50 protein-coding genes (1 of these 50 only partly in view) are annotated in these 57,671 nt (G+C 46.5%); 11 read left to right on the forward strand and 39 right to left on the reverse strand.

Features of this window, described 5'->3' with window-relative positions:
- Window positions 1–253, forward strand: partial view of a hypothetical protein gene (locus tag HPT30_RS14505; protein ID WP_175372066.1) — the 3' portion only. Its footprint begins 131 nt before the window's first position; the window shows 253 of its 384 coding nt (coding positions 132–384); its start codon lies beyond the left edge, outside the window; it ends in the stop codon at window positions 251–253.
- Window positions 254–349: 96 nt separating this feature from the next.
- Here the strand turns inward: HPT30_RS14505 and HPT30_RS14510 are convergent, their stop codons facing one another.
- The 7 genes from HPT30_RS14510 to HPT30_RS14540 all read right to left on the reverse strand — a co-directional run bounded on the left by HPT30_RS14510 (window position 350) and on the right by HPT30_RS14540 (window position 9,732).
- Entirely contained in the window at window positions 350–1,699 is a 1,350-nt protein-coding gene (locus tag HPT30_RS14510) for a glycoside hydrolase family 30 protein (RefSeq protein WP_175372067.1), read from the reverse strand.
- 72 nt (window positions 1,700–1,771) lie between these two features.
- Window positions 1,772–3,403, reverse strand: coding sequence for a type 2 periplasmic-binding domain-containing protein (locus HPT30_RS14515; RefSeq protein WP_175372068.1), 1,632 nt, complete (start codon window positions 3,401–3,403; stop codon window positions 1,772–1,774).
- 50 nt (window positions 3,404–3,453) lie between these two features.
- Window positions 3,454–4,338, reverse strand: a complete 885-nt coding sequence (locus tag HPT30_RS14520; protein ID WP_175372069.1) for a carbohydrate ABC transporter permease — start codon at window positions 4,336–4,338, stop codon at window positions 3,454–3,456.
- A 15-nt stretch (window positions 4,339–4,353) separates the two neighbouring features.
- Window positions 4,354–5,319, reverse strand: a complete 966-nt coding sequence (locus HPT30_RS14525; RefSeq protein WP_175372070.1) for an ABC transporter permease — start codon at window positions 5,317–5,319, stop codon at window positions 4,354–4,356.
- Between the two features lie 119 nt (window positions 5,320–5,438).
- Window positions 5,439–6,452 carry a LacI family DNA-binding transcriptional regulator gene (locus HPT30_RS14530; RefSeq protein ID WP_175372071.1) on the reverse strand — a complete coding sequence of 338 codons (1,014 nt, stop codon included), beginning with the start codon at window positions 6,450–6,452 and terminating at the stop codon, window positions 5,439–5,441.
- A 241-nt stretch (window positions 6,453–6,693) separates the two neighbouring features.
- On the reverse strand, window positions 6,694–6,882 hold the full coding sequence (locus tag HPT30_RS14535) for a hypothetical protein (RefSeq protein ID WP_175372072.1): 189 nt from the start codon (window positions 6,880–6,882) through the stop codon (window positions 6,694–6,696).
- A 63-nt stretch (window positions 6,883–6,945) separates the two neighbouring features.
- On the reverse strand, window positions 6,946–9,732 hold the full coding sequence (locus tag HPT30_RS14540) for a glycoside hydrolase family 3 C-terminal domain-containing protein (protein ID WP_175372073.1): 2,787 nt from the start codon (window positions 9,730–9,732) through the stop codon (window positions 6,946–6,948).
- Window positions 9,733–10,069: 337 nt separating this feature from the next.
- On the opposite strand from HPT30_RS14540, the gene HPT30_RS14545 reads away from it, so the two are divergent.
- Genes HPT30_RS14545 through HPT30_RS14555 form a run of 3 tightly spaced genes read left to right on the forward strand, consistent with a single transcriptional unit; the run spans window position 10,070 to window position 13,163 of the window.
- Entirely contained in the window at window positions 10,070–12,145 is a 2,076-nt protein-coding gene (locus HPT30_RS14545) for a serine hydrolase domain-containing protein (RefSeq protein ID WP_175372074.1), read from the forward strand.
- 44 nt (window positions 12,146–12,189) lie between these two features.
- Window positions 12,190–12,447, forward strand: coding sequence for a hypothetical protein (locus tag HPT30_RS14550; RefSeq protein WP_175372075.1), 258 nt, complete (start codon window positions 12,190–12,192; stop codon window positions 12,445–12,447).
- Window positions 12,444–13,163, forward strand: coding sequence for an SDR family NAD(P)-dependent oxidoreductase (locus tag HPT30_RS14555; RefSeq protein WP_175372076.1), 720 nt, complete (start codon window positions 12,444–12,446; stop codon window positions 13,161–13,163). The genes HPT30_RS14550 and HPT30_RS14555 overlap by 4 nt, the downstream gene beginning before the upstream one ends.
- Before the next feature lie 71 nt (window positions 13,164–13,234).
- Here the strand turns inward: HPT30_RS14555 and HPT30_RS14560 are convergent, their stop codons facing one another.
- From HPT30_RS14560 to HPT30_RS14595, 8 genes are all read right to left on the reverse strand, one after another.
- Entirely contained in the window at window positions 13,235–14,368 is a 1,134-nt protein-coding gene (locus HPT30_RS14560; RefSeq protein WP_175372077.1) for an amidohydrolase family protein, read from the reverse strand.
- Window positions 14,365–15,429 (reverse strand): aminotransferase class V-fold PLP-dependent enzyme, encoded by a 1,065-nt coding sequence (locus tag HPT30_RS14565; RefSeq protein WP_175372078.1) that lies wholly within the window; start codon window positions 15,427–15,429, stop codon window positions 14,365–14,367. The genes HPT30_RS14560 and HPT30_RS14565 overlap by 4 nt, the downstream gene beginning before the upstream one ends.
- Window positions 15,426–16,199 carry an ABC transporter ATP-binding protein gene (locus tag HPT30_RS14570; RefSeq protein WP_175372079.1) on the reverse strand — a complete coding sequence of 258 codons (774 nt, stop codon included), beginning with the start codon at window positions 16,197–16,199 and terminating at the stop codon, window positions 15,426–15,428. Before HPT30_RS14570 ends, HPT30_RS14565 begins: the two co-directional genes overlap by 4 nt.
- The gene (locus tag HPT30_RS14575; protein WP_246317096.1) at window positions 16,196–16,957 is read right to left on the reverse strand and encodes an ABC transporter ATP-binding protein; all 762 of its coding nucleotides are present in this window, start codon (window positions 16,955–16,957) and stop codon (window positions 16,196–16,198) included. Before HPT30_RS14575 ends, HPT30_RS14570 begins: the two co-directional genes overlap by 4 nt.
- Window positions 16,954–17,808, reverse strand: coding sequence for an ABC transporter permease (locus HPT30_RS14580; protein WP_175372080.1), 855 nt, complete (start codon window positions 17,806–17,808; stop codon window positions 16,954–16,956). Before HPT30_RS14580 ends, HPT30_RS14575 begins: the two co-directional genes overlap by 4 nt.
- A complete protein-coding gene (locus tag HPT30_RS14585; RefSeq protein WP_246317097.1) occupies window positions 17,805–18,794 on the reverse strand; it encodes an ABC transporter permease in 990 nt (329 codons plus the stop codon). The genes HPT30_RS14580 and HPT30_RS14585 overlap by 4 nt, the downstream gene beginning before the upstream one ends.
- Window positions 18,791–20,410 (reverse strand): ABC transporter substrate-binding protein, encoded by a 1,620-nt coding sequence (locus tag HPT30_RS14590; protein WP_175372081.1) that lies wholly within the window; start codon window positions 20,408–20,410, stop codon window positions 18,791–18,793. The genes HPT30_RS14585 and HPT30_RS14590 overlap by 4 nt, the downstream gene beginning before the upstream one ends.
- Before the next feature lie 1,460 nt (window positions 20,411–21,870).
- Window positions 21,871–23,271 carry a hypothetical protein gene (locus tag HPT30_RS14595; RefSeq protein ID WP_175372082.1) on the reverse strand — a complete coding sequence of 467 codons (1,401 nt, stop codon included), beginning with the start codon at window positions 23,269–23,271 and terminating at the stop codon, window positions 21,871–21,873.
- A 165-nt stretch (window positions 23,272–23,436) separates the two neighbouring features.
- Here HPT30_RS14595 and HPT30_RS14600 point away from each other — a divergent pair, with 165 nt between their 5' ends.
- A complete protein-coding gene (locus tag HPT30_RS14600; protein ID WP_175372083.1) occupies window positions 23,437–23,832 on the forward strand; it encodes a VOC family protein in 396 nt (131 codons plus the stop codon).
- A gap of 297 nt (window positions 23,833–24,129) precedes the next feature.
- Here HPT30_RS14600 and HPT30_RS14605 read toward each other — a convergent pair whose 3' ends face one another.
- The 8 genes from HPT30_RS14605 to isdC form a co-directional block, all read right to left on the reverse strand.
- Window positions 24,130–24,348: a hypothetical protein gene (locus tag HPT30_RS14605; protein ID WP_175372084.1), complete on the reverse strand. Its 219-nt coding sequence runs from the start codon at window positions 24,346–24,348 to the stop codon at window positions 24,130–24,132.
- A 605-nt stretch (window positions 24,349–24,953) separates the two neighbouring features.
- Window positions 24,954–28,070 (reverse strand): S-layer homology domain-containing protein, encoded by a 3,117-nt coding sequence (locus HPT30_RS14610; protein ID WP_175372085.1) that lies wholly within the window; start codon window positions 28,068–28,070, stop codon window positions 24,954–24,956.
- A 127-nt stretch (window positions 28,071–28,197) separates the two neighbouring features.
- Entirely contained in the window at window positions 28,198–28,569 is a 372-nt protein-coding gene (locus HPT30_RS14615) for a hypothetical protein (protein WP_175372086.1), read from the reverse strand.
- A gap of 290 nt (window positions 28,570–28,859) precedes the next feature.
- Complete coding sequence (locus tag HPT30_RS14620; protein ID WP_175372087.1) at window positions 28,860–29,639, reverse strand: ABC transporter ATP-binding protein; 780 nt, start codon at window positions 29,637–29,639, stop codon at window positions 28,860–28,862.
- Entirely contained in the window at window positions 29,629–30,612 is a 984-nt protein-coding gene (locus tag HPT30_RS14625) for a FecCD family ABC transporter permease (RefSeq protein WP_175372088.1), read from the reverse strand. Before HPT30_RS14625 ends, HPT30_RS14620 begins: the two co-directional genes overlap by 11 nt.
- A 40-nt stretch (window positions 30,613–30,652) precedes the next feature.
- Complete coding sequence (isdE, locus tag HPT30_RS14630; protein WP_376767037.1) at window positions 30,653–31,597, reverse strand: heme ABC transporter substrate-binding protein IsdE; 945 nt, start codon at window positions 31,595–31,597, stop codon at window positions 30,653–30,655.
- Between the two features lie 94 nt (window positions 31,598–31,691).
- Entirely contained in the window at window positions 31,692–33,767 is a 2,076-nt protein-coding gene (locus tag HPT30_RS14635; protein ID WP_175372089.1) for an NEAT domain-containing protein, read from the reverse strand.
- 21 nt (window positions 33,768–33,788) lie between these two features.
- On the reverse strand, window positions 33,789–34,730 hold the full coding sequence (gene isdC, locus HPT30_RS30415; protein ID WP_376767038.1) for a heme uptake protein IsdC: 942 nt from the start codon (window positions 34,728–34,730) through the stop codon (window positions 33,789–33,791).
- A gap of 482 nt (window positions 34,731–35,212) precedes the next feature.
- Here isdC and HPT30_RS14645 point away from each other — a divergent pair, with 482 nt between their 5' ends.
- Genes HPT30_RS14645 through isdG form a run of 3 tightly spaced genes read left to right on the forward strand, consistent with a single transcriptional unit; the run spans window position 35,213 to window position 38,312 of the window.
- Window positions 35,213–36,175 (forward strand): ABC transporter substrate-binding protein, encoded by a 963-nt coding sequence (locus HPT30_RS14645; RefSeq protein WP_175372090.1) that lies wholly within the window; start codon window positions 35,213–35,215, stop codon window positions 36,173–36,175.
- Complete coding sequence (locus tag HPT30_RS14650) at window positions 36,172–37,170, forward strand: FecCD family ABC transporter permease (RefSeq protein WP_175372091.1); 999 nt, start codon at window positions 36,172–36,174, stop codon at window positions 37,168–37,170. Before HPT30_RS14645 ends, HPT30_RS14650 begins: the two co-directional genes overlap by 4 nt.
- Window positions 37,167–38,312: a heme oxygenase gene (gene isdG, locus HPT30_RS30420; protein ID WP_175372092.1), complete on the forward strand. Its 1,146-nt coding sequence runs from the start codon at window positions 37,167–37,169 to the stop codon at window positions 38,310–38,312. The genes HPT30_RS14650 and isdG overlap by 4 nt, the downstream gene beginning before the upstream one ends.
- Before the next feature lie 409 nt (window positions 38,313–38,721).
- Here isdG and HPT30_RS14660 read toward each other — a convergent pair whose 3' ends face one another.
- Both HPT30_RS14660 and HPT30_RS14665 read right to left on the reverse strand, forming a co-directional pair.
- On the reverse strand, window positions 38,722–39,924 hold the full coding sequence (locus HPT30_RS14660) for a macrolide family glycosyltransferase (RefSeq protein ID WP_175372093.1): 1,203 nt from the start codon (window positions 39,922–39,924) through the stop codon (window positions 38,722–38,724).
- Window positions 39,925–40,142: 218 nt separating this feature from the next.
- Window positions 40,143–40,682, reverse strand: a complete 540-nt coding sequence (locus tag HPT30_RS14665) for a GNAT family N-acetyltransferase (RefSeq protein WP_175372094.1) — start codon at window positions 40,680–40,682, stop codon at window positions 40,143–40,145.
- Window positions 40,683–40,959: 277 nt separating this feature from the next.
- Here HPT30_RS14665 and HPT30_RS14670 point away from each other — a divergent pair, with 277 nt between their 5' ends.
- Window positions 40,960–42,750: a helix-turn-helix domain-containing protein gene (locus HPT30_RS14670; RefSeq protein ID WP_175372095.1), complete on the forward strand. Its 1,791-nt coding sequence runs from the start codon at window positions 40,960–40,962 to the stop codon at window positions 42,748–42,750.
- A 95-nt stretch (window positions 42,751–42,845) separates the two neighbouring features.
- Here the strand turns inward: HPT30_RS14670 and HPT30_RS14675 are convergent, their stop codons facing one another.
- The 11 genes from HPT30_RS14675 to HPT30_RS14725 all read right to left on the reverse strand — a co-directional run bounded on the left by HPT30_RS14675 (window position 42,846) and on the right by HPT30_RS14725 (window position 53,024).
- The gene (locus HPT30_RS14675) at window positions 42,846–43,622 is read right to left on the reverse strand and encodes a HipA domain-containing protein (RefSeq protein ID WP_175372096.1); all 777 of its coding nucleotides are present in this window, start codon (window positions 43,620–43,622) and stop codon (window positions 42,846–42,848) included.
- Window positions 43,561–43,980 (reverse strand): hypothetical protein, encoded by a 420-nt coding sequence (locus HPT30_RS14680; RefSeq protein WP_175372097.1) that lies wholly within the window; start codon window positions 43,978–43,980, stop codon window positions 43,561–43,563. Before HPT30_RS14680 ends, HPT30_RS14675 begins: the two co-directional genes overlap by 62 nt.
- An 80-nt stretch (window positions 43,981–44,060) precedes the next feature.
- Entirely contained in the window at window positions 44,061–45,158 is a 1,098-nt protein-coding gene (locus HPT30_RS14685; RefSeq protein WP_175372098.1) for a P-loop NTPase family protein, read from the reverse strand.
- Between the two features lie 192 nt (window positions 45,159–45,350).
- The gene (locus HPT30_RS14690; RefSeq protein WP_175372099.1) at window positions 45,351–47,183 is read right to left on the reverse strand and encodes a glycerophosphodiester phosphodiesterase; all 1,833 of its coding nucleotides are present in this window, start codon (window positions 47,181–47,183) and stop codon (window positions 45,351–45,353) included.
- 57 nt (window positions 47,184–47,240) lie between these two features.
- Window positions 47,241–47,645: a Na+/H+ antiporter subunit G gene (locus HPT30_RS14695; protein WP_175372100.1), complete on the reverse strand. Its 405-nt coding sequence runs from the start codon at window positions 47,643–47,645 to the stop codon at window positions 47,241–47,243.
- The gene (locus HPT30_RS14700) at window positions 47,629–47,910 is read right to left on the reverse strand and encodes a Na(+)/H(+) antiporter subunit F1 (protein ID WP_078500563.1); all 282 of its coding nucleotides are present in this window, start codon (window positions 47,908–47,910) and stop codon (window positions 47,629–47,631) included. Before HPT30_RS14700 ends, HPT30_RS14695 begins: the two co-directional genes overlap by 17 nt.
- The gene (locus HPT30_RS14705) at window positions 47,907–48,386 is read right to left on the reverse strand and encodes a Na+/H+ antiporter subunit E (protein ID WP_066375557.1); all 480 of its coding nucleotides are present in this window, start codon (window positions 48,384–48,386) and stop codon (window positions 47,907–47,909) included. The genes HPT30_RS14700 and HPT30_RS14705 overlap by 4 nt, the downstream gene beginning before the upstream one ends.
- A 15-nt stretch (window positions 48,387–48,401) precedes the next feature.
- Window positions 48,402–49,877 carry a Na+/H+ antiporter subunit D gene (locus HPT30_RS14710; RefSeq protein ID WP_175372101.1) on the reverse strand — a complete coding sequence of 492 codons (1,476 nt, stop codon included), beginning with the start codon at window positions 49,875–49,877 and terminating at the stop codon, window positions 48,402–48,404.
- The gene (locus HPT30_RS14715) at window positions 49,870–50,208 is read right to left on the reverse strand and encodes a Na(+)/H(+) antiporter subunit C (protein WP_066375559.1); all 339 of its coding nucleotides are present in this window, start codon (window positions 50,206–50,208) and stop codon (window positions 49,870–49,872) included. Before HPT30_RS14715 ends, HPT30_RS14710 begins: the two co-directional genes overlap by 8 nt.
- Before the next feature lies 1 nt (window position 50,209).
- Window positions 50,210–50,632: a Na(+)/H(+) antiporter subunit B gene (locus HPT30_RS14720; protein WP_066375562.1), complete on the reverse strand. Its 423-nt coding sequence runs from the start codon at window positions 50,630–50,632 to the stop codon at window positions 50,210–50,212.
- A complete protein-coding gene (locus HPT30_RS14725; RefSeq protein WP_281364497.1) occupies window positions 50,619–53,024 on the reverse strand; it encodes a Na+/H+ antiporter subunit A in 2,406 nt (801 codons plus the stop codon). The genes HPT30_RS14720 and HPT30_RS14725 overlap by 14 nt, the downstream gene beginning before the upstream one ends.
- 131 nt (window positions 53,025–53,155) lie before the next feature.
- On the opposite strand from HPT30_RS14725, the gene HPT30_RS14730 reads away from it, so the two are divergent.
- On the forward strand, window positions 53,156–53,839 hold the full coding sequence (locus tag HPT30_RS14730; protein ID WP_175372103.1) for a universal stress protein: 684 nt from the start codon (window positions 53,156–53,158) through the stop codon (window positions 53,837–53,839).
- Window positions 53,840–53,912: 73 nt separating this feature from the next.
- Here HPT30_RS14730 and HPT30_RS14735 read toward each other — a convergent pair whose 3' ends face one another.
- Window positions 53,913–54,476: a tyrosine-type recombinase/integrase gene (locus HPT30_RS14735; protein WP_175372104.1), complete on the reverse strand. Its 564-nt coding sequence runs from the start codon at window positions 54,474–54,476 to the stop codon at window positions 53,913–53,915.
- Window positions 54,477–54,919: 443 nt separating this feature from the next.
- Window positions 54,920–55,711, reverse strand: a complete 792-nt coding sequence (locus tag HPT30_RS14740; RefSeq protein WP_175372105.1) for a sensor domain-containing protein — start codon at window positions 55,709–55,711, stop codon at window positions 54,920–54,922.
- Window positions 55,712–56,013: 302 nt separating this feature from the next.
- On the opposite strand from HPT30_RS14740, the gene HPT30_RS30000 reads away from it, so the two are divergent.
- Window positions 56,014–56,400: a collagen-like triple helix repeat-containing protein gene (locus HPT30_RS30000; RefSeq protein WP_175372106.1), complete on the forward strand. Its 387-nt coding sequence runs from the start codon at window positions 56,014–56,016 to the stop codon at window positions 56,398–56,400.
- Between the two features lie 241 nt (window positions 56,401–56,641).
- Here the strand turns inward: HPT30_RS30000 and HPT30_RS14750 are convergent, their stop codons facing one another.
- Window positions 56,642–57,004 (reverse strand): hypothetical protein, encoded by a 363-nt coding sequence (locus HPT30_RS14750; protein WP_175372107.1) that lies wholly within the window; start codon window positions 57,002–57,004, stop codon window positions 56,642–56,644.
- Window positions 57,005–57,671: the final 667 nt, after the last annotated feature.

The following is a 57,671-nucleotide window of genomic DNA, read 5'->3' on the forward strand; positions in this document are numbered from 1 at the left end:
AAGACCAAGCCGCAGCCCCAAATCTAGAAAGAAGGGCCGCTCTCGTTCCAAGAAAGCAGAGGTCTCCGGATTCATGCCACTGTTAGGCTCATTATTTGGTGGCGGTTTTGGCTCCGGGGAAGCAAGTGGTGGCCTCGGCGGTCTAGGCTTCTTTGGAATGATCCAAAAGACCATGCCGCTAATGAAGATGGGCTATAATATGATCAAAACCATCCGGCCTTTCATCGGTGAGCTGAAGGGATTAATGGGATAAGGAGAAAAAAATGCCCCCGTTCCCGCTGTACCAGCGGTCCCGAGGGCATTTCGTATACTACTCAGTTCTATGCGGCCAAACTGGCCTTTTAACTGATTATTGATGAGGCACAAGCACGGAAACCGCGCTTTTCCCCACCAGATTGCAGGCCAGAATTTCTTGCCCCTGCAGCTTTATGCTAACATTCTCCGCTTTATCACTATCATTAAACAGCACGATAGCAACGGAGTTATCTGTATTCGTAAACGCTACGGAACGAATATGCTCACTGCTTGCACTTGATCCGATTCGCAGGGCACCTGGACGGATGACTTTGCTGAAATGTGCCAGTGCGTAGTAGTCCAGTGTATACTCCAGTTCACCGGTCTGCTGGTTAATTAGCAGAATTCCGCGGCAGGTGCTTTTACCAAAGCCAGGTACCGTCGGACCATTCTTCTCATCAAGCGCCATATTCCACAGAATGAAGGACTTACTGTGATTGCGGAGAATCTCAATCCCCGTCCGCATCACATTGGAGAACGCCTGCTCGAAGGGAGGAATCCATTCTCCACCGGAGCCTTCGCTGAAATGTACTTCTTTACCCGCAAAAGCTTCGAACACGTCGCTCTGAGCCGCTGGCTTACCACCGTACCAGTGCCAGGCCACACCGTCAACGCTATCCTTAGCTTGCTCCAATACGGTCAATGGATAATCCGGCCGATCCCAGTTGTGATCGTAACAGAGAATTTTAGTATCCAGGCCACTCTTGATAAAACTAGGCTTCAGGTGATTCTTAACGAAATCAGCCTGTGCCTCCGGCAGCATCAGCATGCTTGGATAGTGAGCTGGCTCATACAAGGGCTCGTTCTGCGGAGTTACCGCGTAAATATGAAGCCCTTTATCCTTATACGCTTGAATAAACCGTACAAAATAATCCGCATAAGACGAGTAGAACTCTTGCTTCAGCTCACCGGTCTTCATGGAGCCGCTAGTCTTCATCCATGCTGGCGCACTCCAGGGTGAAGCGAACAGCTTGATGGCGGGATTCAGCTTCAAAGCTTCTTTTACCAGCGGAATGACATCCTCTTCATCATGAGCAATGGTGAAATGCTCCAGTGACGGGTCGGTCTCTCCTTCTGGTCTGTCGTCATAGCTATAGAGCATTCTGGCATAATCTGAAGCACCCATCGGGTTTCTCAGAACGGAGAGGCCAATCCCTTCCTGAGCATCAAACAAACGGGTCATCGCTTCCGTCCGCTGCTCCGCAGTCAGCACTTGGTGAATCAGATAGGCGGATGAATCGGTGAAGGAGGCGCCAAAGCCGTCCATCTCCTGATAAGTTTGGTTTATATCCAGATTAATCTCCGTCTGACCCGCTCCCGCTGCAACCGGAGTTAAAGCCTCCACGGTCCGTTCAACGAACAGATCGCCTTCTCCCTTGGACTCATAAATGATAAGTTCAGTCATTATCGTTATCCCTCCAACCATTCAAGTTATGAAAAGGGCCCCTTTAGAGGGGCGCCTTTTGTTATATCCTGATTATTTCATACCCAGCTTTTCTTTGTTCTTCTGCATTTTCTCGCTGCGAATTTCTACGATTTTAGCCCAATTGTTATCATCAAGGGCCTTCTTGTAAGCATCCAGCGATTTGTTGAAATCATCGTCGCTCTTCGAGCGGATCAAGCTGACCATTGTGGAATACCAAGTCGTGTCGATCGCTGTCAAAGAACGCGCTTCCGGTGTACCTGGATCCGGATTGATATTTTCCAGAATGAAGTGTGGTGTCAACTTGCCTTTACCCCACTCTTGCATCTGACGGATGGATTCCGGGAAGGAATCATCGCTAAGGGCTTTGTAACGGTCATGACCGAAGAAGATGAACTCGCCGATCCGGTACTCTTTTTTATACTTATCTGCGTTGTTTTCCTGAAGATCTTTGATTGCTGGCAGGAATTCTACTTTGCCATCAGCATTCTTCTTATAGGTTTCGCCTTCGATCCCGAAGTTCATCAGCATTTGGCCTTCATCACTAAGCAGGTAGGTGAAGATTTGCATCACTTTCGCTGGATCTTTAGCCTTTTTGGTGATGTAGCTGATCATCCAGCCAGTAATACCGGTCTGATTAAGAATCGGCTGGTTGCCAACAGTGCTCTGCGGACCATCAATAGCGATGTACTCTTTACCCGGGTTCGCACTCATGAAGACTTGCAGGTTACCACCTTGTTGCGGTGTACCATCTAAGTATATAGCCGCGTATTTACCGGACTTCACTTTCTCATCAAAAGCAGTACCATCATCTGCAAAGCTGTCGTCACTAATAGCACCATCACGATAGATAGTATTAAGCGTTTTCAGCCAAGCCAAATAACTTTCGTCCAGGTTACGGTTGTAGAACTTTCCATCCTTGTCTTCGAGCGGTACACCCAGATAATCCTGGAATCCGTCACCCAAGGAGCCGGAGCCGGTACCGATCGCATTGAAGCCAAACGGAGTCAAGGAAGGGAATTGAACTTTGATTTTATTCATAGCTGCGATAAATTCTTCTGGTGTCTTCATGCTAGGCTTGCCGATTGCCTCATACACATCCTTGCGGATAATAAAGGCTTGTTTAGCTGGAATATCACCACTGTCATAGTCAGCCTGTGTATTAGAATAGTCTGGATATCCGTAAGTTTTTCCGTCTTTTTGCTGGAACCAATTGATCGTATCTTGAGCAGCGACTTTGTTGAAGTAAGGATCATATTTCTCAGCCAGATCGTTCAAAGGCCAAGCCCAAGTAGATGCCTTCTGCGCTACAGCAGAGTTAGAATCGAATACTGTAATTACGTCCGGCATGTCTCCTCCGGCAAAGAAGGTATTCAGCTTCGTATCGTCACCGGTAATGAATTTAATGTTGACGTTCAAGTCTTCTTTAATCTTCTTGGTCACCAAATCCTTGCCAAAATCGGTATTCCACCAATCTGCGTTCACATACCAGGTCAGGTCAGTTGTCTCTTTTTTTGTATCCAACTGCCATGCCGGGGTATCCGCATTTGGCGTATAGCGATCACCAAGTGCTGGCAATTCGCTGCTCGCCGTGTTTGATCCACCTGAACCACCACACGCGCTAACGGTCAGTGCAACGGCCAGGAGAGCCGAACTGAGTTTGATTCCTTTTGCAAATCTCTTCATGTTAGTAACCTCCATTTTGGTAAATACACATGTTTTGCTAGCTAGAAAGCTTACTCTTTAACAGCGCCGAGCATCATACCGGAGATAAAGTATCTCTGCAGCAATGGATACATAAGCACAATCGGCAGGGTGGTAATAACAATGGTTGCCAGTTGAACCCCTTTGGTGGTGGTTTCAATCATGACTGAACCAATATTCTGCATAGACTGTGTCTGAGACTGCACGATAACCTCATACAGCTTCATCTGTAGCGGATACAAGGCTTGGTCGGTGATATATAACTTTGTTGTCATGAAGTCGTTCCATTGCCCAACTCCGTTAAACAAGGCGATAGTCGCCATAGCCGGCATAGACAGTGGAATGAAGATCTTCAGGAACACCCGCCATTCGCCCGCACCGTCAATTTTGGCGGATTCTTCAAGGGCGTCCGGTACATTCCGGAAGAAGTTCATGAGAATGACAACATCGTAATAACTGAAGAGCGCCGGGATAATGTACACCCAGAAGCTGTTCAATAGACCCAAAGATTTGATCAGCAAGTAAGTAGGAATCATACCGCCAGAGAAGAACATCGTAATAACACCCATAACGACATACAGCTTACGGCCACGAAGATGCTTCTTGCTAAGAGCGTAACCGACCATGGCACAAAAGAAGACGTGGGTGATTACACCGAGAGTTGTTTTGGATACAGAGATAAAGAAGGCCTGCCAAATGCTGCTGTCCCGAAACACAGCACGATAATTCTCAAGTGAGAACTCTTTACTCCAAAAAATAAAGCCGCCTTCTGCCAACGCTCTGCCGGAGCTGAGCGAGGAGATAATAACATTCCATAACGGGATCATGATGACGAGTGAAACAATTAAAAGCACTGCAATATTGAAGGCATTAAAGATCCGACTGTCCAGATCTCCCTTTATCGCCTTTCGATTCATGGAAAATGCCTCCTCTTATAAAACGGATTGGTTATCATTCAGCTTAGTGGTCACTTTATTGGCGATCACCAGCAGGATGACAGAAACGATGGATACGCCGAGACCTACAGCCGTTGCATAGGAGAAATCTCCTTGTGTCATACCCATACGATATACGTAGGAGTTAATGACCTCGGCCTTTTCACGGTTCTGCGTGTTCATCAGCACCAGCGTCTGGTCCAGATTGGAGCCAAACAAACCGCTTACAGTAAGGATCAGATTCAAGCTGATGATAGGCTTCATGTTGGGAAGAGTAATGTTCCAAATTTGACGAAGACGGCCTGCCCCGTCAATCTTGGCTGCTTCATAGAACGTCGGATCAATCTTAGACATAATGGCCAGATACAGAATCGTTCCCCAGCCCGCCTCTTTCCAAATATCAGAGAGGGTCGCGATCCACCAGTATTTACTCGGGTCCAGCAAAATGTTCGATGGCTTCGAGATCAGACCCAAATCCAGTAGAATCTGATTAAACAGCCCTGTAGTGGAGAACCAGTTAATCAGCATCCCGCCCAGCACGATCCAAGACAGAAAGTGTGGCATGTACGAGATCGTTTGTACGAATTTCTTGAATCGGGTCAAGCTGACTTCATAGATCATGATTGCCAGTATAATCGGAATGACAAATCCGATCCCCAGCTTCAGGAAGCTGATGCCCAGTGTATTTACGACCGCGTCCCAGAAATATTTATCAGACCAAATAATTTTAAAGTTATCAAACCCTACCCAAGGCGCTGAGCTCAATGTATCAATGACCGTGTAGTTCTTGAAGGCAATGGTCAGTCCGTAAATGGGAATATAACAAAAGATAATCATGAAAATAATACCCGGCAGGACCATGGTTTGCAGTTCCCGTTGTCTCCAAAAGTCTGCAAAAAATTCTTTTACTCTCTCTCCCATAGGTCTCTTTCCGGATGATGGCAGTACTATTGGTTTAGCCATGGTTCCTTCTCTCCTCTGACCTTAATCTCTTTATAAAAACGTTTTTATTATTGAGAGCACAATCCCCCTTGATCTATACATTTTTAAAAAACGAAGAAAACATTCAAGCTATCTTGCTTTTATTCTCTTCGATTGAGCTTTACCTGACTCGAACCTCTTACTACCAGTTCTCCATGAAGCTTCTGAATGCTGCCCTGCTCCTTCTTCTTAATCAACCGGACCAAATGGTCAATGGCGAGAATGCCTTGTCTAGCAATCTGGTTACGTACGGTCGTGAGCGGCGGCGAGAAATATTGCGCAATGTCGATATCATCAAATCCTACGACACTAATATCATTAGGGACATCATATCCGTGTGCCTTCAAAGCCTGCATACAACCGATGGCGCTTACATCATTACCAGCAAGGAACGCATCGGGCAAAATATCTGAGCTTGAGCGAATGAACGACTTCACAACGTTATATGTAGCTTCTTCTTCGAAAAAGCCTTGCAAAATATATTCTTCTTTTACCGGAAGCTGATACTCACGAAGCGCAGCCAGGTAGCCTTCCTTCCGCTGCACACTGTCAAACATCGTGTCGACACCGGAGATGTAGGCGATTTTCTTATGCCCCAGGCTGATCAAATATTTGGTTGTTTCGTACCCTGCCACAAACGAGTCAAAGATCACGCTGCCCATGGTTTCCCTCTGAATCTCCCGATCCAGAAACACAGCCTTGATCCGATCCTTCTCCATAATAGCGATATCATTATCATCGATCTTAAACTCTTCATAAATAATGACACCGTCTACACGACGACCCATGATATTGTTCATGATGACCTGCTTGTCCTTGGTAACAAAGACGTTCAGCCCGTACCCCATATGGTCGCATTCTCTGGCCATGGACTCCACCAGCTTGTAGAAATAAGGACCCGATACACTTGTGGTGAAAAAACCCAGCATTTGCGTCTTTCCAGACTTCAGCAGCTTGCCGTTCAGATTCGGAACATAGTTCAACCGCTGAGCAACCTGCAGCACATGCAACTTGGTTTCAGGATTGAGAACATCCACATCATTAAGCGCGTTAGACACTGTTGATATAGAGACGCCTGCTTCTCGTGCCACGTCTTTAATGGTTATCTTGCCCATAAGGCATCCCTCGCTAAAAACGTTTTTATAATATAAATATAAATTAACATAAAACCGTTTTCATTACAATCCTCTTTTCTAAAAAATTTGTCGATTCCGAAGACTATATGTCTAACCTCAAAATCGCTTGGCGGACATAAAGAGAAACCCAAGAATATATCACTTGGGTTTCTCAACTTTCGGGGAGTGTCTTGTCAGACACTCTCCACTATTCCACATACAGCCTAGGGCTGGCTTTCTTTTATCTACGACGGTTTTTCATCATTCGGTTGTACATCGTGAACGCCACAATCAACATGACAATGACAGCGACGCTACTTGCAGAATTTTGCGACATCCCAAACATGACGCCCAGGTTAGTGACAAGACTTCTCGTAACCAGTGCGACCAAGATCAGCATTATCGGACGCCAGATGTTATATCCTCTCATCCCTGCAACACTCCCGACCTATTTTTGACCAACCAATACTTCCACTGCTTCTGTGCTTTGTAACTATACTTGCTTGAATTCGATCCAGTCGATCTGCAGACCTGGCTTCACGAAGTCCAATTTCAATTCATACAGACCGGATTCGAGTTCAATCTTCACAAGCTTTTGCTTGATCCATTTGCCTTCTGTACCATTTGTTTGAATAGTCGTCATAGACTGACCGTTCAGGGTTACATTACAAGCGCTTTGTGCCAACTCGGATTCTGGTGACATAATGTGAACAATAATCCGATATTGCGCCGCCGTATCCACTTGGATAAAGGTCGGTCCGGATACAGCAGGTTTAACCTCTGCATTGTTCGACAGAACATGTACCTGTTCCGGGGAAAGCGCTGGATTAGCCTTAAAGGCTTCCACGGTTTCGTTAATCTCATGTTTTCTGGAGAAGACCGGCGCATGCATGATGAACTCACAGATATTCATGGCAGAGCGTTGAAGCTCTCCCCGGGTAACCGAGCCATTTTCCAGAGATTCTATGGTATTATCATCCCAGACGTTGATCTCGGCGCCATAGTTAGGAATCACCTTGTAAAGATCGTTTTGCGCACGAACCATCCAGTTTGTGTTCTTCCGATCCGCAGGTCCACCATGGACAACATCGTTCATAATCGCCCACCAGTCTGTCATCACGATGCCTTTGAAGCCCCATTCACCGCGAAGAATTGTAGTGTTCAGATCATAGTTGGATGCCGCCCAATGCCCGTTAACCGGGTTGTAGGAAGTCATAATGGAATTGGCACCCGCTTGCTTCACGGCGATTTCGAAGCCTTTCAAATAAATCTCACGCAGGGCACGTTCGGATACGATCGCATCTACCTTGCTGCGGTGCTTCTCCTGATTGTTGCAGGCAAAGTGCTTCAGGGTGGCATTAGAGCCGCCTTTCATAATTCCGCTAGTGCATGCCGCAGCAAAAACACCGGAGATCAGCGGATCTTCTGAGAAATATTCGAAGTTGCGGCCATTCAGCGGGCTGCGGCGAATATTCAGACCAGGTCCGAGCAAAGCATCTACATTATTTCTCAACAATTCCTGGCCTTCCATGACATAAAGCTCTTCTACCAGTTCAGCATTCCAGGTAGCGGCAAGCAAAGTACCGATAGCAACCTGAGTCGCCTTTTGACCGCTGTCCATCCGAATACCGGAAGGTCCGTCAGCTGTACAAGCCACAGGAATTCCGTAATTGAACAACTGATCACTAACTCCCCCGAATGCCGAAGCCGTACCCGGAGTAACCAGCGGGCTGCTCATGCCTTCGCCTCTAACGATGGTAGCCAAATCCTCGTCGCTGAGCTGGGCAATGAAGGTCTCCATGCTGACTTTCTTGTCCAGCACGTCTCTTAGCTTGTAGCCTTGATTCCCCGTTTGCGCCAAGGTCTCCGGAAGATTCTTCTCGATCCGTTCCGCCATGGAAATCTTACGCGTAGGCACCTCTACATAGAGTATATCATACGAGCCGTCTTCCTTACGTGTACCCGGTTGCATTCTGGTGAAGCTTTCAGTAGGAGCCATCGCCTCTTGCAGCTGTTCCACAACTTGAAGCTCTTCCACTACGTAGCCATCTTGTCCTTGCACGCTTACTTTCGCCAGCTTCTTAACACTGGTTCCCACATAAATGTGGTACGTTCCGGCTTCCAGTACATAAGCAGAAGCATGTCCGGTCACTCCGGCATCATCGTAGGAGGCCATAGTGTGAACAGGGAAGCTAATGGATAGAGTCTGAGCTTCTCCTGGTTGAAGAACTTTAGTCTTTCCGAATGCAGACAATACTCTGGCCGGTTGGCCCAGCTTACCTTGCGGCGCTTCGTAATAGACCTGTACGACTTCTTTTCCGGCAAAAGTGTCTCCTATATTCGTTACATTTACGTTGATCTCGATATGCTCTTGACCGTTTTTGCTGGTCAGCGTAGCTGCCGCCGGCTCAACATTAAACGTGGTATAAGAAATCCCGTATCCAAATTCATAGTGAACCTTTTCCGGACAAAATGTCTCGAAATAACGATAGCCCACATAGATATCTTCTTGATAAAAGTTCTTGAACTCATTGCCATAGTTGCTAGTTGACGGATAGTCGTTAATCGAATGAGCGATGGTATCGGTTAATTTACCGCTCGGTGTTACCTCTCCGCTCAGTACGTCAGCGATGGCGTTACCGCCTTCCATCCCGCCCTGCCAAGAGTAGATTGCGCCTGCAATCGGATGGACATAGCTTTCATCGTTCATCCAGCTCATATCAATGATGTTCGATACGTTCAGTACAACAACGGTTTGTTCAAAATGAGCAGTGACCTGCTTCAGCATTTCTTTTTCGTCAGCCGTTAGTTGGTAACTACCTGGAGCATCAGCATTGTCCTGATCTTCACCTGCGGTACGTCCGATAACCACGATGGCTTTGTTCGATTGGCTTCTGGCCGAGGATACTAGCGCATCCGTCAAAGGCATTTCTTTCTGGTGCCAAGGCTCAGCCGCCCAGCCCCCGCCGCCGTTATCGAATGGATTCTGCTCAATCCACCGCTCATAGACACCAGCAAGCTCTTCGTTGACAATAAAATCGTTTTTACTGCGCAAGCCTGCCAATAAATTAGTCGTATAAGCTACATGAACACTTCCGCCCGAACCAGTACCGCTGCGATAGTAATTTACTTGGGTTCTGCCAAATACAGCAACATTGTCGCCGCTGCGAAGCGGAAGCACCTGATGATCATTTTTCAATAGAACAGCGCCTTCTGCGGCTACCGTCCGGCTAAATTCAGCAAAACCTTCCAATGGAATTCCCACGTTTTGTGTACTCAAATTCTTTCCTCCTGAATGTCATTTCCTATTCTCTATATCTCTAATATGAAGCTCTTTCAAGAATAGAGGCTATGCTACTAATATACAAGTCCCGCTGGCAAAAAACAAAATCAATATTCAAGCAAATCCTACTGTTTGTGAACTATAAATGAAACTCTACATGCCTTACCAACCACAAATTGTAAATTGAACCGCTCCATCACAAAGAAATTCGTGCTTCCAGTTCCAGTTAAGATTCTGTTCAAGTTACGTTTATGTGGAATTCATCTCACGCTATTATGCTGACACAACACCACAGAACAAACATATAGAAATGAACAGAAAGAGGGTAATGAGCATGAGAGGAAAACAATTTGTGATCTTAAGCACGACACTCGCGCTATCACTGCTAACTCCGCTGAGTGTAATGGCCGATAGCAGCAGTAATAAACCGAACTATGCATCTACTCAGAAATTAGCTGTAGAGAAGGCGGCACTACTAACTGATACCTACGGTACCACAAGCCTGCAATATGCGCTGATTGACCAAGGGAACATTGTTATCTCCGGACATTCTGGCAAAAATCAGCTAGCAAAGAATGTACCGCTAACCTCCGAAACGATCTACGGCATAGGATCAACCAGCAAAATGTTTGTAGCCGCTGCTGTGATGAAGCTGGTGGATGAAGGCAAGCTAGATCTGGACCAACCGCTTACGGGATATATTCCTGACTTTACAATGAAAGATGCCCGTTACGGGCAGATTACGCCGCGTATGCTGCTGAATCATTCTGCCGGTATTGAAGGTTCCTCTTTTAACCGGGCGCTATTGTTCAATGATAACGATACCTATGCCCACGATAATCTATTAGCGCAATTGGCCACCCAAAGCTTAAAAGCAGACCCGGGAGCATTCTCGGTCTATTCCAACGACGGCTTCACACTAGCTGAAATCCTCGTGGAGCGAGTTAGTGGGTTGGACTTTACGACATTTATACACAAGAATTTTACGGAGCCTTTAGGGATGAAGAACACGAAAACGCCTATAGATCCAATAGACAAAGCCAAAATGGCCGGGACCTTCATTGATTCTTCACAGACCCCACTCCCTTTAGAGAATTACAATGTCATCGGAACTGGAGGGATTCGCTCCACGGCTGAGGATTTGGTGAAATTCTCGCAGATTTTCACGGGTCAAGTGGAAGGCATCCTTTCTGTCCAATCCGTCAAAGCTATGGCCGAAGCAGAATATAAAAAAGGGATGTGGCCGAAAAATACCGATGCGACCTTTGCCTACGGACTAGGCTGGGATAGCGTAGATCTCTTCCCATTCAATAATTATGGTATTCAGGCACTCACCAAAGGAGGAGACACGACACTGTTCCATTCATCGTTGGTCGTTCTCCCAGAGTATAATCTAGCTGCGGCTGTAACCTCATCCGGCGGCTCCAGCACAACTGATCAATTGCTCGCGAATGAAATACTGCTTAGCGCACTGCAAGCGAAGGGTGTAATTAAAGAGCAGATGGCAGAGAAATCGCACGGCATCCCTGTGAAGGCAAAAATGCCACAAGACATGTCCCGTTATGCAGGCATTTATGGCGCTTCTAATTCCTTGATGAAGATAGCGATCAATCCATCTGGTGAGATGGTACTGACCTCGCTTCTATACCCGGGCGATCCTGGCCAAAAGTATGTGTATACTGCGGATGGTTCTTTTAAAAGTGAAGATGGTACGGAAAAGTTCAAATTTGTTGTCGAGAAGAATGAGCGCACTTACTTGTGGTCCAGCGCATATGTATCCGTACCTGGGCTTGGGCAGACTGTATTCTCTGAATACACCGCTGAAAAGCTCGAAGCCAACCCATTATCCAAAGATGTAGCTGCTGCCTGGAACAAACGCGAGGGCAAGATGTATTACATGATGAACGAGAAATACTCATCGATATCCTACTTCTCGGGTTTGCCTGCTTTTCCAATTGTGACAAGCAAAGAAGCTCCTGGCTATATCGTTAATAATAAAATCGTTGATGCTAACAAAGCAGTCAGCCAGCTGCAAATCCCCACTATAGCAGGTAGAGATAGCATGGAATTCAACTTTTTTACGAAGGATGGCATTGAGTATGTCAAAACAACAGGCGGTTACTTGTATGCTGGCGCAGAGATCTTAAAACCACTCTATGCTGGTAAACAATCCACAGCCACCATCCAAGCAGACGGCCTTGCGAGATGGTTCACCGTACCTGCTACTGCCAAAGGGAAAATTCTATCCGTCAAGCTGCCTACAAACAGCGCAGTTATCGTATATGATGAAGCAGGCATGTGCGTGAACGATACAGCCGTCAGCGGCAAGAACGAGGTCGTATTACCGAAGAACGGCACCATTGTATTCGCCGGTGACACCGGTGCAAAGTTTGAAATTTCGTTGAAGTAGACGCAGGAGAAGATCTTGTAAGCCTCCTTTTCCAGGGGGCTGAATTGAAAGCAAACAACCTCGCCCATCCCACACTTGCCACACCACAAACCAAAGAGGTTCAGAAAATCATGATGTCTTTATTAGAGGAACAGCGTAAAAGAATAGAGATAGCGAAGCGACCCATTTGGGCCGCTTTTTTTGTAATCATCGAACTTTATAAACATATTTGTTTACAAAGTCCCTTCTATGAAGTATTTTATAAACAACTTTCCAAGTGGATAAGTGTGTTAGATTATTTTTCAACTCAGGAGGGCATATGAAAAATTTTATAATTTTTGGAGCGAGCCAAGGTTTGGGAGACGCCTTCGTAAAAGGCCTGCCAGAGAACGGTGACCGTGTCTGGATCGTCTCCAGAACCCGCCCGCCAAGCGTAGATCTGAACGACGGTATTACGCGTTATTGGATTGAGGCTGATTTATCCTTACCTTCTTCAGCTGAGAAGATCGCTGCGGAGATAGCAGGAGAGCCACTTGATGTATTGATCTACAATGTAGGACTTTGGGAAAAGGAAGGCTTTACAGAGCAGTACAATTTTGAGCAAGATGATCCTGCGGAGATCATTCAGATGATTCAGGTCAATCTTTCCTCACCCATTACCTGCATTCAGAAGCTGCTACCCAACCTGAAGCAATCAGATCACGGCAAAATCATCCTCATCGGTTCCACCGCTGGACTCGATCACACGAATAATGATCAAGTGACTTTTGTGGCGTCCAAATTCGGATTACGGGGGATTGGCAGTGCTTTACGTGAACATACCAGGAAATACGGTATCCCCGTCACCTGTATCAATCCCGGAGAAATTGCCGCAGAAATTCCTTACGAGGAAGGTGCGGACAAAGCGATTGCATTGTATGATGGCGCCAGGATTCCAGTCCAAGATATCGTTTCGCTCGTAAAATGTGTAATTACGCTATCTAAAGCGTCATGTGTGAAAGAGATTCATATACCTGCCATGCTGGATACGAATGCGTGATGCCCAAAAAGCCCCTTGGAGATTGAGATTTCCAAGGAGCTTTTTCTGTATCTATTATTTATGAACCTAAGTCACGGCGCCTTAATAACAGACACAATACTTCTCTGTACGTCTTTTGCGCTTGGCGACTGATACGGATCTGCATTAAAAAGAATGGCATCAGCAATGAAGCCTTCTTGGATACGTCCCAAGCTGTCTCCATAGCCCAGAATATCGGCGGCAGATGATGTAGCCGCTTGCCACGCCTCTTCACGTGTTAAGCCGCAGTCGATTAACACATCCAACTCGTCGAGGTTGTGCCCGTGGAGAGCAGGTGTTGCATAATCGGTACCGAAGCCAATGCGTACACCTGCACTTTTGGCATAGCTGATCGCTTGCGGATGAGCCGCGGCAGCACGTGCGGCCCGATCACGAATGACCTCAGGCAGGCCAAGTACACCGGAAGGATCTGCGGCAATCCGATAGATCGAAGCCGTAGGTACGAACGCTGTCTTAGACTGAGCAAGCCGAAATGCTTGCGCCTCCGTCAAATACATTCCATGTTCTACAGACTCGACGCCAGCATCAATAGACCAGTCCACTGTAGGACCACCCCAAGTATGAACCAACACTTTAGCGCCCTGCGCATGGGCAGTACGCACAATATAAGCGAACTCTTCCTCTGAGAACGCTGGGTTCAGCACTGTATCCGGCGATGCCCCCAGTCCGCCCGTGGCCAGAATCTTAATCCAGCTTGCCCCGGAATGAATGATATCCGTTATCCGCTGTTCCAGGTGCTTAATCCCCCGTGCGTCTCCGGCCCCCAGCATATCACCACAGGTGTGCACGCTTAAAGGCTGGTTATAATGCTGCGCTATATGCTTCACTACACTTGGCAGAAGTCCGCCTGCATCACGCGCTGTAGTCACACCGGTACGGAGCGTTGCCTCAAAAGCTTGTGCTTGCAGCACCTCTACCTCCAAGGCATCACGCTTCAACTGGTCATCATGATCGAAATCGGTCCACGCCAAGTGCGTATGGAGATCGATCACACCCGGACTTATCCATAAATCGCTGCCTGAGTTATCATCCCCAGCAACAGGGGAATTAGATTCGACAATGGACGAGAAACGACCGCCACGTACTGTGATATCAAATCGTTTGCCCGGGGTCCCGGCAATGAAAATATTATTAAAGGTCTGGTCCTGTTGGGTTACATTGGTCATTTGGCATTCTCCCAAATGCCCTTTTGGGCGGCAATGGCCTTGGAAGGATCTTTTTGCACAAATCCTGCCAGCGTAACAAGCGCTTGTTCAACACCCTGCTGACTGGCATTTGCTCCAAAATGATTAATGCGCCAAAGCTTATCATGCAATTCTCCATCTCCAGGAGCCACAATTCCAATCGGCTTGTCGATATGAAGATTACTGCCTTCAGGAACCCGTACCGTTGTAGTCAACGAGGAGTATCCATTGCTATTTCTTTGCCACGGTTCGAGCCCCAAAGCCTGGACACCAGCAATCATAGCCGATGACGCTAACTGATGGCGGTAGTTGACCGCCTCTAAGCCCTCTTGTTCAATAAGCTCTAAAGATACAATAAGATCCCTGGCTTCTAACGTAGGAATATTGGCCGGAACACGCACGGGAGCCGTGCTGTTATCAAGACGTTTAAGATCAAGCAACGATAGAATAGAATTGCGCGGTGCTCGTTCGTTGGACTCCAGGAACGCCCAGCCACGCTGGGAAACACCTACAGCGCTGACCCCGTTGGGTCCAGCCAGCCCTTTTTGCGCACCAATCGCCACAAAATCAATACTCCACTCGTCCATAAGCACCGGTTCAGCCCCGACGGCTGACACGGAATCAATCACAGTGATCAGGTTAGCTTGGCGTGCGATCTCCAGTATTTCTTTGGTCGGATTAGAACCCCCTGTGACTGCTTCTCCCTGAACAAAGGAAATTGCGCACGGTTTGTGGCGTTCAATCGCTGCAGCAACTGCATCAACAGTAGCTACTTCATCAAAAGGTACTTTTACCTCAATGACTTCTGCGCCGCCACGCTCCAGCCATTTTCCGAAAATATCTCCATACGGACCGGTCACAACGTTCAGAACCTTACGGCCGGGAGCAGAGATGCCTGCTGCGATGGCCTCGATGCCCAAGATGGCCTCGCCTGGAATGATGACCGGAGATTCTTGTGTGGATAGGAGATTGGAGAGCAACCCCGTGAGCGTATCGAACTCCGAGATCGTAAGCGGCGAATATCCTTTATGAACTTGATTCATGACAAACCTCCTGTTGTAATGGATATTGGCATTTTGGGAACAGCGGACAATAGTTCGCGGCTATAGGACGTTTCAGGACGGGAAAAGAATTGATCCTTGGGATTAACCTCCACAAGCTGCCCCTGCTTCATAACAGCTACAATATCGCTTATTGCATGGATTACGCCCAGGTCATGCGAGATGAACAGCATCGTAAGATTAAGCTCCGATTTGAGCGTACTAAAGAGTTCAAGCATACTCCGTTGTACTGAAACATCCAGTGCGCTCGTAGGTTCATCCGCGATAATCACACTTGGCTCCACGCTTAAGGCACGGGCGATCGCAATCCGCTGACGCTGACCACCAGAGAATTGATGCGGGTATCGACCAAGAGCTCTTTCGTCAAGATGAACACGGTCCAGAAGTTCCTTGCAGCGTTGCTCCACTCCCGCACGATCTACAACTTTGTGAAATAGCAGCCCTTCGGAAAGGATCTGTCGGATCGTATGCTTCGGATTGAGCGAGGAATCCGGGTTCTGAAAGATCATTTGAATATCCTTATGCTGTTCCCGGCTACGTTTCTTACCTAAAACTTGCGAACCCAGCAAAACTTGTCCGTCACTTGGAGCAATCAGCCCCGCAATGACTCGCGCGAGCGTAGATTTGCCTGAACCCGATTCCCCTACGAGACCGAGTGTAGTGTGCGGTTGTATTGCTAAGCTTACTTTATCCAGCGCGGTGAACTCACCGTACTTCACTGTTAAATCTTCTATCTGCAAGGCTGTTTTCATACACCCGCACCCCTTTCAAGCTCCGGCAAAGGCAGCACCGAATGGATCAGCATCTGCGTATAGGAATGTTGCGGGTTTTGCAGAAGACTCAAAGATTCGCCGCGTTCGACGATCTGCCCCTCTTTCATCACGCATAGCGTAGAACACATCGTAGAAGCAATCGCCAGATTATGCGTAACAAAAACCATGGCAAAACCCAGTTCCTGTTGCAGACGCGTAATCGTGTCAATGATTTGCTTCTGAACAGTTACATCAAGCGCAGTTGTCGGTTCATCGCATAGGAGGATACCCGGCTTGCAAGCTAAAGCCATGGCGATGACAATACGTTGGCATTGCCCCCCTGACAGTTGGCTCGGATACCGATCCTTCTGCTTCAGGGAATCCGGAAGCCCGAGCATTTCCAGTAACTCCAGCGCAATGGTGCGGGAAGCCTTCCGGCTTACGTTCTGTCTGTAGTACACCACCTCGGCAAGCTGCCTAACTACCGGACAAAGCGGGTCCAGGGCGCCTCTCGGATCTTGAAAGATCATGGCGCTTCTGACATCACTCCGGATGGCTCCACCCACTTGCTCAACCCCGCGCGGAAGTAAACCTAAGATAGAGCGCAGGGTGAGCGATTTACCAGAGCCCGATTCACCGACCAGTCCCAAGCTTTCGCCCTTTCCAAGAGAGAAATTCACATTGGTGACCAATGATTTGCCTGCGGACGTAGCGAGCGAGAGATTTTCTATTTCCAAAATAGGATTCGTAGCCATCATTTTCTCCTCCATAGGTCTGCCAGGCCATCACCCACAAGGGATAACGCGATCCCTGTGTATACAACCGCAATGCCTGGAACGGCTGACAGCCACCAGGCTGTAGTTATGAAGGATTGTCCATCCGATATCATCGTTCCCCAATCCGGGGTTGGCGGCGCAATGCCGATACCCAGATAACCTAATGTAACGATCGCCACGAGCAAACCAACCATATCAGTCATTAATACGACCACGGCTTGAGGCAACACATTGGGCAAAAGATGCCGCAGAATGATTTTAACCCCTGGAATCCCCATCGTCTGCGCGGAAGCGACCCATTCCTGCTTGCGGAACGATGCGCTAAGACCTCTTGTTACACGGGCAAAGACGATCCAGCCCACCAAAATAAAGGTGATGTATATCCCCTTTTGACCCGCGCCACTGGCAAAGGCCACGATAATAACAATCAAATAGAAGGGAAAGGCAATAAAGGTATCCGTCACTAATGAAATAACAGTGTCTACCCATTTGCCGTAATACCCTGCCAGCATCCCTAGAAAGATACCTGTGCAAAACGGGATGATCTCCGCCAGCACCATGATTTTTAAATCCGTCCGTGCGGCATAGATCAGCCTAGTAAACAAATCGCGCCCCAGTTGGTCTGTTCCCAGCCAATGCTCCGAGGAAGGAGGCTGCAAAATGGCATACAGATTCTGCTCGGAAGGCTCAAAGGGAGTAATGAACGGTGCAAACACAGCTACGCCTATGAGGAGTAAGAACATAATGCTCCCCACAAGCAGAGAGGGTGTGTTCAGTATTCTTTTCAGGACACCTTGATTCTCTTGCTGTAGGTCCAGTAGTGTAGTATTCATTGTTTTCCTTTCGTCCTGGGATCAAGCAGCCAGGAGGATATCTCGATCAGGAGACTGATGATGACCACAGATATCGCACAGTACAGAGCTATTCCTTGGATGACCGGAAAATCCCGTTTGGAAATCGCTGAGAATAGCAGACTGCCTATGCCCTTGATGCCAAACACCTGTTCAACGACCAAGGTGCCGCCGATCAGATAAGAAATGTTTACGCCAAGCAGCATCAGCGTGGGCAGCGCAGAATTGCGCAGAACATGCTTGGTCAGGATCACCCGGTTAGGGATCCCCGCCGCTTTTAAGGTGACTACAAAATCCGATTCCAGCACTTCCAGCATCTGCGCTCTTAGTGAACGCACAAGGGTAGGAATTTGTGAAAAGGCAACGGTAATCGCAGGAAGTGTGAGACTGTATAAGGTTCCAGCTACGCCTTCCCCAACTCCCCCCACGGGGAACCAACCCAATCGAACGCTAAAGAACAAAATCAACAATAAGCCTACCCAAAAGACCGGCATACCGAGCGTGATCGTTGGAAAGATACGTATCAGATGATCGAGCAATCTGTCTTTATTCGTTGCTGCAAGGGTAGCTAGCACAAGCGCCACTAGTATCGCCAATACACTGGCCATCACAATCAGCAAGAGTGTAACCGGAGCGCGCTCCGCAATCAGCTCTCTCGTCGACGTTCCCCAAGCAATCGAAGCCCCAGTATCGCCGTGTGTGAAAAGATTTTGTACAAATCGGGTGAACTGCTCCCACAGCGGGAGATCCAGCCCAAGTGAATGGTGCAAGGCTTGGATAGCTTCAGGCGTGCTGTGTTCCCCCAGGATCATTTTGGCAGGATCTCCCGGCACAATCCGGATAAGGAAAAAGACAGCCGCCACCACACAGGTGATAACGGCTGCCGCTCTTATGAGAGCAAGCACGAGCCACCTGCGCGGTGAATCGTTGTCGGCAATTTTTTTGAATAGACTGTTAGATTTAATCATTTTTTAATACGAACATCTTCAAAGCGAAGACTGCCGTTAGGAAGAACAACCAGACCTTCTACGGAAGAACGTACACCAGTAATAATATCTGGATAGTACAGTGGAATGTAAGGCACTTCATCAGCAAGAATCTGTTGAAGCTTGGCGTAAATATCTCCACGTTCTGCCCCATCGAGTGTTTTTTGGCCTTCGATCAGAAGTTTGGTCACTTCATCATTCGTGTAATGCGTCCAATAAGACTTGCTGAAACCGTTCGGATCGGTTTGGAAGGCAAGGATCGAATTGGCTTCAGGGGAATCTGCCTGACCACTGTTAAGCATAGCCGAGAAATCATAAGCAAAGAAACGCTCACGGAATGAAGCTAGCTCAACCGATTCAATCTCAATATTGATGCCGATGGTTTTAGCAGCGGCCTGAATGATTTGTGCCTCTTGCGCTCTTGTACTGTTTCCGGAAGCAACCAGCAGCTTCGTAGTGAAGCCATCAGGGAACTTCGACTTGGCAAGCTCTGCTTTCGCTGCAGCCTCATCATGGTTGAGCGCTTTAATCGTATCGTTAGTGTTATAAGGGATGGCTGGTGGCAATAGCGAATTCGCCACTTGCGCATAACCGAAGGTAAGCGCCTTGGTCAATCCGTCACGATCCAGGGCCAACGCCAGGGCACGACGAACATGGATATCAGAGAAATGTTTATCGAGTGTATTGAAGAACAACTGCTCCGTTACCCAGCTGCCGTTAGTCGCTACTGTCGTATCAGGGCCTTGTTTCACTTCATTGGCATTCCCAAGCGCAAGCGTCTCAATACCATCTACCTCACCAGCTTTAAGCTGGTTGATTGCTTGGCTATCATCTTCAATCAGCTTGTAAACAAGCTTATCGATGTATGGCTTGCCTTCCTGCCAGTAGTTTGGATTTTTGCTGAATGTCAGATCACCCGCTGGGTCCCACTTTTCAACAACAAACGGACCAGTACCTATAGGGTTCTTAAAGAATTCTTCTTCAGTAACACCGCCAAATTTGTTAGGCAGAATACCGTTGGAAAAATTCGTAAGCTCCGAAATAAATGGCGTGTAAGGCTCTTTTAGTGTAATTACTAACGTTTTGGCATCTTCGGCCTTAAGAGAAGCAACCTGGGCTGCTATTGCCAGAGGGCCACCCACAGTCAAATGCCGCTGAATGGAGAACACTGCATCCTCTGCAGTCACTTCAGTTCCGTTAGAGAATTTCAGCCCATCACGCAGAACAAAAGTATAGGTTAAACCGTCTGTACTAATCGTATGTGATTTGGCTAGCCAATCCACAATCTTTCCTTCACTATCAAACGCAACCAGCGGTTCAAAAACTTTATCTATCGCAAAAGCGTTATTTGCAGTAATCTGATTGTGCAGGTCAAACGAGGTAACAGAAGCCGGACGTCCATAGGTAAACGTTCCACCTGTTGCGGGCGGTTCCGTATTCTTACTTGTATCCGTGCCTTGGTTCGCGCTTTGATTAGTACCTGTATTTTGAGCCGAATCATTCTTTGATCCGGAGCATCCTGCCAGAACAACCATTAACAGAACCACTAAAGATCCAACCCAGAACGTCTTTCTTTGAAATGCATTAAACTTTGACATGTCAATCCCCCTCTTATGCAGTAAAACATATGCGCTTAGTATGAATAGATTATGTATGAATGTACCCCTTCTGTCAAACAAAATTAAATCCCAAAAAAAGGCGTAAAACCCTCGCCGTTGTAACGATTATAGTTAAACATCTACCCCCTTATAGCCACACTACCCGCTAAAAGGAAATAAGCTCCTTTAAAGGGTGTCTTTGCTGATTATTGTGTACTGAACACTCCCGAAGGATACTCGTTATCTGCTCAAAGGAAATTTCGCCATTTGCAACGTCTACTATGAACTCAATAGCGTATAAGTGCTTCATATCTTCTCATCATTTATAACTTTATAACATAATTGCATATTTTAGCACAGGGGATTGGAAAAGCAATCAATAAAGCACCGTCAGACAATTTGTTCTTCCTAGCCTCCATAGACTCGGATATTTGTGTGCTTATATTCACCTCATGCCCATTTCCCACCTTAAAGGCGTTTGACCAGACCAGGCTAAAGTCCTTGAATATATTATTATTATTTATGTCTTCAAGGACGTTTAAGTGGGGGGAGATCACACTGGCTATCCGTTACAGTATTATCATTCCAACCTATAATCGAATCCAGCAGCTGTTGCTCTGTGGAATCCTGACTTTGACACCGTCACTGAAATTATTCCGCTAATCACGCCAGAAGATATTATTCATCAGACGGAGACCTTGTCCAAAGTTGTTTTTTCCACAAGAGTCCCTCCAAATACGAAAAAGGAATTTGCCAAAAAAGATGTAGCTCCCTGGATGCTGCTCGTCACTCGTTGTGTATCTATCCGACGTAGCCAGTTAACTCGTATCGGGTGATTTAATGAACGTTTTGTCCTTTATGGACTTGAAGATTGGAACCTTGGCTATCGACTGCATCGATTAAAGATTCCATTTCATTGCATCCGAGAGGTTGTCGGATATCACCAGGAACATCCAACCTCTTACAGAGGCAATGTATTTAATATCGATAATTTAAAAATCATGTTTGAAACCTACGGATTCAAGGACTCCTCGTTAAATTTATTCGCCCTAGTCCCTCCATCCGAAAATGTAGAGGTCTACAAAAATACGCTGCGAGTCTTACGCAGGGGATTCCGTTCGAAGAGAACTCGTTCATCCGCATTATTGCTGAGAAGAACATTGCGAATTGCAGCCAAGCAGTTCTATCAGCAAAATAACACCCAGAAGCACCGGACGTCGTTAATATGGATAGCAAGGAAGGCCAGGGGCAGGAAAAGCCGGGTCGCTCAAGTGCTGCGGGAATTGCTGGTGAAGTCTGAGAAGCTGATGGAGTGAGCGCAGGCTAACCTAGCTTGATCAAATGCTTTCTCTTAGGATTCCTTAATCTAAAAAAGTAAAAGACACCTAAAGAGTGGTGTCTTTTTGCTGTATCCCATATAAGATTTAACTGGTGAGTTAAAATCTTATGTCACGTTATATCTAAAGCTTTATCTTTTGCAACTCATCTATCATAGCGGATCTTTTCGGATAATCATTACATAACTGTTCAATAATCATTTCCGCTTGAAGTTTTCCACCGGCTTTAATGAGATGGCGAATCATCCCACATACTTTTTGATACTCTTTCCGATTCGATGATACGGCAGTTTCCTCCAAAATAAGTTGGGAAAACAACGCGAAAACATCGTCAGCATACTTAGAAACAAGATGCGGGTAATACTCTAACACAGCACGCTTATACTCTTTAACATAATTGAACAGTCTCTGCGTCTCGTTCTCTTCAACAAGTATACGTCTATATAATGAGTCTGCACTCCAACTTCTGTCGCTCTTGTTCAGCTCGTTCAAAAGTCTCTCGTAGGCAATTTTCCAGTCATCCGCACTGTATAATCCTTTCAAACGCGAGTAATACAGATATTCGCCGTCTAACACAAACTCCTCGGCAATTTCGATTTGCTTCTCTAACTGATTAGTAAGTCCATAGATCTCATATTGATAAGCCTTCCACTCGTTCACTAAACCATGAAATCTTTTTGCTCTATCCTTTTTTTCTCCTTGCTTAGCTAGTTGCAGCGCTTTATCAAGGTCTTGCTTCTGGATTGCTTGTTCAATCGCTTTTTTCCGAAAAACCGTATACTCAAGATGACTTTGTAAATACTGTTGTGCTTGGCTTTCACCGTCGAACCTTTCAATGATTTGGTACCGCAGCCAAGCTGAGTGTTCAAGAAAATAGCTGTTTTTAGATAAGTGACTATCTTCCTCACTCACCAATCTCTTAATGGTATCATTCCATAAATCCTTTTCCGCATGATCCGTCATCACATGAACCGCACTTTCCAAAAGTGACAATTGCCAATCACTCCAACCCTTAAGACTTGAATGGCCCGCCTCTTTTAAAAGCAATTTAAACAGCTTCGACTTTACCTTCCGGTCGCTCTCTTCAATATAGGTAGTCACACTACGAACTAAGCTCAGGCATTCCTGTATCATCCCTCCGACAATACCACCGGAATCATCGCACTTCTGCAGCAAATTCCCCATCTCGTGCATAACACAAAATGAAATTTCAGCAGCACGGATCGCTTTTCCGCCCTCCAATGCATCCTCTGCTTGTTTCATTATTTGTTCAGCACCAACTACAGCATAACTAACATTACGATACGTCACGAAGCCATAACGGTCAGAACTTTGTTTAATATAGGAGCGAATAATTTTTTTATATTCACTAAGAGCATTCTTATCATCCGTGTCCATAAATCTCAAGGAAAGCGCCCGCTTCACCTCATCTATGTCTTCAGAAAAGTTAACGAGTAACGTTACCAGATCATCTTTGCTAAGCTTGGACAATTCAACAGCGATATTTATTGACTTAAGTTCCAATCCATTCATCTCCTCTCCGAGTGAAGCATATAGCATTATCCTAACGAGAATAACGACACTCATGCAAGGGCTAGCCCTCGATTTCCCATTCAATTTTATATTTTTAACGAAATAGGAAAGTATAATAAGAGGAGAATTCAGGAAGTCAAAAAACAGGGGGCGCTTATGGGACGACTAGTTCATTTCGAAATTCATGTTGATGACATGGAACGTGCCAAAAGGTTTTACGGCGAGGTATTTGGATGGACCTTTGAGGATTGGAGTAATTATGCTGGCATGCCTTATTGGGGAGCTACGACAGGGGCTGCAAATGAACTCGGCATTAATGGGGCTCTGATGCAACGGCAAGGGGCTTCTCCACAGCCCGGCCAACCTATAAATGGATATGCCTGTACCATTGGGGTGGGGGACTATGATGCTACTGAGTCCAAAATTCTTAATCTTGGAGGCAAGTTAGCGTTGCCAAAGTATGCACTGCCTGGAATGGCGTGGCAAGGGTATTATATAGACACAGAAGGAAACACCTTTGGTATTCATCAGCCGGACGAGCATGCAAAGTAGTCCAATTGAGCCGTTAGACATACAATACTGGGGATATACGCTAAAATGGAATTGAAAAAGACACCTTGCCAGGTGTCTTTTCTTTTGCTACTTTATGAAGCCAAGAGAGCCCTCTCCCTGTCTTAAAGTAACGGCTCAATAGATCTACTTATGTAGTCAAACACTTAAATAGTAGGAATCAATTATTATTCGACCTAACTGGCATCCAAAAAACCACCCAGCTATCCCGTAAAAAGCTACTCTTGTAAGCCATTAAGCTTCATTAAACTCCATATGGAGTATATTCCTTCAATCTTATTATTCATCCTCAGGGAGGCTCTCCACAGCTGTAAAGAATACATCCAGGAGATCTCTGTCAAAATGTTCTCTGACATAGTCTGATACTTTCTGCAATTGCTCCTCGGTGTCATACTCCAGACATGCACGCCCTTCGGACCATAATACCGTAACTTGAAATACCTCTTTCAATTGTTCGATCATATAATCCTGTTCCACAGATTCGCGGCTGGTTGCCAACGATCCCACACCCCTTCTGCAAATGCTCTTCTACCTATACTTCTCTCTCTTACATTATTCAAATTTTAATTATATCTTTTCGATGACATTTATCACATGCGGAAAATAAAAACGAATAGACCCGAACCTACCTCAAAATTAGTACTCGCTTCATCAAGAGACGGACACCAGGGACCTTATTGCCTTTAAATTCAGCCATTCAGGAAGGTAACGGACTCCAAAGACTCTATGCCTATATTCCACTGCTCAGCAGGAAATAACGTCATCTGAGTCCGCTCCATGTTCAGAACAACTTTATTTGGAAAATAACGACTATAGAGTCCGTTAGCTCCTATAAATGAGCTTCAACCTGCAGAATGGAATGTTCTCATCAAGCAGGTTCGACCAACGTCTTATGTCCAGCACTGATTATGACGTTGAGCCATAAACGTATCTGTATTTCCCCAGCTCCGCAACTATTCAAAACAGAAACGAGAGAACGAAAAGAGAGAGTGAACAGAGAGAGTGAACAGAGAGAGTGAGAAAAAGCGACCTCGCTAGGTAGCTTGAGGCCGCTTCTTCTCTTTACAAACTGGTTAGCTATCGATTGAATAAACTTATGATCTCTACTTAGTATTCAGCAATCGCAGGATCAGTGTTAGCGCTTCGGCCCGCGTGGCATGTGCTAGCGGATCGTAGCGGTTTCCGTCCTTGCCCTGCACCAGCCCTGCCTTAACAGCAGCGGCCAGTTCGCCCCTCGCCCAAGCCGGAATGCCGGCTGCATCTACGAAGGTCAACTGCGGATGTTCTTCCGCTGCAAGCTGCGCCGCGCGGGCGGCGATGACTGCGATCTCTGTACGAGTAATGTTACCACTCGCTCTGAACGTGCCATCCGCATATCCGTTCAGCAAGCCTGCATGGCTGAGTGCCGCCACCCCTTCAGCAGCCCAGGCCGGTATCTTGTCCTGATCCCTGAAGACTGGCGATGGAGCTGTTGCCGGGCTAAACTCCAAAGCACGGCTTAGGAACACGGCGAACTCCGCTCGTGTCACAATGCCATCCGGCCGGAAGTTTCCGTCCTCGAATCCGCGCGCAATTCTTAGCGCGGTCGCCTGACGGATTACGTCCTGTGCCCAGTGGCCCTGCACATCGCGGAAGCTCGCCGGCTCCGCTGTCGGTGCGGCAGGCGATGCCCCAGCAGGGCTGCCCCCGCCGCCTGCTGCACTTACGATGGTGCCTGTTACGGCACCATCAGAAGCCGCGCCGCCCAGGCTGGGGCTTGGCGTCGCTACCGGACCAGTGCCCGGGTCCGTTCCGGTGCCTGGGTTCGTGTCAGTTCCCGGGTCCGTTCCGGTGCCCGGGTTCGTGCCAGTTCCCGGGTCCGTTCCGGTGCCCGGGTTCGTGCCAGTTCCCGGGTCCGTTCCGGTGCCCGGGTTCGTGCCAGTCCCCGGGTCCGTGCCGGTGCCCGGGTCCTTCACAACGGAAGCCTTCAGCTGCGCTACGGCTTCCGTCAGCCCAAGCAGCAGCTCGTCCGATCGCTGCTGGGAGCCGCCCAGATGCACCGCTGCGCGGTGTGCATCTGCTATCGCCGCGGCCAGCGTTGCCTTAGCCGCTGCCGGGTACTGCCCCGCAGCCGTGCCAATCTCGGCTGCGTCGTAGACCTGCTGCGCAGCTGTAATCGCCGCCGACAGGCGGCTGTTATCCGCTGCGCCAAAGTTCAGCCGCACCGCATGCACGGTGCCGCCCACCCGCAGCTGCGCGTTGGTCAACATCGCCGGATCTACCGGCTTGATGTACACCACGCGCGTGCCCGGTGCTGTCTCTTCACCAGGTGCCGCTGTGGCCGTGCCACCGCTCACCTGAAGCTCATCGACAGCCGCATCCACCGTCAAGACGGCGTAGGTATCCACCGCCACCGTCGCAATCCGTGCAGGGCTATGAATGTAGCCCCCTGCCGGGGAGAACTCGTCTTTGTTAGCATCGGCGACTGAAACGTTGACGGTATATACCGCATTCTTCTTGAATTCATTCAGCGCCGCTTGCAGAGCTTGCGCGGCAGCCTTAATCTGCGGCTGCGTAGCCGCCAGATTAGCCCCGGTCTTAGCGGCGGTTTGCACCGCTTGCTCGGCATGTTGTTTGGCAGCGGTGAATACTTCTTCAGCGCCGGACGGCGCTGTTGAAGTATCTAATAATTGCTTGGCAGCAGCTATCGAGTTATTCAAATCTTTCAGAAGCTGTGCATTATAGCTGATATATACGCCTCTGATTTCATCTCCTACCTTATATCGGACATAAGAGAGGCCCAACCAATTCGCTCCAGCCGTCTCCGTCCCCATAGCACTGCGGATGGTAACCTGAACCGCTTGCTCCGTCTCTGCCACCCCATTCTTCAGTTGGATTGCCCGATAGGCGTCCTGTGAATAATCCAGTCCGTCAATAGAGAATCCACCTCTGAAATTCGGCATAGATTGCACCACTTCTTTGGCCTGAGGCACAAGCGTAAGATTCGCATACACCTTATCACCATATTCACCTGAAGCGAGCTTAAGCAAAGTCGCCGTACGGCCAAAATCGGCCTCATATACGGACAACGTCGCCGTTTCCGCCAGTGTATCAATCACATGGACAGGGATAGGTGTAGTGGCAATGTAATACCTGTCCTTATTATTGTTATACCGGGTTGTCAGCGCTTGGACCGAAGCATCCACCGCGTTCTGCGTGGCGCTGTCATTCCCCATTACCGAGACAGCTGTCCTCAAGATATCGCTGTTTAGAGATGTCGAGACCCCTTTTGCATATTCTCCTGCCGAGGCCGGCGCAAAATTATACCCTGGCTTGCCCTCAGCCGTTCCCAACTCTTTCAAATCAGCCAACAGACCTTCTACCTTAGCGACAATGTACCGCAACGCTGTTTTATTAGCCGCGTATACTGAAGCCTTATATACTGCAAGCCCATCATTAAGTGCGTGATAAGCGGACTTAATAGCATCTGGAGACCGGTCTGGCTGCGCTACGACTTCTTCCGCATGAATAATATGCGTATAGAGCACACTCCGCGATCCAATCGGGTATTGACCAAACTCCGTGCCTTCCACCGTAGTGTCGTACACTGAACGGGATACCGTCACGAGTTCCTGCAGTTGCACAAGCGTAATTGCAGATGGTCCTTCACCGCCCCCCGGCTCCCCTCCACCCTCTCCAGGATTCACAGGTAATCCGGAAGGATCCAGCCAAAGCTGTACATTATACCAATAATCATATTCCAGTCCCGGGTAGGTCGGATTGTTCTTGATGATGACATGCATCAGGACATCCGTAGGCTTCTGAATGTCTGCAATTGGCACAGACATGACAGTCTTGCCGCCTGAACCGCTGCCGCTTGTTACTTGGTATTCCTGATAGCCCTCCATCCCTTGCACATGGCTGCCGGTAATAACAGCTTTGGCCGCGCCCGGCTTACGGAAGGCGATATAAGGGATCAGCGCTGCATTCTCTGCTTTGATCTCATGCTCGAAGACCGCCTGGCCATTCTGCACGGTCAATTTGCCCGAATTCTCCACATACAGGAATACATTCGCTGCGGAGTCAGAAGAAGTGTTATCCATCAGGTAGCGGTAAAAGATATTGCCGTATGTACCGTTCTGCCCCCCTGCTGCCGCGGCTGTCTTTGCGCCCCAATCGAACGGTGTTATCAGGAGCAGCAATGCCAGCAGCAACGCTGCGTATTTTTTCAACTTCATCATTTCGTCCCATTCTCCTCTTCTCAGTGTGCCTTTCTTGTGCCTGATATAAAAGAAGGAAGAAGAAACGGAGCCCCGCTTCTCTTCCTTATGCAATCTTTAAGCACTCGGCCTCTTGGCCTCCTGCTTGTTAATTCCAGTGAATGTCCAGATCGTACAGTTGACTGTGGAACACGGTGGAAACGTATAATTGAATACTAATGTCCGAGTTTGGATTGGTAGCGGTGAAAGTAAAGGTGGTCAAGTCGGTACTAGCGTCGTAAGAACCGTAATAAGTAGAACTCTCTGCATTCAGGTAAGGGAAATAATCGCCTTTAAGCTTAATAGTAACTGCGTTGCCGTTCACTTCAGCCGGTCCACTAATGAATCTGCTGGAGTGGGTATCGTAGGATCCTCCGTAGTAGAATTGATAGGATTTGCTTGCTGCAAATGCCGGAACGGCCAACATCAGTGTAAGTACAACCATCATCAGCAAGGATACTGTCTTCTTCGCTTTTACCATTAAGTAACACACTCCCTATGATTTGATATTAGAGCTTACGCTTTAACTGCCTGGTTCTCTGGACTTTACGACGAACAACAACCTTCCCTAGGCAAAAGCGGCGGTGCCGCTTCATAATGTGCTGAGCTTCAACCTGTACCCCTTAAGATCATCCCGCCTTTCCTTAAATTCATCGCTTTCTTAATTGATAATGATTATCAATATCAATTAATTGAGTTGATCTTACCTGTTTATCCCAGTCCTTGTCAACCCTTTTTTGTATAAAATTTGAATAATTAATATTAGATGTATCAGTTCAAGTCCTTCCTTTTCGGAACGATATACAGCCCAGTCTCCGGCTCCCTTTTTACCACAACATCCACTCCATACACGGCTTTGACCGAGTCCGCAGTGATAACCTCCTCCGGTGGGCCTTCCAGCACCACCTGGCCTGCCTTCATCGCAATCAAATGATCGCTGTAATGAATCGCCTGGTTCATATCATGCAGCACCATCACGACGGTCAGGCCGTGTTCTCTGCCCAGCCGCCGAATCAAATCAAGCATTTCATACTGATAGAAAATATCCAGGTACGTCGTTGGCTCGTCCAAAAAAAGAACCGGTGTCCGCTGAGCCAAAGCCAGCGCCAGCCAAACCCGTTGCCGTTCGCCTCCCGACAGTTCGGCTAGTGGCTTCAGCCGCTTATCTTGCATGTCTGTACAGGCTAGCGCCCAATCCACTGCTTCACGGTCCTCTTCACGCTCCGGTACCAGTAGCGAACGGTGCGGAAGGCGTCCGAAAGAAGCCAGCTTCTCCACCGTCAGATCACCTGGCGCAGTATTCTGTTGATGCACCACCGCCAGCTTGCGGGCAATCTCTCGCGGTTTAAGGCGAGCTAGCTCCCGTCCGTCCAGAATGATGGAACCCGAAGAAGGTGTGTAGTTTGCAGCTAACACGCCGAGTAAAGTGGACTTACCGCTGCCATTAGGACCAATGATTGCAGTGGTGCAGCCCATAGGAATCGTAAGATTTAGCTGCTCCAGCAGTTTTTTGTTACGGTGATATGAGAAGGACAGTTCTTTAATCTCCATGGTTCACCTCTCCTTTACGCAGCAGGAAGATTAGAAATGGACCACCGATCACCGTCATGATAATCGAAGCCGGGATCTCCACAGGTGCAAGCACTGTGCGGCCAAGCGTATCAGCTACCAGGATTAGCAGCGCACCCGCCAGCGCCGAGAAGGGAATCAGCACCTTATGGTCAGAGCCGATGAGTTGACGTGCAATATGCGGCACCAGTAGGCCGACAAAAGCGATCAATCCGCCAATCGCCGTCGCCGTTGCCGCCAGCAAGACCGCCACTGCCGACACAGCAATCCGTACACGGCTTACATGCATACCGAGATTGCGGGCCGTTTTATCCTGAAGTACCAGTACATTGCACCAAGGGCTAATCAGTAAGGCCAGAACCAGGCCAAGCGCGCCATATAGCACGATGATCCGCACATCTTCCCATGTCTTCAGGTTAAAAATCGAAGTCGTTGCCATATTCACCATCGTTACTGCATAGCTGCCCCTGTAGTTAAAAGACTGCCCCAGCCCAGTGAACGTAGCGTTCACAGCAATCCCGACCAAGACCAGCCTCAGCGGCTGAAGTCCTGATTTCCAGGACAAGGTGAAGACGAGCAGGCAGGCGATAGCTCCCCCCAGAAAAGCAAATAGCGGCATCCAGAAGAACAGCGCCGGAAAAATTGTAACCATCGTCAGCGAAACAAAGCCTGCACCCGAGGAAATACCGATTACCCCGGCATCAGCAAGCGGACTGCGCATCACGGATTGAAGCAGCACGCCGGAAACAGCCAGTGCGGCTCCGCAGAACAACGCCACGATGACGCGTGGCAAACGTAAATCGCGAATGATCGCTACATTTTCATTGGTGCCTGTAAACAAGCCCTTCAACAGTTCAAGCAAACTGACCTGCAAGCTGCCGCTGAGCACTGACCAGAGCACTGCTACCAGCAGCAACACCAAGACAGCGGCAAAGCTCCACAGTGATTTCTTCATGTTCTCTTCATCCTCTGTCTGTTGTTAAAATACACCCGCCCTACTGCTTAAGCTCCGGGTATAGCATCGGCAGCAAATCGCTTAGCGCCGTATCGGCTGCAAGGTTCGCCGTGGTTCCAAATAGCTCTTCAGGCAGATCGTAAACACGTTTGTTCTTAACCGCATTGAAGTGCTTCCAGATATCATTTTTAATAAAATCCTCGTTGAACATCTTAATCACTTCCTCCGGCATTCCGTGTGCCGCGCGCAGAATTACATCAGGGTTGCCCTGCTGCAAATATTCCGTATTGGAGGCCAAATATTCGACCGACTCTCCTTGGACGATATTGACGCCCCCAGCAATACGAACAAGGTCACCGATGTAAGAATGTTCGGTCGCTACCAAATAGCTGCCTGGTACCCCAAGCAGAATAAGCACCTTGGGCGAAGGCTTGCCCGCTATAGCCGCTTTGATTTCAGCGATTTTATCTTCATAACGGGTAATTACGCTCTCAGCCTGCGCCTTACGGTCATACTTCTCTCCAAGCTGGACCACCGACTCCTCCAGCTTTGCAAGGCTGGTCAGGTTGAGGAAGTTCGCTTCGATCCCGGCGCTCTGGAACAACGGCTCCAGATCATATTTCAGTGTGGTCACCGACAGAACCTCGGTGGGCTTGAGTGACTTTACTTTTTCCATATCTGGACCCATGGGGTTGCCGACCTTCTCCACATTCGCATAACGTTCCGGCAGCTTCTTCGCACTGGTCGGTATACCCACCAGATTCAGATCGAGCAAATCCATAATCTCAGTCGCCGACACCGTAGTTGCAATAATACGTGGCTCCTCCTTGGGTGTGGGCTCCGGTGTGACTTCCGCTGATTGTTGCTGCGTGGCTGCCGGGGTGGACGCCGGACTCTTTTGCTTTGCGCTCTCCGTATTTGCAGCACAACCCACGATCAAGATGACCCAGCATAAAACGGCCATCAGCCCTATCATTTTTTTCATAACAGGAACGTCTGCTCCTTTCTTCCTGCAAAACTGCGAAGGACGCCGTAAATTCGGCATCCTCCGGGTAGTCTGTGCTTATGTGTAATGGATTTTATTGCTCCAGCAATTTCACTAGTAGCGTTACTGCCTCTGCACGGGTTGCATATTCACCCGGCGCATAACGATTACCACCTTTGCCGCTAATCAGGCCCGCTTGCTCTGCAGCTGCAATGTAAGGGCGTGCCCAAGCAGCAATATCGGCGATGTCGCTGAACGTTGGCACTGCAGTTGGGTCAACCTTCAGCCCTTGTGCACGAACGATGATCACAGCAAGCTCGGCGCGGGTGATTTTGCGGTCGGCGCGGAAGCTGCCGTCTTCATAGCCGCTGATGATTTTGCGGGCGGCTACCTGTGCCACACCGTCGGCTGCCCAGGCAGGAATGCTGCTTGCATCGCTGAAGCCACTGCTGTCCGTTGCTCCGCCTTCAAGCTTCAACGCCCGGCTTAGCAACACAGCGAACTCAGCCCGGTTGATCGGGTTGTTCGGACGGAAGCTGTTATCATCATATCCTTTGACAAGTCCGGACTTGATTGCTTGCTCAATAGCAGCTTGTGCCCAGTGACCGTTCACATCAGTCAGGCTAACCGGCACTGCTTGCTCTGTCCCCGTCGTTCCACCATTAGCCACTGGTGTTGATGTAGGCTTTGGTGTCGGAGTAGCAGATGCTACTGCTGTTGCCGATGGTGTTGGTGTAGCTGCTGGCGAAGACGCACCAGAATCAACTTGGCCAGCAGGGTTGCTTGTCTGACCTCCCACCGTATTGCCTACTTTGATATCCACATTATAGGTGTGGAAGTAGTTGAACTCAGGCCAGTCAATTTTTACCCATGCTTTAAGTCTGACCCCGGTGTTGCTAATAGGGAACTGCACAGTACGAGTGTTGGCTGCGTTATCCGAAGCAATTACAGACACCGACTGCTGACCTACGGTGAATCCAGTGATTTCCTTGCTCTGCGTTAGTGTAATGGCCAGATATTTCTGCCCGCCTGATACAATCAGCGTACCTGGATGCTGCACGTATGTATCCATCATAGATACCTCGTTGCTGCCATCCTTGAGAATACTGTAGTCGATGCTGTAATAACCATCCGCGATGGAAGACCCCGGTGTTGCAGTTGGTACTGGCGATGGTGAGGTGACTGGTGCTGTTCCTCCGTCTCCACCACCTTCCGTACCCGGTGCTGGTGTAGATATTGGAGTTGGAGTTGGGGTTGGCGTAGATGTTGGCGTCTCTTCTCCACCGACACTTACAGCTGTGATGGAGTCCAGATTAAATTTATAACGAACCGCATGCGATTTGTCATAATTTGCTGAGGCTACGAAAACACGAACTGTTCCAGGAAGAATAGCGGATAACCGCTCCACTGGAAAAGAAATCACACGTGTATTAGCAGCCTTATCCTCACTTACTGTCGTTGCCGGCACAAGATTTGTTCCGTCACCGGCGACTTGAATTTCCTGGATGGTGGAGCTGTCTTTAATTACGCTAAACGAGATGCTCTTCTGTCCTTTGTCCACAGTAAGTACTGCCGGAGTGCTGAAATACTTATTCATCGACGATTCGGTGTCCCCGGTTGCCTGAAGTACTGAATAGGCAATCGTATATTGTCCGTCGTTCAATACCGGATCGGAAGGCGTTTCCGGCTTAGGCTCAGCGGCTGGAATCTGGCTCGGATCAAACTTGAAATCAACGTCGTACACGTTGAAATAGTTGATTTCAGGCCACTCGATCTTGACCCATCCCTTAATCGTGGAGTTCAAATCACCCAATTCGAATTTAACTGTTCTTTGGTTGTTAGACGCATTTTGATTGGCTACTGTTCCTTCAGATAATGTTCCATCTGCGGTTGTCAGCTTCAACCCGGTAATTTCCTTGTCCTGAGTAACTGTAATAGAGACATAGTTCTTGCCGTCCTTAACTTCCAATGCAGCTGGCTTAAGGACAAATCCCTCCATTACAGAAGGGCTGGTAGTACCATCCTTCAAAATAGAATACGGAAGCACATACTGCCCGTCCTTGTAACGCGCACTTTCGGCGTAAGCTCCGCCAAGCGGCTGAATCACTGATCCTATAAGTAAAATGAATGCCATAATTCGTAGCACAAAACCAAATCTTGCTTTATTCAACACGATCATTCCCCTTTGAACTTATTTTTTTCTGGCTCTATAAACCGCATAACCTACCGCCGTAACCAGCACAGCCGCCCCGCTACTCAATGTTGGAATGAGCTTTGGTCCCGCTTGCTCTTCTGCTACCACAACGGGTGCTGTCGTCGGAGCTGCTGCGGCCGTCGGCTTCTTCGTTGGCACTGGCGTAGCCGCTGGTTTCTTCGCAGGCGCTGACGTTGCCGTCGGCTTCTTCGCCGGCACTGGCGTTGCTGCGGGCTTCTTCGCTGGCGCTGACGTTGCTGCGGGTTTCTTCGTCGGCACTGGCGTTGCTGCGGGTTTCTTCGTCGGTACTGGCGTTGCTGCAGGCTTCTTCGTCGGCACTGGCGTTGCTGCAGGCTTCTTCGTCGGCACTGACGTTGCCGCCGGCTTCTTCGCCGGCACTGGCGTTGCTGCGGGCTTCTTTGCCGGCGCTGACGTTGCTGCGGGCTTCTTCGTTGGCACTGACGTTGCCGCCGGTTTCTTCGCCGGTACTGGTGATATCGCCTTTAATTTCCCAGCCTCAAACACAAACCGGATTGTGTAGTCATGATCGTAATCAATAGACGGCACAGTGACATGAATCTTCGCAATCACCGGTTTTTCTACGTCTTTGATTTCAAATTCCACAACCCGAGTATCTGCCGCCTTATTGCTGCTCACAACTTTGGCGTTGCCGCCCGGGACCTGGAACTCAGTGATCCACTCGCTATGATTCAGCTGCAAGCGGACTTTAACCGTTCCACCGGAAACTGTCAGCTGCGCCGGCTTCTCAAAATAGTCATTAGCCATGGAAACGGATTCATCTTCAGCCTTCTTGATGACATAATCGACGCTATAGGTCCCCTCTGCCGGAGCGGCGGACGCCTGAAGCAACGGCTGCACAGTGTAGACAAACATCAGTACAAGCATGAATACCAGTCCAAATTTTCTTCGAATCGACACGGTATCGATCTGCCTCCCTTCCAAATTCATGTATTTATCATTGATAATCATTATCAACTTATCAGCAAAAAAAAAGCAACCCCTGCTCCCCTTTTTCTTGTATTTGCCAATATTTCTTGTAATGTTCCAGTAAAACATGTAGAAGTTGGACGCTGACATGATAATAATGTGATTTTTTAACCTTTGTCAACCCTTTTCTAAGATCTTTTGTTTTAAAATTCTCTGTTCTTCAAATCAAAACGGATACAGTTTTAGCGGCGCAACCCGCGCATTTTGTGCTTCCCAATAAGGCTTCTTCACTGAAATCCAAACCTGAATGTCACTATTCTGCCATGAAAATGTGAATATTGTTTGACAACGATAATGATATTCATTATCATTTGATGAGAAAAGCAATTATCTTCCTTTCTTTCGTCCCTCATTTCGGTACTTCTTCCGAAAGCTCATGATGAGGGTAACTACAATCAAACAGGAGGTTATCCATGGTCAAACAATGGCATGCACCTCTCCTCCTTCTAACCTTGTGCGCCCTCCTGCTCACCGCCTGTGGATCGGCGGGACGGTCGGAAGTTACTGACGCGGCTGCAGCTTTACCCGCGCTGACCTTGACTGATTTTGCAGGAAGACAAGTCAAATTCCCCTCTGTGCCACAGCATATTGTGGCGCTGGGTAATGGAGAGGCAGATATTATTATCGCCCTCGGGGGAGCATTGGTCGGCAAACCAACCTCAAGCGGTGGCACCACGCTTAAGGGAACAGAAGACATTATGCAGATCGGTACGGCGCACGAAGTAGATCTGGAGAAGATCGCCTATCTCAAGGGTGACGCGGTGCTTGGCAATACGGGGATGAATGCCAAGGATATCCCGGCTATCGAGAGCATCGGGGCCAAGATGGTACTAACCCAGGCCAATTCAGTGGCGGATATTACAAAGCAGATCACCCTTTTCGGCCAAATGCTGAACAAGGTACCGGAGGCGCAGCAATTAAGCGCAGATATTGAAGCCGGGATAAAGACCGCAGCGTCCTCCCGCACTGGTGAGAAACCGCGGGTACTGCTGGTATATGGCGCTCCCGGCACCTATATGGCGGCACTGCCGAATTCACTCGGCGGAAATATACTGGAGCTTGCGGGCGGAGTCAATATTGCTGCAGATTATCCAGCGCTACAAAGTTATCCGCAATATGCCACGTTGAATACGGAACGAGTCATGGAGGCCAATCCACAGATTATCCTTATCATGACCCATGGCAACGGCGAGGATGTGCAGAAAGGCTTCGAACAGGAAATGCGGCAGAACGCGGCCTGGAGTTCCATTGATGCGGTTGTACATAACCGGGTACGTGTTCTTCCCGCCGATCTATTCGGCACGAATCCCGGAACACGAGTGACCGAAGCCCTGCAGCTGTTAGTATCGCTGTTCGCCGAGTTGGAGGCGCAATGAACAAGCAGCAACGCAATACCCGTAGGACTCTCGCCTGCATTCTTGCTCCTATCCTGTTGTTGCTGGCCTGCTTGTATGGGCTGACTTATGGATCCGTCTCTATCTCTCCCGTTGAAGTTTGGTCCATCCTGCTAGGCGACCGCCCGGAAACATCGTCGCTGATTATTATGGACCTAAGGCTGCCCCGGGTACTGATCGGCCTCTTGGTTGGCGCTTGCCTAGCCGTGTCCGGCGCGCTGCTGCAAGGCGTGATGTCCAATCCCTTGGCCGATCCCGGCATTATCGGCGTCTCTGCCGGCGGAGGCTTGGCCGCCGTCATTGCGATGGTGGTTCTGCCGCAGTACAGTTATCTGCTACCTGCCGGAGCTTTTCTCGGCTCGTTTCTCGCCGCAATCATGATCTATCTGCTGGCCTGGGACAGCGGCGCTTCACCCATGAAGATTGTACTCGCGGGCGTAGCCATCAATGCGCTACTCGGCGCTGCTATGAATGGCTTCATGGTTGTCTTCAGCGACCGCGTTCAGGCCGTACTCCCCTGGTTGTCCGGCGGACTCAGCGGACGTAGCTGGCATCATCTCGGCTTCGCCGCACCGTATGCCCTGATCGGGCTGGTCTTGTCGCTTCTGGCCATCAAACCAGCGAATCTTCTGCTGCTCGGCGATGATTCTGCCCGGCTGCTCGGGCTAAGAGCAGAAGTGTCTCGCTTCCTGATTATTCTGCTGGCCGCACTTCTCGCCGGGACTGCCGTCAGCGTAGCCGGACTGGTCGGCTTTGTCGGACTGGTCGTTCCGCACGCAGTTCGCCTGTTAATCGGTGGTGATTACCGCTTCCTGCTGCCAGTCTCTATGCTCGGCGGCGGCGCGCTTGTCGTCTTCACAGACACGGCTGCCCGTACCTGGTTCGATCCAGTGGAGCTGCCTGTCGGGATTTTGTTAGCCGGAGTGGGTGCCCCCTTCTTTCTCTACCTGCTACGCAGAAGGAGGTTGACTTCATGAGTACCCGCAGTGATAACAGCGTCACCATCAAAAGTGACCCGGCCATTGAATGCCGTCAGCTAAATTATACGCACGGCGGCTTCAGGCTGAAGGATATTGAGCTTAGTATTCCGTCAGGACAGCTCACTGCGATTGTCGGGCCCAATGGCTCTGGCAAATCCACGCTACTGCGCATCTTGGCCGGACTTGCCGCCCAGGAGTCAGGAGAAGTGCGGATTCTTGGTGAGGAGCTTCATAAGTTCCCTCGCCGAAAATTAGCCCGTACCCTGGCAATGCTCCCGCAGTCCAAGCACGTGCCAGAGAATTTAACCGTCCGCGAGCTTGTAGCCTACGGCCGCTCTCCCTACCAAAGTCCCTGGAACTACTCGGCAAGCACCGAGGACCATCAATGGATCGACCATGCATTGCAGCTAACGGGAACCGCCGGGTATGCTGACCGCATGTTCCATACTTTATCCGGGGGTGAGCAACAAAAAGCCAGAATCGCCATGACTCTGGCCCAAAATACGGATATTCTGCTTCTTGATGAACCGACTACTTTTCTCGATATTACCCATCAATTCGACGTTATGAACATGCTTGCAGCCATCAACCGCGAGACCGGAATCACAATAGTGATGGTACTGCATGATCTGCCGCAGGCCGTTGCTTTCAGTCATCATATGGTGGCGCTAAGGCGCGGATCTGTTGTGGCCGCGGGAAGTCCGCGGGGATTACTGGACGATGTCTTTTTACAGAAAGTATATGATCTTGAGGCTTCAGTGAGTTATGTGGAGAATTACCCTGTAATTATTCCAAAAACCTATTATAAATTGGAGGAACGTAACATGATTATCGTGAACAATACTTCGCAAATTAAGAAAGGTCAGGCTTCGCTGCTGATTAACCGGTTCGATAAGGTCGGCAAAGTTGAAGAGATGGAAGGCTTTCTCGGCCTTGAGGTACTTCTGAATGAGAAACCGGCGGAATACGATGAAGTAACCATCAGCACGCGCTGGGTATCCAAAGAAGCTTTCCAGGGCTGGACTCGCAGCGACGCCTTCCGTGAATCGCATTCCCACCGCGAGACGCCGGAATATATCTTGTCTAACACGATTTCCTTCCACGAGGTAAAAATCGTCCGCAATCCGATCAGTGCTTAAACGTGATCTAAGCTAATGGATTCCCGCACGCCAATGCCTTTTATATTGCCAGTATGAGCTGAAGTAATAATTCATAGGAGCGGGAGCTAAGACCTTATATTAGAGGCCTAGACTCTCGCTCCTGCTTGTTTTAGAGATATAGAACGATGGAAGTATAGATTCTTCTTAACCATTAATCGGCCATTCTTTTGGAAAAGAGAACCCTTATTTCGATTTATTATTTTTACTTTTCCGAAAGATCAAAAATATGCCGACAACGAGGAAAAAGCATGATATAAGCAATTCTATTACGCCAAACTCTTTCTTTATTGTGTATCTAGCCAGAAATAGGCCTCCAAATAATACGACTCCTGCAATACTGACGTGTAACAGACTATCAATCTTTCTCAGATCCGATAACCTTCCTTTCTTAGATGCGATGTTGACTTTTAAATTTGAAAATCTCGTCAACAGCTTGGCGAGATCCACCTGCTTTTAGAAAGGGTTCTCTAATAGCAGCAACAGCTTCCTTGAAGGTTGGGCCGCTTAACACATGATCTACCGCTTCACGTAGTTGTTTGGCAGATAAGCTTTCCATTTGCAATTTAACTCCTGCCCCGATGTTGGCCACTCGCCCGGCAATGATTGGCTGATCGGCACTCTGTGGGATTACAATTAGCGGCACTCCGTAGTAGAGACCTTCATTGGTACTGTTCATTCCACCATGTGTGATAAATAATTTGGTGTATTTCAGTACGTCCGTTTGTGGAACATAATTTTTCACGATAAAGTTGCTAGGAATCTGCCCTAAATCAGAAATTTGAACCCTACTCCCAATAGACATGACTATCGTATGCTCCGTGCTCCCCAATGCCTCAAAACAAAGCTTATAGAAATCAATGGCTTGGTTGAAGACAGTACCCAGGGAAATGTAAATTGGGCTTTTCTCCATGATTACCATAAGGTCGAAGTGTTCTTGCGTTGATCGTGAAGAGATCGATGGGCCTACAAACTTATAAGTTTGGTCGATTGCTTCTTCATAAGGTTGGAACTCCCTCGTTGTGTACACGATAGTAAGCGGTGCTGGATTGCAAAATACTTCGTAAGGAGAAATGATCTCCACATTATATTTTTCCTTCAATATATCCGTCAGCTCATTAAATTTATCGTATATAGGTTGAACTATTTCTGCAGGTACCCCTATAAAAGACTGCTCCAACGTTCTATCGAATACCTCTTTTGTCTGCGCAAAGGTAGTACAAGAGCTGATTGCAGGAAGCTTAAGAATTTGCGCAAGCAAACGTCCACAACCAAACATGGAGTCATGGATGATGTAATCAAAATGCTCTCCTGCGGTTTGTTCAAGAACGGTTGGAATCACTACATCCGCCGTAAGTAAAAGACCGTTGATTCTTTCGAGGACATAATCTTTTCCACCTGAGATAAAGGCTTTAATGAATTTTTGATCGTCAAAGGTTCGTACGGAAGCACCCGTCTGCTCAATCCGTTCCCTATAAGCTTCTATAGAAAAGTAAACTACCTCTTCTCCACGCGCAATGAGCTCTTGCACTACTCCAAGTGTCGGATTGATATGTCCCTCAGATCCACCGTTAATAAATAACACACGCGCCATTTCTACCACTCCTTAGGTTTACTGTTCTCTAAATTGTGTAAGAGTACGGGGCATCATCCATATCATCAATATAACAAATATTGGAATTTATTTTATCATAGTATAATCCCTGAAAAATCTCAAACTTTTAGCGCTTGAGAGGACTTACCCTCCAAAAAACTGACACCATGCAGAAAAACCACCTTCAAAGGTGGTCTCACTGGTATAAGCTATATAATTCACTTCCACTCGTCTGCCAAAATAGCATAGACGCAATCATCATACCAGGCATCATTCATCCGGTAGCTTTTGATAAAATGCGCTTCTTTTCTAAATCCCAGATTCTCCAGCAGCTTGATTGACTTCAGATTGTCAGGATCCACTGATCCTGTAATTCTATGCTTACCCAGCCCGGTGAACAAATAATCAATCACGGCCCGGACCGCCTCGGAGGCATATCCTTTGCCTTGGAATTCAGGAGAGAGCGTATACCCTAGTTCAGCCTGAAAACCATCATACAAAAAATGAATGCCGACATCACCGACAAGCTGCCCATCCTTCAGAGAAATAGCAACTTGAAGCCATGAATCGTTGGTATTCGGTACGACAGTCAAATTGTCCGAGATAAACTTTTCAACCTCACTAATATCCTCTGGTCGCCATGATTGATATTTATATACCTCAGGCATCGCACGATATCTAAAAAAAGCATCTTTATCTTTCATTTCAAGCGTTCTGATTAATAATCGATCTGTTGTAATTACATTGAATGTACTCATATGATGCCTCCAAGTTATATAAAAGCTGATTATTCAGCAATTTACAATATATAGACATATTGTCTGCAAGAACTTCATGTTTATACTAGCCTAAAATACTGTTGTGTTCAATAAATAGGCATAACATTAGTGTCTCCTAACCCCAACGGTCCTTTCAAATTCAACCCACGGTTGAACAAAACTATATTCACTCATCTTGGAATAAATGGAATTTCCATTGCAAGCTCTTATAATAAAAGATAACGACGTCGTAATTCACTTTTCGGGAGATGTAACTATGTTGAGCAATGAAAAAGTCGGCAACAGAATCTCAATGCTCCGTAAAGAAAAAAAATTATCGCAAGAACAATTGGCCGAGCAATTAAATGTCAGTGCCCAAGCGGTCTCCAAATGGGAGACGGGAAAATCTATGCCTGAAACAGCCACCTTACCTCTGCTATCTACTGCACTCGGTCACTCGATTGACAGTATTTTGATGCCACAGCAACTGGTTGTTCTCTACGCAGCATACACAGATGGTCATGAAAGTCACGATGTTACTCATTTCATTAACCAGTTCGTTGTCGGCAATCGTTTGACATTGGCCGTAAATGAGCAGACTTTTCCCAATCGTATTAATAGTAACCGGACCAAACTGCTGCTGATCAAATATCAGACCCCTTCCGGGACTTTTGCTACTTATGTTCAGCAAAATAACCAATTAGTACTTGATCTCAAAACTGAGGGTTATCCATTGCAGCCAAAGGAACTGGAGATTGTGTTTGCTGCCTATGGCAATGAACAGACAAATCAAAATGTCTTAAGCAAGATGAAACATTATGAATACTTTAAATGGGAACATTTTACCGCAAATCACGAACTGTTCCCTAGCCTGATCGACAATAACGGAGACGATTACCTTTTGCTTGTTTATGTAAACGGCACAGGTATACATGCAATCAGCTGCCGAGAAGGCGATAAAATTCATTATACACCGGACCGTTCTCGCCTATATAGAGGCGATGCCAGGAATGATTATTATATTGTAGAGAACGTGGAACGTCTTGGTTTTGGTCAAGGAATGGATTGTTCCTGGGCAGGTGCTCTTTATCTTTCATTGAAGACCATGGGACAAGAAACAACCTATGAAACGGTGATGGGTGCTTCAGGAGCATGCTGGAGGATCGCTTTTAACCCCGTTTGGGACTATAGCTCTGCTGATGGACTTGTGGGTTACGACTATGCCAGCCTGGCATTCAAAGCCTACGGACTTCAGGTTAGCTGGGCAGACCGCATCACACCCGAGGAACGTAAACTGGAGAAGCAGATGATTATGACCAGCATCAGAAAACATGAGTTGCCGATAGCCATCAACCTCCGTGTAGCTCACGAATGGGGGGTCATCACCGGCTATATGGATGGCGGGAACACTTTGCTATGCCGCAGCTATTTTGACGAAGAGACCTTTGAAGAGCTTAAAAACGACCCGGAATTCCAGATGCGCATGAAAATGAGCAAGGGTTACCTGAATGTGGATCACTGGCCCTTCATCCTCATTCGTTTTAACGGCCAGTCAATTAAGCCATCCGCACTGGATACTCTGTACGCTTCTCTCCAGGCCAAACTGGACTCCATGAAGGCCCCGGAAAATAGAGGATATAAGTTGGGATACCAAGCCCTGCAGGAATGGCAGGCAGGCTTGCAGGACGAACAATGGTATCAACATGCGAACGATCAGGATTTTGCCAGAAGGCTCAGCGTCAACCACTTTTGTCTGATGGCTCTGACTGATGCGAGAAGAAGTGCGGCAGTATATTTGAATCATTCACTTTTAACTATGAGAACAGATTCTCCTTTGACCAAATATTTAGATCAAATGACGAATGTCTACAATGAGATGTATGCTCAGTTGCAAAATTTCCAGAACAGTCTGACCGATCCAAAAACTCTGGCAGCTTTCAGCTCCCCCAAACAAGCCTGGACGAGGGAGCAACGACAGCTGCAAGCCGATTTATTTCAGTCCATAATGGATCTGGAGTACTGTGGAGATGAGTTAGCTGAGAGAATATTGGAGGGTAGGGAGAATTAATAAGAAGGTTAAGAAGGAGCTTTTGTCCAAGCTCCTTTTTTCTAATATGGTGCTGGAACTTTACTAGATGGCTCCACTGGTTTCGAGGGTTGGCTTCAAACAAATAAATACTCATACTTGCGTATTTGCAATCTCAGGATCTTCGAGACTCTCCCAAGTTCTTCATCATGCTGCTCAATAAATTGTAAGACTGAAGAATGATCAAATCGAAGGGTTGTCTCCAGAGCACGTGCTTGTTTCGAGAAATCTTTACTAAAGGGTTTGGCTTTAACATTTCGTAAGGCCACATCTGTAGGCATACTGAATGGATAATCCGTTATATCTGACAGTAAACTCAAGCCATGATCAAAATATGGGCAGAGTCTATATCCCGTTAGACCATGTATAAAAGCAATATTGTTCAAGTGGCGATCTTCATTCAACAAAAAAGCATCCAGTTCCAACATTATTGAGAAGTACTCTAAGGTATCCAAATTTATCTTATTACGAAGAAATTCAACAATGAAAAGTACCGCATCACGTGTGCTTTGATCGCGAAGTACATCTTCAAACTTAATACCGTAACTTTCCAAAATACGATGCAAAGAAATAAGACTCTCCCCAGGCAGGAGGAAATCTTCAGAATAACACCCCTGATAATCAATACTGTCGTTTTCTCTCAATATACACTGACTATAAGGAACTACTAACTCGGGATGAATATTTGAACGTTTGATCATTTCGTATGCTACCCATTCTGCCAATCCTTCGTAGCCAAATTTATTAGCTTTCCCCCATACGTTTCCCATTTTCCATTTCAGCTGATCACCCTTACTGCTGCTTACAAATGTCTGCCGAAAGTCCTTGCTCACTTGCAAAACGGGGATGGACATCAGCGCACGTCAACTCCTCACCAGAGAATCGGATCCACACGTAATCATCATATAGTACACCATGTGTTTGTTTTACTATATCAGTTGGTACATAGTCTTGAAGTTCTAGAGCGTGCAATACTTTTTCAATATGATGCCGGGTACGCGGTAGACACCGAGACTCGAAATAGTCTAGTACATCGCCAACTAGCACTTTTTGCTTACCGGGAAAAGGTAAAAAGACGGGCAACACCTCTTCATCTTGCCAAACATCAACGTTCTGATTCATGTAGTCCAGTTTAACTTTCGCAATTACCCGATCATGTTCTAGCACCTCAAACTCGAGCGGAGGAGAAATATACGATTTAAAATTTTTCATGTTCAACCTCCCACAAATAGAATAACTCGAATTGAATCCATAGTATTAACAGATACTATTATATCATTCCGCTATCTATTTTATTCTCTAAGAAATACCAACCCTTTTTCCGTCCAACGGCTTGTTAAGCTGGCACCGTCAATTTCAATTTCCCCTTCTCTGGAGATATTTAAAATGACAGGCAGATCATTTATATAAAACTCGGTAGAGGTGCGCGCAATCAATTTATGTTTACTCCCATTAGGATCGATTAAGAAATATTGATCGGTATCTTGCTTGATCTTAAGCAATAATCCCAGATCGTTGTTCAAATAATCTCCTTCATAAATGCCGGCATCTATATCAGGGAGCCGTGTTAGTCCAAAGAAAGCAAGCATGCGCTCTTCGAACTCATTCCATTCTCCACTTGTAACCTCAATGGAAAGCTTCGGGCAATTCGCCTTGTTATACAGTTGTTGGGCAATTGCATGATAATCGGCTAAAAACTCGAAATACGTTTCCACCTTGTCCGGACGAGCTTTGTAGTAAGGCCTTAAACGATCCCTTTCCCAGATGTTTAGAAAAAACGACTCTCCCCGTACCTGTCTAAGATGACTAATTGCATCAGTTATAGAATTGCGATAGAGATAAACCAATTTAGGACTGAGCGGTGTCAGACACTCCCATAAAGCTTCGATAAAATAATCTAACTGTTGTTGCGGAGCGTTAGCCAATTGAAAACTAAAGATTTGATATTGAAAAATACAACTGTCTAAAATGACTACCTGCTCGGGATCCGCCGCCACTGCCTTCGCAAAGAACCTCCACTTTTCCAGCGCAGCCTCTATATATTCATCCAGTGAGAATTTCCACACATCTTTTTCTTGAAGTTCATTGAAGGCCATTTCGGATAATGCTTCTCTATGATTCCACGACAATTCGAGCAAATCGAAGCCAACAGACTCCTCACGAATGGTCGCAACTTTATCTATGAGCGAAGTTGAAAGGTTATGGCGGGTCTTCCAATTGAGATATTCATTCATCTTCAAGTGAGATTCTTGAAAAAATAATACAGGATGCGGCCGATCAACCTCATGCACCCATCTTGTTTTAAAGCCATGTCGCTCAAACTGACGAAATAATAAACCCGAGTTCGTTGACTTCCCAGCCCCAGGTAATCCTTCCATTAAGATAAGCATGGTCACTCTCCTCAATAAAGCATTTATCTTCAATCCAGTTAGTCACATCAAAGAATAATTCCGCTTGATATGGGTTAACACCTTTTTCTAAATCATATTATTATTAACATTTGTTCAAAGACCGCGCCTGATTAAAGCCAAAGCCCCGCAAGCCACTGCACATGCAGAGCTTGCGGGGCTTTTCATTTTCCATCAAAAATTCAAATTATTAAGCCACTGGGTCAACGCCGACAGCGGCCCCGTTCTAATTTCTTTTTCAATGGAAATCGCATCCTCAGGGTAATCGGTTATGATCCCATCGACACCCATACTGAAGAATCGTCTCATGTTGTCTTTGTCATTAACTGTCCAGACATAGATAGGCTTGTGATACCGTTTGGCCGAAGCGATGACCGATTCTTTGACCATATATTCTTCCATCACGACAAAATCAGCAGCAATCCGCCCCATATCCGGGACACCTGCGAACATAATATACCCCACCTGAAGATCCGGGGCCGCGGCTTTGACTTGCTGCACGATTTCATAATTCAGCGACTGTACAACACTTTCATTCTCAAAATGATTTTCGCGCATAATCCGGATAAATGTCGCCACCAGATTGTTTTCCTTGCCGTGCGTTTTGATTTCAATGTTTAGCTTTATTTTGCCTCTGGCCACATTCATCACTTCTGCCAGGCTACTGATTCGTCCTGTGAAACTCCCTTGTTTCACTTGTAGCTCTCGTAATTCAGCCATTGTCAGATCGTATACCTGTGCATGGGTACCTGTTAGACGCTTCAAATTAGTATCGTGTATGACGGCAAGATCCCCGTCCTTCGTTTCCAAGACGTCGATTTCTGCATAATCCGCATGTGCCTCAATCGCACCCTGTATTGCTTCAATCGTATTCTCCGGCCCTTTCGAAACGTATCCTCTATGAGCCATAATCTCAGCTTTCTGATCCTCCATCTGCATTCCATCAATGGCTGGCAGGAGTGCAAGTCCCGCTGCAAAAACAGTAACTGAACCAAGGACGATCAGATTTCTTTTATGCTTTTGCAACAATCCATGATTCTGAACAGAACGGTCTTCCTTGCTCTTCGGCTCAGGAAGCTGCAGCATAGCATGATTCGGGTCCGCTTTTACCATGTATAAACGCGTAGTTGTGGTAATATACAGCGGCATTAAAAAAAGTGTCGCCATATAAAAGGATAGTACAACGCTCTTCAAAGCGACGATCCGCACAACGCTAGCAAATACCGTCTGCTGCTCCCACAGGAAGTATAGAAGACCAACAGCTCCCACAAAAAATACAATCAGCAGAATGACAACGAGCAGATACAGTAAGAATACTGACAGCATAACCACTGATATGCGGATATGTCTCTTTTTAAGGAGTGCAGCACTTTTCTTCGCCGCCTTCCGAAAGCTTGCCGCCCCTTCGATCACCACAATATGGAGCAAAAAGGTCCAGCGAATATTGAAGAATAACATGACCCCCAGCACACCAATAAGCAGCAAAGTGCCTCCGCCTGTTTTTATAAGCTCACCCGAGATAAAATTCGGAATTTCCAAAGGAGGAATTAGCGAAGTGCCTACCCCCGCACCGAGCGGAAGAAACAGCAACAGATAGATCACCAATCCTAGAAATCCTATTTTGAACAGGGACGGGAGATAGGAAAGCGACTGTAAAAACGCCGGAATAAGTCCGATTCGCTGCCTTTTTTGACCGTAATACGAGAGGATAATTAGAACCGATAACTCTATAAAAATCAGCATTGTGGCGATAGGAATCAGAACCAGCATGCATAACAAGCCATACCTACTCATCGCAAATTGCAGCAGTTCGTAATTGGTGGCTCCGGCAAACCCGCCTAAGCGGAGAAATCCACGAAATATGGATGAGATAGCCGGAATAAAGATAAATAACGTTAGCAACTTATACAGGAGTTCGAAAATTAATATTTCCCTGTACGAAAAAGCAAGCATCCGAAAAATATCGGTAACCTGCTTGTGTATCGGAACCTTTGAAATCTCACTCATCAATTTGCACCTACTTGTAAAAAGCAGCCCACCCTCAACTGAGGACGGACCGCTTTTTCATTTTCCCTGATATACAGCAATTTTTTCTTTATCCTCTACCTGGGCGGTTTCGATTTCATTCTCCATATAATAGTCCTTCAATTCATCTTGAACGCTCTGCTCGGCTAACGGCACCTGGCTGCGGTAAGCAGCACGGCAAATCACATGAGCGGCGACTGGAGCTGTTAAAAATACAAAGAAGATTCCCAAGATGAGGCGGATGCTGAAGAAACCGTCAGAAATTAAGAAATACAGTAATGTTCCAACGAGCGCACACAGAACGCCAAGCGTAGAACTTTTAGATGCAGCATGAGACCTTGTGTACACATCGGGCAGACGCACATTCCCAATCGCGCTGATTAAGCTGAAAATGGCTCCAATGAGAATGAGGACGGCCCCGATTATTTCACCGCTTACGCTCAATGACAACACCTCTTTCAATGAATCTGGCAAAGGCAACAGTTCCAATAAACGAAAGGATCCCGATCAATAATATAAGATCAAAAAAGGCATGTGTGTGCAGCAGCACGGAGAACACGGCGGTACTGGCGATCAGATTAATACCAATGGAATCCAAAGCTTGAACACGGTCTGCACTGGAAGGCCCTTTTACAATCCGGTATAAGTTGGCTAGTATGGCCAGCATTAATATACATAATGCAGTAATCAACACCGTCTCAAATATCATTTTCTCGTCACATCCTTTATCGCTTTTTCAAAAACAGATTTTGATTTTAATACTGAATCCCTGGATTCAGGCATATTCAGACCATGGATGTATAGCACCTTCGAATCAGGGGTTACCTCCATGATGACTGAGCCCGGTGTTAAGCAAATCAACAAGGATAGGAGCGTAATTTCCAAATCCCCCTCCAAATCCGTTTCCACCTTGAAAATCCCCGGTTTAACATCGATTTTAGGACGGAGCACATGCTTCATGACCATCATCGCAGAAGTATTCAGCTCATGGATAAAGAGAATGAACAGCTTCCCAATTGCGGCTAACGTGAATAGATAAAACGGTTTTTTAAAGAAACGGCGAATGCACATTAAAATAAACAGACCCACAAAGTAACCGCTGATAAAGTTTAATATACTCATATCCTCTTGCAGAAACATCCACAAGTAGGCAATGAATATGTTGAGTAGCACCTGAACGGGCATGACTGTTTCCCCCCTTTAATCAAACACGGCCTGAATATATAAATTTGGATTGAGCAATTCCTCGGCAGCTTGAGCAACATAACCCGTAATCGCCTCAGCGCCGATTCCCATAGCAACACTAGCCAGCGTCAACAGAGCGATCGGAAGCAACAAACCTTTCGTTGTCCCTTTCTCCTCCTCAACACCCAGAATCGTTTCACCCCAAAAAGCGTTCATAAACAATTTGATCATAGAAAACAGAATGAACAAGCTGGCCAGCAGCCCGATTCCTCCAAGCCAATAATAACCCGCTTCAAAGACGCCTTGCGTCGTAAATACTTTGCCAAGAAATCCGCTGAGCGGAGGAATTCCAACCATAGACAAAGCTGCGATGAAGAACATCCAACCTAACCCGGGGTGATGACGAATCAAGCCGCTAATTTTCTTCAAGTCACTTGTTCCCGTGAGATGAACAATGGTTCCCCCAATCATAAATACAAGCCCTTTAATCAGCATGTCGTGAATCAAATAATAAATAGAACCCGCTATGCCGGTGGATGTTAAAGAGACGAGTCCAGCCATAATAAATCCGACGCTTATGACTACATTGTAGGTTAATATTTTTCGCAAATCCCAAAAACCGATGGCGCCGATTCCGCCTAATATCATGGTTATAGCCGCTAAGATCCCGATAAACAGATGGGTAATCTGCGGCTCATGATAAAAGATGAGCGTAAACATTCTGAAGATGGCGTATATCCCTACCTTAGTGAGTAATGCTGCGAAAATAGCAGCGATTGCCGTTGGCGGTACACTATAGGATCCGGGCAGCCAGAAAAAGAGCAATAATCCCGCCTTCATAGCGAAGACGATCAAGAATAATAATGCGACAGTAGTAATTAACCCATCCTGACCAACCTCTGCAATCCGCATCGATAAATGGGCGAGGTTCAATGTGCCGGTCATAGAATATAAATAGGCTACTCCGATCAAAAAGAACGCCGATGCAATAATGTTCGTAAAAATATATTTGAGCGACTCGCCAAGCTGCCGCTGGCCTCCCCCCAATGTGATTAGTACATAGGAAGCAACCAGAAACAGTTCAAAGAAGACATATAAATTGAATAAATCCCCTGTCAAGAACGAACCGTTGACACCTGTAATCAAAAACAAAAATAGAGGATAAAAGTACAGTTTTTCTTGTTTTCGGCCAATCGATGAAAAAGCGTAAACTAAGCAGCACACCGAGACAATGGAGGTAGCCAAAAGCAGCAAAGCACTGAACATGTCACCCACGAAGCTAATGCCGTAAGGCGCTTTCCAACCACCCAATTGTAAGGTTTGAATTCCGCCGTTTCTGATCTGATTCATCAATAGAACGGCAATGACACTAGTAGCTAACAATGCAGCCAGACTAAGAATCCGCTGTAGCTTTATATTTTTCTGGAATATAATGAGGACCATCCCCATCAACAGAGGAATGATAACCGGCGCGATCAACAAATTATTCAAGCTCATTCCCCCTTAATTGCTCCATGTCATCCGTCCCGAAGCTTTGATAGGCCCGGTAACATAAAACTAGTACTAGCGCTGTCACGGCAAAATTAATGACAATCGCAGTTAAAATTAATGCTTGAGGAATAGCATCCGTAAAGTTCGCGACTTTCTCTCCCAGTAGAGGGGCACTCCCTGTCTTCAGCCCACCGGAAGTAATCAGCAGTAAATTAACCGCATGGCCCACAATGGATGCTCCAAGCACAATCCGCAGCAGTTGCTTAGACAGAATCAAATAGGTTCCAATGGATATTAAAATACCGACCAGTATGACCATTAGTGTCTCCATATTAACGATCCTCACTTATGCTTAGAATAATATTGACTGCGGTGCCTATAACAGCCAAAGCGACTCCGGTATCAAAAATCAAAGCAGACGCGAGCTCGGTATCGCCAAAGATCGGTAAATCAAAATGACCGAAGGTCTGGGTTAAAAAAGGCTTACCAAATACCACGCTCACTGTTCCGGTCGCAACGGCAATCAATACTCCCACCGCGGAAAGCTTTTTGAAATCCACCCGAATATTTTCCCTTACCTTCTCGACTCCAAAAGAAAGATACAGCAGGACAATGGATGATGCCATACTCAGTCCCCCAATGAATCCTCCTCCTGGATGATGGTGACCGTTCATAAATAAATAGATCGAAAAGGTCAATATGATCACGGCAGCCACTCGAGTTACACTTTTCAATATCACATCATTCGGTTTCATTTTGTTCCCTCCTTTTGGAACGCTGATGAACGAATATATATACACCTAGTCCAGCAATGGATAACACGGATATTTCCAGCATCGTATCGAATCCGCGGAAGTCCACTAATATAGCGTTGACAATATTTTTGGCACCCGCCAGCTCAAAGGCATTTTCAAAAAAGGAGGTGATGGGTTCAAATAACTTATGCCCATTCGCGGACAATGCGAGAACGGTCACGGTTAGACCCATCGCGATCGAGATGACCAGATTCGTCAGTTTGAAAGGAATCCGTTCGATGCTTTTCTTAAGTTTCGGTAAATGGTAAAAGCACAGAAGGAACAGAACCGTTGTCACCGTCTCCACCACCATTTGCGTCAATGCCAGGTCAGGAGCCCTGAAGATAACAAAGAACATCGAAACCATATAACCTAACGCACCTAGTGCAACAATAGCCACAATTCGATTGCCGGCAAATAAAACAGTACATGCGGATATCACCATCGCGAGCACAAGTCCGACATCAAAAATACTGATAGCTGCATTATTTGAGAAATCAAACTGGAGACCGTGGAGCAGCAGAAGCGAACTTATCAACACAATGACAAAGAATGAAAAAATGTAGATCAGATAACGCCTCAGCGAGCCTGTCATATAACGATTCGTTAAGGATTCCGACAGTCTCTCCGTACCTGTTAAGCCCTTATTGTACCAATGGTTCAACGTTAATCCCTGCGGATAATTTCTCATCACCTGGATCCACTGCTTGGATGTTTTGAAAAGAAGGAGACCAACAACAATGACACCGAACGTCATTATCAGCTCCATATTGGGCCCATGCCATGCACTGATCTTCAGGTCGTATGGAGACAGCGGCATCATCGGCAAAATGGATGTTAGTGCCGGAGTGAGAATATACTTACCCAATACATTTGGGAAGAAGAAAATGAGTATAACGAGTAATGCCAAGACGGCTGGAGAAAATAGCATCCCCCAAGGCGCTTCATGCACTTTTCGTGTCAATTTCTCCGGACGATATTGTCCTCCAAAGGTTTTGAATACAAAAATCATGCAATAGACGAAGGTAAATATGCTGGCTACCCAAGCAATGATCGGGAACAGGAGACCAATGCTGCCTAAACCGAAGATACCAGCCTGCGATACCTCATTCACCGCTGCAAAAAACATTTCCTTACTCAAAAAACCGTTAAACGGCGGTAATCCCGCCATCGATAAACCGCCAATCAAAGCGATCGTGAACGTAATTGGCATGACTTGCATCAAACCGCCAAAATAGCGAATATCCCGCCGACCTGTCTCATGGTCAATAATACCGACAACCATGAACAAACTTCCTTTAAAGGTCGAATGATTGAACAGATGGAATAGGGCGGCAAATGTAGCTACCGTAAAGATCGTGCCACTCTCACCAGGCCCAAAATAGACTGCTAAAGAGCCGACTCCAAGCAAGCACATAATCAATCCCAATTGACTAATTGTAGAATAGGCTAACATCGCCTTTAGATCGGTCTGCCTCAGCGCCGTCAAAGAACCGTAAAGCAGCGTAATGAGACCAATTCCAGCCACAAGCCAGAACCATACGGAGCTCCCCCCGAAAATCGGTGTCATACGAGCCACTAAATAAATACCAGCTTTGACCATCGTAGCCGAGTGGAGGTAACTGCTCACCGGAGTTGGCGCCTCCATCGCGTCCGGTAACCAAATACCGAATGGAAATTGTGCGGATTTCGTAAATGCACCGAGCAAAACACATAACATCGCGGGAATAAATAGTACATGGCTTTGTATAACTTCCAGGTTCGCAATCATTTCCCGAATACTGTAAGTATCCGCCATCATGATCAGCATAATAAACCCGGCTAACATGCCGAATCCGCCAAGGACAGTAATCAATAGTGCCTTCAAGGCGCCTTGGCGGGAGCTCTTGCGCTCGTACCAATAGGAGATTAATAAGAAGGAAGAAACGCTGGTTAACTCCCAGAACCCGTACAGGACTAAGAGATGATCCGAGAATACTACCCCCAGCATAGCGCCCATGAACATGAGCAAATAAATATAGAAGTTGTGGAGAGCCTCTCGAACCTTAGACATATAAAATATAGAGTAAATAATGACCAAGCTACCGACTCCGCTAATGAGCAGACCAAATAACAAGCTGAGCCCATCCACATAGGAGATCATATTCATATCCAGGGACGGAATCCAGGATAATGTGTATTTATAGGTGTCACCAGCCGCAACACCAGGTATATACTGTATTAAATAGATAAAAATAGATGTAGGTACAAGTAAAACGAACCATCCCGTATGTACTACGCGATTGAAATGCTTATATAAAAAGGGAACAAATATTGCACTGATCAACGGGAGAAAAATATAGGTATAGAACATAGTCAAGCGTACTCCTCCTTATTCATGACTTCTGCTTCCGTATCTACATATTGACTCTTTTGTTAACATCAACTATAGTCTTACATAGTTTAAATGAGTCCTACTACTAGCATTGAGGTGAAATACTTAAAATGATTAACGTATTTAATGAGAGTATTCTTGTTTGCGTTTATTATGGTCCCAATAGCGAAAGACTAATCAAACGTGGCTGCGCAATCGCTAATATCATGAAAGCTCCGCTTTATATATTGACCATCGATCCGAAGCCATTTGACGAACTGGATGCTGAGAAATTACTCTATATCGAACAATGGAAAGAATATGCCCACGCTCACGCTACGGCCCAATTTATCATGAAGGATAATGAAAGCCGTCCTGTCTATAAGGTCATTGCAGAAGTAGCCAGAGATAACAACATTACACAGATCATTCTTGGACAGACCGCGAGCAGCCGATGGGAACAAATTACGAAGGGATCTATCATTAATTCTTTGGTACGTGAGATCCCCTTTGTCGATCTGCATATCGTTTCCGTTGCCCGTTATATTCGGGATGAAGAAGGCAATTATCAAAAGGGCATTCGTGCTTATTTGATTAAAGATGGGAAGCATTACCAACTAAGCTTCAGTCACGAAAAAGAAACGCAATATGAAGGCATCTTCTTCAAAGAAGCGGATACCGATTTCGATAACGGAATTTTCCGTTTTATGAAGGATGCTTCAACTTTACATGTTCTCGTAACTGACGGGATTGTCACCGAACTAACAAATGTAGATATTAATACTGCATTGGGTCTGGATGACTCTGCACAATAAAAGTTAATAAAAAAGCTCACCCTCTCCGCATGTTCCATGCGGAGTTTTTTTATCTTTTTAAAACACAGATCGTTTATAAATTCACATCCACTTTAATGGGCCGCTTCTCAGCCCTGTCGATCCCCAGATACTTCAACGTTTCTGCCGTGGAATGATGATGCAAAATCGACTTTAAGATGGAAATGGCAACTCCTCTATAGTATGCATGGTAACCAAACGTCTTTCTCAGTGTATGGGTCCCGATTTTCTCAGATATCCCTACCTCCTTTGCCGAGTGATTAATAATTCGATAAGCCTGCTGACGGGTAATCGGACCAGAATCCTTTTTGGATTTAAACAAATAATCCTCAGGCTTCCAATCGACGTTAGATAAATACTCGCTTAATATCTCCCCGACCTTGCTGTTTAAGTAATGAGCCTTTTCTTCTCCTGTCTTCTCATCCTTAATATAAAGAAACTGCTTGGCATTCTGGCCATCCCAAACGTCCTGTACAGTAAGATTGAGCAAATCAAGAAGACTAATTCCGGTGTTAATACCCAATACAAAAAGCAACAGATCCCTTAAAGAGTGTTTTCGGAGCTCCTCTTTCATCGCTTGTATGGTTTTTACGTCCCGAATCGGATTAACAAATTGCACAGAAAATCCCTCCGATAATGTTACTTAATTTAAGGCTAACATATATTAAGTAACATAACAATTAAAAGATTGCTTAATTTAATAAAAAAACTGACGGATGAGCTCTCCATAGAACATGATATCCAGACAGACAAGAACCTAATCAACAAGCTGCTATACCCGTATTCTAAAAGCATTTTGCAGTAGTAAGCGCTTCGCTCCTACAGTCCCCCCCTCCCCCTCCTTCTCGCTTACTTGTTGCTTACTTGTTGCTTACTTGTCACTTTCTTGAATTCATCTTATATAGCTATTTATTAAACAGTTCACAATGTTGCTCAATAATAAGTCATTTCACTACTTTCGCATAAAAAAAGACCCCTATCATAGGGATCTTAAGGTGCGCGTTCTATTGTACAAACAGTAAACATAGGTTCTTCCATATTTTCTATACTACCCTTTATGTTCTAAACCTCTCTATAGGCTGGCTGCATCAACCCTTGAGTGGACTGATCCTCTTGGTGCTCATAATATAGCGACTGAACGGAGTCATATATTGGCGTCTCCACTGGCACTGACGGCCGCTGATATGCCTCATCCACATACATGATTCTGCGCTGAATTTGCATGAGTCCATTCACGACGCGAAGCGCAATCCAAAAAAGGACAAGGCCAACACCTACGTACAACAGATATTGCTGATTATAGGTCCAATTGATATGGAAATAACTAAACAAGCTATTTTCTAAAATATCCAGTTGCATTTCATTCATAAAAATAATATGCACGGCTGGAAGAGCAATAAAGCCTAGTCCTAATGAGATCACCGTTATCATAATTACAAAGAATACAATTCCCGTAACAAATCTTAGGAAGACGAGCAGCAAATTTCGAATAAATAACCCGCCGTCAAACCCTCTCACCATTCGCATAAACCAGTTCTGCCCAGCGCCAGACTGTTGGCCCGTAGCGTACGAGGCAGGCTGAACCGGCAAGCCTAAAATTTGTCTAATCATGCTTTGCTCAAATTTCACAATCCCATCCAACAACTTAGCTACTCCAAAAAACAGCGGGATCCCGATAAATAATGGAGTTAAAGCGATGGATAGTGCAACTCCTGTTATCGCTACAGTAAGATAGATAATTCCTAACGGGAGAGAGAGTAAAAAATAGAGGATTGTTGCATACGTTTTTGGATTAAAAAGCACCCAGTTCACCTTACCTGTTGGCTCCTTCGCAGTCGCCCCTGTTGCGTTCATTATTCAAACACTCCTTTGCTTCATAAGTCACGTTCTTCTCAATAAATTAATTATAGCCGCCTCATTAACCTGACATAACCGTCTTAGGGGGTGTTTGTGCCTAGACTTTAGGCTAGGACTAGCCCTGGTGAGATAAACTTTTGGAAGCAAAGGCGCCATACCACTCACCTTCAAATGCTATACATTTATGCTAAACGTTCCATCCTCTGCGGAATGCATGAAGAAATATGCAGTGCGCCCATTCACTTCTCTCCGCTCCTACATACAATGTGTTAGCCCATCCATTAAGGAGTGACGAGATCATGTCATTTTTACCACCACCTAGTGCCCCAGGATTCCCAGGGCAGCCCGGACAGCCGGGATTTCCAGGGCAACCAGGATTCCCAGGACAACCAGGATTCCCTGGACAGTCAGGACAGCCGGGACAGCCAGGAACCGCGGGACCCAGCTCACCTCCCCCTGGATTCATCCCTCAGCAACCTGCAATTACCCCCTTGGCTGTCGACCCCGGAGCGATTGCTGGTTGTTTATTTCGGAATACGTACGTTTGGCTCGTGAATAGAAATCAATTCTGGTTTTTCCCGGTCTTCGTAGGGCGCACCTCGGTCGCAGGGTTTCAATGGAACGGAAGGTTCTGGGTGTATACGGGATTTGATTTGAATTTGATCCAATCATTCACGTGTTTCTAAATTGGAGAAAAGCTCCGTTCCAGTAGGAATGGGGCTTTTTTCATGTTTACGGTTGATTTTCTACAACGATCTATAAAAACAACGATCTATAAAAACAAAAAGCAAAAAAAGACACTTTTTAAGGTGTCTTTTACATGTAATAATTATGGAGCCCTGGGAAGTCGCGTACCTGTCCGAAGATAACGGCACATAAGTTGCTAAGAGTGTAGCTGCACTTCAATCAAAAATAACACAAACCATGCTATAGTGAAAAATCAGTAACACCCTTTTTATAGGCATATTTCAAAGTATATGTTTCTTCTTTTTCGTAGGGCATTGTAGCAATTTTTATACGAGTATAATCAAGCCTGCTATCTCTTAAAACTCTTTTTATCAAGGCTATACTCCGTTCTTCTTCCGTAATGACACAAAATATATTAAGAGCATATTTTTTCGGGTCGGAAATGCATTTGCCCATATCAAAACCATCAACATAGCCTAAATTAGCATCTGCTAGCGATATCTCCAAGTTTTCCATTACTTTATCTCTTAACCATTGGTCACGTTGGCTGCCTTTTGCACTTTTCAAAGGATACTGTACCACTAACCAAAATTTTTCACTCATTCAGATTCACCAGCCTATTTACAGGTAATAAAAAAGCCAAATGCTTTTGGTCATACTTCTCCTTCAAGGGATTTACATAATTCATTATAACAAAGGAACTTTGTAAAAGGGACTGCATATTAAAAGCAGCAAAATTACTATCCTCATGCAGATGGTTTTCATAGTGGAGCGGAGGGTAGTCGAATCTCTGTCCGAAGATAACGGCACATAAGTTTCTACGAGTGTAGTCACAGTTTGACGTCACCCGAGAATCGCCCCGTAACCGGCTACACGTTAAATCAGCCTAATCTTCTTTCGTTGACCCTAGGCGAAACCAGACAGCATATCCTACTATTTGTTAGATTCTATCCTTGTCACACGAACGGATATTTCATAATTTTTCCATAATATTTGCTGAAAAAAGGAAGGTTTGGGTAGTTTAGAACAAGAATAAAGTTAAGATTCTAAATTTAGTGAAATGAGTTGATAAGTATGAGTGACAAGTTGGTACCACCTTAAGAAAACAGCTTGGCTTGAACGTAGAATGTTGAAGTATCTCATCGAAGTAAGAGCTAAATATTTTTGGATGGGTGCATCTGTACTATACGGAGAAATAACCAAAACTGATGTAATCTTAATGCAAATCCGACATGTTGAATTCGAAACACCCAGAAGCAGTAAAGTGGCT

The organism is Paenibacillus agri (assembly GCF_013359945.1).
Lineage (GTDB): Bacteria > Bacillota > Bacilli > Paenibacillales > Paenibacillaceae > Paenibacillus_AQ > Paenibacillus_AQ agri.

Excerpts from the sequence above, each read along its gene's own strand:
- HPT30_RS14510 (WP_175372067.1), bottom strand. The coding sequence starts at position 1,699 with ATGACTGAACTTATCATTTATGAGTCCAAGGGAGAAGGCGATCTGTTC.
- HPT30_RS14515 (WP_175372068.1), bottom strand. The coding sequence starts at position 3,403 with ATGAAGAGATTTGCAAAAGGAATCAAACTCAGTTCGGCTCTCCTGGCC.
- HPT30_RS14520 (WP_175372069.1), bottom strand. The coding sequence starts at position 4,338 with ATGAATCGAAAGGCGATAAAGGGAGATCTGGACAGTCGGATCTTTAAT.
- HPT30_RS14525 (WP_175372070.1), bottom strand. The coding sequence starts at position 5,319 with ATGGCTAAACCAATAGTACTGCCATCATCCGGAAAGAGACCTATGGGA.
- HPT30_RS14530 (WP_175372071.1), bottom strand. The coding sequence starts at position 6,452 with ATGGGCAAGATAACCATTAAAGACGTGGCACGAGAAGCAGGCGTCTCT.
- HPT30_RS14535 (WP_175372072.1), bottom strand. The coding sequence starts at position 6,882 with ATGAGAGGATATAACATCTGGCGTCCGATAATGCTGATCTTGGTCGCA.
- HPT30_RS14545 (WP_175372074.1), top strand. The coding sequence starts at position 10,070 with ATGAGAGGAAAACAATTTGTGATCTTAAGCACGACACTCGCGCTATCA.
- HPT30_RS14555 (WP_175372076.1), top strand. The coding sequence starts at position 12,444 with ATGAAAAATTTTATAATTTTTGGAGCGAGCCAAGGTTTGGGAGACGCC.
- HPT30_RS14560 (WP_175372077.1), bottom strand. The coding sequence starts at position 14,368 with ATGACCAATGTAACCCAACAGGACCAGACCTTTAATAATATTTTCATT.
- HPT30_RS14565 (WP_175372078.1), bottom strand. The coding sequence starts at position 15,429 with ATGAATCAAGTTCATAAAGGATATTCGCCGCTTACGATCTCGGAGTTC.
- HPT30_RS14570 (WP_175372079.1), bottom strand. The coding sequence starts at position 16,199 with ATGAAAACAGCCTTGCAGATAGAAGATTTAACAGTGAAGTACGGTGAG.
- HPT30_RS14575 (WP_246317096.1), bottom strand. The coding sequence starts at position 16,957 with ATGATGGCTACGAATCCTATTTTGGAAATAGAAAATCTCTCGCTCGCT.
- HPT30_RS14580 (WP_175372080.1), bottom strand. The coding sequence starts at position 17,808 with ATGAATACTACACTACTGGACCTACAGCAAGAGAATCAAGGTGTCCTG.
- HPT30_RS14585 (WP_246317097.1), bottom strand. The coding sequence starts at position 18,794 with ATGATTAAATCTAACAGTCTATTCAAAAAAATTGCCGACAACGATTCA.
- HPT30_RS14590 (WP_175372081.1), bottom strand. The coding sequence starts at position 20,410 with ATGTCAAAGTTTAATGCATTTCAAAGAAAGACGTTCTGGGTTGGATCT.
- HPT30_RS14600 (WP_175372083.1), top strand. The coding sequence starts at position 23,437 with ATGGGACGACTAGTTCATTTCGAAATTCATGTTGATGACATGGAACGT.
- HPT30_RS14610 (WP_175372085.1), bottom strand. The coding sequence starts at position 28,070 with ATGATGAAGTTGAAAAAATACGCAGCGTTGCTGCTGGCATTGCTGCTC.
- HPT30_RS14615 (WP_175372086.1), bottom strand. The coding sequence starts at position 28,569 with ATGGTAAAAGCGAAGAAGACAGTATCCTTGCTGATGATGGTTGTACTT.
- HPT30_RS14620 (WP_175372087.1), bottom strand. The coding sequence starts at position 29,639 with ATGGAGATTAAAGAACTGTCCTTCTCATATCACCGTAACAAAAAACTG.
- HPT30_RS14625 (WP_175372088.1), bottom strand. The coding sequence starts at position 30,612 with ATGAAGAAATCACTGTGGAGCTTTGCCGCTGTCTTGGTGTTGCTGCTG.
- isdE (WP_376767037.1), bottom strand. The coding sequence starts at position 31,597 with ATGAAAAAAATGATAGGGCTGATGGCCGTTTTATGCTGGGTCATCTTG.
- HPT30_RS14645 (WP_175372090.1), top strand. The coding sequence starts at position 35,213 with ATGGTCAAACAATGGCATGCACCTCTCCTCCTTCTAACCTTGTGCGCC.
- HPT30_RS14650 (WP_175372091.1), top strand. The coding sequence starts at position 36,172 with ATGAACAAGCAGCAACGCAATACCCGTAGGACTCTCGCCTGCATTCTT.
- isdG (WP_175372092.1), top strand. The coding sequence starts at position 37,167 with ATGAGTACCCGCAGTGATAACAGCGTCACCATCAAAAGTGACCCGGCC.
- HPT30_RS14660 (WP_175372093.1), bottom strand. The coding sequence starts at position 39,924 with ATGGCGCGTGTGTTATTTATTAACGGTGGATCTGAGGGACATATCAAT.
- HPT30_RS14665 (WP_175372094.1), bottom strand. The coding sequence starts at position 40,682 with ATGAGTACATTCAATGTAATTACAACAGATCGATTATTAATCAGAACG.
- HPT30_RS14670 (WP_175372095.1), top strand. The coding sequence starts at position 40,960 with ATGTTGAGCAATGAAAAAGTCGGCAACAGAATCTCAATGCTCCGTAAA.
- HPT30_RS14675 (WP_175372096.1), bottom strand. The coding sequence starts at position 43,622 with ATGTCCATCCCCGTTTTGCAAGTGAGCAAGGACTTTCGGCAGACATTT.
- HPT30_RS14680 (WP_175372097.1), bottom strand. The coding sequence starts at position 43,980 with ATGAAAAATTTTAAATCGTATATTTCTCCTCCGCTCGAGTTTGAGGTG.
- HPT30_RS14685 (WP_175372098.1), bottom strand. The coding sequence starts at position 45,158 with ATGCTTATCTTAATGGAAGGATTACCTGGGGCTGGGAAGTCAACGAAC.
- HPT30_RS14690 (WP_175372099.1), bottom strand. The coding sequence starts at position 47,183 with ATGAGTGAGATTTCAAAGGTTCCGATACACAAGCAGGTTACCGATATT.
- HPT30_RS14700 (WP_078500563.1), bottom strand. The coding sequence starts at position 47,910 with ATGATATTTGAGACGGTGTTGATTACTGCATTATGTATATTAATGCTG.
- HPT30_RS14705 (WP_066375557.1), bottom strand. The coding sequence starts at position 48,386 with ATGCCCGTTCAGGTGCTACTCAACATATTCATTGCCTACTTGTGGATG.
- HPT30_RS14715 (WP_066375559.1), bottom strand. The coding sequence starts at position 50,208 with ATGGAGACACTAATGGTCATACTGGTCGGTATTTTAATATCCATTGGA.
- HPT30_RS14720 (WP_066375562.1), bottom strand. The coding sequence starts at position 50,632 with ATGAAACCGAATGATGTGATATTGAAAAGTGTAACTCGAGTGGCTGCC.
- HPT30_RS14725 (WP_281364497.1), bottom strand. The coding sequence starts at position 53,024 with ATGTTCTATACCTATATTTTTCTCCCGTTGATCAGTGCAATATTTGTT.
- HPT30_RS14730 (WP_175372103.1), top strand. The coding sequence starts at position 53,156 with ATGATTAACGTATTTAATGAGAGTATTCTTGTTTGCGTTTATTATGGT.
- HPT30_RS14740 (WP_175372105.1), bottom strand. The coding sequence starts at position 55,711 with ATGAACGCAACAGGGGCGACTGCGAAGGAGCCAACAGGTAAGGTGAAC.
- HPT30_RS30000 (WP_175372106.1), top strand. The coding sequence starts at position 56,014 with ATGTCATTTTTACCACCACCTAGTGCCCCAGGATTCCCAGGGCAGCCC.
- HPT30_RS14750 (WP_175372107.1), bottom strand. The coding sequence starts at position 57,004 with ATGAGTGAAAAATTTTGGTTAGTGGTACAGTATCCTTTGAAAAGTGCA.